Origin of the sequence: Pseudomonas sp. SWI7 (assembly GCF_006351945.1) — a bacterium.
Lineage (GTDB): Bacteria > Pseudomonadota > Gammaproteobacteria > Pseudomonadales > Pseudomonadaceae > Aquipseudomonas > Aquipseudomonas fulva.
In genome coordinates this window covers 1,838,916-1,893,066 of sequence record NZ_CP040930.1, presented here as the reverse complement: position 1 = coordinate 1,893,066, position 54,151 = coordinate 1,838,916, and the positions used below count along the sequence as shown (strand labels likewise).

Here is a 54,151-nt window from a genome sequence, read left to right as displayed (position 1 = left end):
AAACGCCTTTTCGCAGGAAATCTGCCCTCCCGGGGACCTGTTCGAGGTCATCGTGAATGCCTACGATCAGGCCCAACTGACAACCATGGGGCTGCATGCGCCTTTCGCCGAAAGTTTGCGCCAGGAAGTCGCTGCGCTTGCCCAGGTTCACCGGGCAGCGCTGCCTGAGCTCCTGGGCATCGCGACTCGCGGCCGCTGGCAATTGCCCACCCGCTTGGCCGACGGCCGCGTGGGTTACGTGCTCAGTGGACGTGGCGGGCGCAGGCCCAACCCCTATCTGCGAAGGCTGAGGTTCCTGTACCCCACCTACACCGATAATCAACTCGACGAGTGGCTGACTGATGCGCGTTCGGCAGCAGGAGGCATCGAGGCGCGGCTGCAGTGCCTGGAGGATCAGTACCGGACGCTCAACATGCATTTGCGTACGTGGGCCAGGCAAGGCTCAAGTCATGCCGAGCGTCAACGTCGCCGGACGCTGGGAAGAGCCTTGCGCAATTGCTGGCAGCACGTGCTCGATGAGGGCATGCACGGCGACAGTCTGATTCTTGCCTATCGTTGGGACATGATCGGCATTCACACCGAAAGTCTACCGGAGCTGCCGCCCCAGATACGGTTTGATCATGTGTATTCGCTGTCGCTGCGCGACGCCAGCATCCGCTACCTGCCTGAAAGCTTTCTGGGTGCGTTTACCAGTGTCCGGTCGCTCGAGCTTCCCGATAACCAGATCTCTCGGATCCCCCAGGCGCTCTTGCAGATGGAACATCTGTGGACGCTGAACTTGGCGCACAACCAGGTGGTGCTGGACGCGGGGCAGGCAACCATTCTCGGTAGCTGCAGCCATTTGCGTTACCTGGATCTCTCACGCAACCCGTTGGGCAGGCCCTTTTCGGTGGGCGGGCTGACATGCCTGCACGAGTTGCGTATAGCAGGCGCCGGCCTGCGCAGCTTGCCTTACCAACTGCTCGAGAGCACTTCGCTGCGAGTGGTCGACTTGCGCGACAACCTGCTTACGGCATTGCCTGAAGACTTCTATGAATCGCGCCTGTGGGTGGAGGGGGAGGTCCACCTGGGCGGTAATCCGCTGTCGGCTGTTGAGCGCGAACGGCTGGAGCAAGCGTTACTCACAGCGGCTACCCGCGCCCGTGATCGAGCGATGGTACTGGTGCGGCTGAACTGGATGGATGCGATCGGCCTGGCCCAGCGCACGGAACTGGGCACCTGCTGGGAACACCTGCAGGCCATGGAGGGCAGCGGCGAGTTCTTCGGTCTGCTCGAACGCCTGATGGAAACAGCGGATTTTCAGCACCGCACAGGCGCGCGCTATCTTGCCGGCCGAGTCCTGACATTGTTGGGGGCCATGCGTGATTCGAGCGACTTGAGGATGGCGATGTTCAGCGACGCTGAGCAACTGACCTGTCAGGACAGCGTGGCATTGCGTTTCAGCGATCTGGAAGTGCGCCTGCGGGTCTGGCAGGCCGAAGTCCAAGCGCAGCAAGGTGAACGAGAGCAGGTGCTGTTGCACCTAGGGCGGCAGCTGTGGCGTTTGGATGAAGTCGAGCGTGTGGCCATGGACGACGTGCGCTGGCGACAGGCCGATGGTGCCGATCCTGACGAGATCGAGGTGGTGCTGGCTTACCGCCTGGCGCTACGCGAGCGCCTTGACTTGCCCATTTTCACCAGCGGCATGTCATTCAGGGCGGTGGCCGGGGTCACCGAGACGCATATCGAAGGAGCAGCCAGGCGCGTGTTGCAAGCAGAAACCAGCGAGCAACTGGCCAACTCCCTGTTGGACAGGGAATTCTGGTGCAGTCACGTGCGCCGCTTGCATGCACAACGTTTCGACGAGATGAACGCACCTTTTCATGCACGGCTGGAGGCTGTGCAAGAGGCTGCTGATCTGAGCGAACAGCAGGTGTTACAGCAGACGGAAGAAATTTCGCAGCAACGCCAGGCGGCCGAACGGGCGCTTCTGCTGGACATCACGCGTCAGGCGCTGGACAGCGCGGCCGAGCCCCTTCAACCCTAGGAACAGGAGCGCCGTCGTGCCGGAGCAGGGTGAGCGTGTTGAGCTATGCTCGTAGGCATGCACGAGCCATGTAAGGCGCCACATAGCAGGGTGACACCTCCAGTTACTTTTGAGTTGCGCCTTGCCGGGTGGGTTGGTTTAGGCTCCTGCGTCGGATCTTTCTCCAAGGTCCGTAGTCTTTGTTTGATCGAGAGAATAAGGAGATGCGCATGCTTGTCCGGTCATTGACCCTCGCCGCCCTGCTCGCCGCCGTGAGCCCGGCTTTTGCGGCCGACAGTAGTGGGCCATTGGCCCAGGAGCTGGGCAAGGCAAGGCCATTGGTCATCATCGCCCCCAGCAGTGCCGACCCTACCCTCAGGGCCGTGACCAAGGCCATGGAGGATCCGGCTACGCAGGCTGCCTTCAAGGAGCGCAGCGTCGTGCTGTACAGCGTCGCCCAGATGATGGGGAAACGGGACGACAAGAACCTGGAGCAGCAGACCACCATGGCACTGATCCGCGAGCTCAAGCTTGGTGCGAGCAAGGGGACCAAGGTCATCCTCGTTGGCAAGGACGGTGAGCGGCACATGCTCAAGGATGACGACACTGGGGAGGTCCTCGATCCCCAGGCCATCATCAAGGCGGTGGACGATCTACCTGCCAGTGAAAAAGCGGTCAAGGCTTCCGAGCCGGTTGCGACCGCAGTGCAGGAAAAGACCAAGGAAACCAAGCCGGGCAAGGCCGCCAAGCCCACCTCACCGCCCAAGCCCTTGGAAGACTGAGCCTCTAGTCGAGCCCTTTCATGGAAGACCGGGTGCCATGCAGGGCTGCCAGCGCAGCCCTCACGGTTCAGGTCGTGGATTGTCCTGCGCTGCCAGTTTCGGCCAGGGATGGGTCATCGTGCAGCGATATCCGCGAGGTTTCCGGCAACGCCAGCCCGCCCACTAGCGCTATCAAGGCAATGACGACCAGATAGAAAGCTGGCGCCAGACTGCTGCCTGTCTGCCCGATCAGCCAGGTCGCGACCAGTGGGGCGGTGCCGCCGAACAGGGTGTAGGCAACGTTGTAGGTGATGGCCGACGCGGTATAGCGTGTACGTGTCGGGAAACTTTCCGATAGCAGGGCAGCGGTTACCACGCCGCTGGACAACGCGCCTACCGCCAGCAGCACGACACCGAGCAAGGCGCCGAACATCGCCCCCGAGCTGGCCAGCCAGTAGGCTGGGAACACGCACACCATCACCCACAAGCAGGTGAAGCCAATGGTCTTGCGCCGCCCGATCCGATCCGACACAGCGCCGGCAACCGGGCAGCCAGCGGCGGCGAACAGCAGCGCGACAGTGGTCACCAGCAGCGACTGGGCGCGAGTCAGGTTGCCCACCAATTGCAGGTAGGTGGCGAAGTAGGTGGTGAACATGTAGAACGACAGTGCAGTAAGGGAGATGAACGCGCCCAGGTTGCGTATCGCTCGTCCATGGTGGCGCAAGGTCTGCTTGAGGGGCGAATGCTCATGTTCCTTGCCCTGAGCCAGTGCGTCACGGAAGGCTGGCGTTTCTTCCATGCGCCAGCGCAGGTACAAACCGACCAAGCCCAGTGGTGCGGCGATCAGAAAGGGTACGCGCCAGCCCCAGGTGGCCATGGCTTCTGTGGTCAGGCTTGCTTCCAGGCCGTAGGCGATCACGGCAGCGCAGGCAAAGGCCGAGAACGTCGAGACCGGCACGAAGCTGCCATAGAACGCGCGCTTGTCGTTTGGTGCATGCTCCATCAGGTAAGCACAGGCCCCAGCATATTCACCGCCTGCCGAGAAACCTTGCAGGCAGCGGGCGAGCGTCAAGAGCACGGGGGCTGCCAATCCGATGCTGGCATACGTGGGCAGTAGGCCGATGAGGGTGGTCGAGCCTGCCATCAGCAAGATAGTCAGCGACAGGATACGTTTGCGTCCCAGGCGGTCTCCCAGGGCGCCGAACACGATACCCCCCAGTGGGCGCAGGGCGAACGCCACCGCGAACACGGCGAAGGTCTTGAGCAGGGCGACGCTCGGGTCACCACTGGCGAAGAATTGGCTGGCGATGAGTGTTGCAAGAAAGCCGTAAACGGCGAAATCGAACCATTCGACGAAATTGCCGATGGCCGAAGCGGCGATCACCCTGCGCAGGGTGGCAGGGGATACCTCGTGAAGTGCGGACATGCGGGTGCTCTCCGATTTTCCATTGGCAGCCATGACGAGCGTGGTGCGGTCGAGCCGCGCCATCAGTAGTTATGGTTGTCAGTAGATCGGCCCCGCTTACGAGTCGCTTTGTCGAGGACGACCTTCGGATGCCAGAAACGACCGCGGCGATCGGGGCTTTAGGCCACGACAACGCGATTGCGCCCACCTTGCTTGGCCAGATACAGCGCTCTGTCAGCCGCGGCCAACGTGCCGGCCGCATCGCCTGTGCCCTCCCAGTGCGCCACCCCAAGCGATACAGTCAGGGCGCCCACCGGCGCTACCGGGGTGTCCCCGATGGTCGCGCGCAGGCGCTCGGCCACACTGGCTGCCGCAGCTAGATCCGCACCGGGCAAGAGCATCAGAAATTCCTCCCCGCCAGTACGGCACAGCAAGTCGCCTTCCCGGCAGCAACGGCGCATCGAATGGGCCAGTTGTCGCAACACGGCATCGCCGGTGTCGTGCCCGTGGCCGTCGTTGATCCGTTTGAAATGATCCACGTCCATGACGATGGCTGAAAAGCGCCGCCCTTCGGCCTCCAGCAACGACAGGCTGAATTCCAGCCCGCGGCGATTGATCAGCCCTGTCAGGGGGTCGGTCTGGGCTTCGCGGTTCAGGCGGCCAATGCGTTCGTGCAGCAGGTTCAGGCCGAACAACAACGCTCGCTTGAGCTCAGCCGCCTCGAAATACCACGCACGCACCCGATGCAAGTCTTCGGCCGTGTTGGCGCTGTCCATCATCCGTGCACTTGCGGCGAGCTGCCAGAGCGGCCGAGCGATGACCAATGCCAGCCACCAGAGCAGCAGGCTGCCGACCAGCGCCAGTGGCGCTGATGTACCTATCACATTGAGGACCAGGGTATTGAGCGGCGCCACGGTGCGTGACAGTGGTTGCTGGGCGACCACGCCCCAGCGGGCGCTGGGCACGGTGGCGAAGCCTGCGAGCATCTCGACGTTCTGGCTGTTGGTGAGCGCCACGGTGCCGCTGGGCAGTGTTGGCAACTGATCGATCAAGGCATTGCCCTGCACGACAGTACCGACGCGCTGGTTATCAGGGTGATAGAGCAGGCGTCGTTGGTGGTCGACTACATAGAGGTATGAGCCGTCCTTGTAGAAATGCTCGCCCAGCAGGCTGTTGAGGATATTGCGTTCGCGCAGGTAGAGGGTGCCCCCTACGTAGCCCAGGTAACGGCCTTGCTTGTCGATGATCGGCTGCGAAAGCGTGACCACCAGGTTGTTGGCGGCAGAGACGTACGGGGTCGAGACCAGCGCACGCCGCAGGTGCAGCGCTTCGTCGACGCCTGGGGAGCGCATGCGCCCGCCCACCAGGTGCCGTAGCGGCGCAGGGGAAACTGACAACAATGTGCCGTCGGCATCGATCACGAACGTGGAATTGAACGCCATGCTCTGCGCCAGCACGCGGTCTGTTTCAACCTGCAAGGCCACGGCGTCACTCAATTGTCGGCCTTGTACACCTGCGCTGAACTGCAGTTGCTGCAAGGCGTTACCGATGAATGTTTCGGTGATGGTGGCCAACTTGGTGGCGTACACCCGGTTCGCTTCCAGTGCGTGATTGATCAGCAACTGTCGCTGGACGCGGTAGCTGGCAAAATAGCTGGCGCACAGCATCACCAGTGCGGTGAGTGCGCAGAGCACCAGAATGAGCCTGCGCAGGTCCAGTCGCAATCCATGCTTGGTGTTAGGCAATCCTGACCTCGGAATCATCAAATGCGGCGAATGGCAAGGAATGCTCATTGGCAGTCGCGTAGCGCGAGTGTCACTCAGGGGGCGTTTTTTTCAAGCGCCTTGAGTTCAGCCTCCACGTCCTGCATGCGCTGTTCAGCCACCGCCTGTACCTTGGCATCTGCGGCGGTTTGCTGCATCAGTGCCGTGAGTTTTTCACTCAACCGCTTGCCTTGCGGTGTCTTTTCCAAGGCGCGGGCCTTGGCGGGGTCCTGCAAGGCGCCGACGATACTGGCGAATTCGGCATCGGTGAAGTTCTGTTCGCTGTACAAGCGGAACAGGTCCTGACGCTGGTCGTCAACCGTCAGGTGCCGACGCAGGACCTGTTCGATACGGGTCTGGCTCACGTCAGGGTGCTTGCCCGCAAGGAGCACGGCCATGCGCTGAATGTTGTGGTCATAAGCCTCCTGCAGCGGCAACTGGGCAACGATCTGTTCTTCTCGCGAGGGTTTCTGGTCGCACGCCGTGACCGCGGCGGTGAGCGCAAACATGAGCAGCAACTTCGGGAAGCGAGGCATGGCTTGGCCTGAATGGGCTGTGGGGTAGGGCGATTATACGGGTGCGCGCACGTCCGGGACGAGCGTTGCATTTGCCTTGCCGGGCTGGCTGCGGTAGAACCAGGCCTTTGACTGCAACGGTTGCCCCATGCCTGAACTTACCCTGCGCCCCGTGACCCCCGAAAGCCGTGACGAGGTCGTGGCCTTTGTCGAGGCCGCGCGACGGGACTTGTTCCCGATGCTTGCCAAAGCGCCTTTACCTCCCGACCTTGCACAGTTTGATGATGTCTATCTGCAAGGCGCCGGCGCCTTCCTCGAAGCACGGGCGGGCGCAGACCTGGTGGGCGTGATCGGCTACCTGCCCTATGACAACCGCTTTGCGCAGTTCGACTACGGTGACCAGCGTGTGGCCGAGGTCGTGCGCCTGTTCGTGTTGCCTGCCTATCGCCGGCTTGGCGTGGCGGCACGCTTGTTCGGGGCCTTGAAAGCACAGGCGGCAATCGATGAAATCGACCGTTTTTACCTGCACACCCACCCATTTCTGCCGGGCGCCGTCAGCTTCTGGGAGCGGCAGGGCTTCACCCTGCTAGACGTTGAGGACGACCCGATCTGGCAGACGACCCACATGGACCTGCGGCTGCGTTAGGCGCTCGGACATGTCCTACATTGACGCGGGTGTGATGGACCACGCGTTCATTTTCTTACAAGGCAGGTGATGGTTTGCTTCCTCGTGCACGGACTTTTCACAGCCGCAGAGGGAGAGTGACAATGCCGCACATGGCCCTGTACAAACTGAAACTGCTGGATGAATTCGAGGTTCGCACAGACGGTTGGTCGTTCGACGATTTCCAGAACCGCCTGATGGACATCTGGCGTGGCGCCACCCGCCAGGATGCCGCCTGCATCATCAATGCCGCGCACCGAGAGGGCAGGTGGCCCAGGACGGTCAGGCAATACCTGTTGAGTCGCATCAAGGTGGCCGGCCACGTCGAACCGGAGTTGGAAGCCACGTTCATCGAACTGTCTGGCTCGCTCACTGGCCAGGAGCGGGCGCAATGGTGCCGCACGGCGACCGATACCGTTCACTGACCGCTGACAGGGGCGCGCGGCGGCCTCGCTGTCGCCGCCCGTATTCAACACGCACTACCGTCGGCCTACTCGATGTTCACGATGTGGCGCGTGATACGCAGGCGCTCACGCGCTGCGAAAGCGCAATACCTGAGCGCCGTCCAGCGGGTCAGTGAGCACGTGCGCGTGAACGCCGAAGGTACTCAGCAAGCAAGCGGGCGTGAGCACATCCAGCGGTTTGCCGAGTGCGACCAGTCGCCCGTTGTTCAATACCGCCACACGGTCGCAGGTCAATGCCTGATTGAGGTCATGCAAGGCCACCAAGGTCGTGACCGGCAATGCCTGCACCTGCTGCAACAGGCCCAGTTGATGCTGGATGTCGAGGTGGTTGGTCGGCTCGTCCAGCAATAGCACTGCGGGGCGTTGCGCCAAGGCCCGAGCGATGTGAACGCGCTGGCGCTCGCCACCGGACAACGACCCCCACAGGCGGCTGCGCAAATGCAGTGCATCCACATCAGTCAGCGCATGCTCGACGATGGCCTTGTCGTCCTCACCGAACGGCGCCAAGGCCGATAACCAGGGGATACGGCCCAACGCCACAGCGTCGAAGACTCGAATGGCATCGAGCGTGTCAGCATGCTGCTCGACCAGTGCCAATGACCTTGCCACCGCTCGGCGAGGCAGGCGCGAGAGCGACTTGCCCAGCAGTTGCACGGTGCCAGTGGCCGGCTTACGCAGGCCTGCCAGCACCTTGAGCAGCGACGACTTTCCCGAGCCATTTGGCCCGACGATGGCCAGGGTCTCGCCGACGTGCACCGTCAGGTCGATCCCGTCGAGCACCGGGCGGCCCCCCAGGTGCAGGCTGATGCCCTGGCAGCCCACTGGGGCGAGCTGCATGGGCGCCATGGCGGTCACGCGCGCCCCCTACGGGCCACCAGGATAACTGCGAACACTGGCGCACCGATCAGGGCCGTGACCACCCCCACGGGGATGACCTGCCCGGCGATCAGCGTCCTCGACAGGATGTCCGCGGTGATCAAGAACAGCGCCCCGCCCAGGGCACTGGCCGGCAGCAGGCGGTCATGACCGGGCCCGAGCAGCAGGCGTAGCGCATGGGGAATGACCAGGCCCACGAAACCGATCGCGCCGACGATCGAGACCATGACGGCGGTCACCAGGGCTGCACAGCTGATCAGCAGCAGTTGAGTGCGCCGTACCGCAACCCCCAAGGAGGCTGCCGAGTCGGCGCCGAAGGTGAAAGCGTCCAGCGCTCGGCGTTGCCACAGGCAAACCAGAAGGCCCAATAGGGCAACTGGTACGGCCAGCCAGACCGAAGGCCAGCGCACGCCGCTGAGATTGCCCAGCAGCCAGAACAGAATGCCGCGGGCCTGTTCGGCTGTGGCCGACTTGGTAATAAGAAGCGCCGTCACGGCATTGAACAACTGTGAACCGGCAACCCCAGCCAGGATGATGTGAGCGCCAATGCCGCCCGGGCTCGCGGCGCGCGCCAGTAGCAGCACCAGTGCGAAGGCGGCCAGGGCACCGATGAAAGCCCCGGCTGACATGCTCAGCGTCATGCTGCCCAGGCCCAGCAGCCCGACCAGCACTGCACCTGTTGAGGCGCCTGCCGACAGGCCCAGCAGATAGGGCTCGGCCAGCGGATTGCGCAGCAACGCCTGGAGGATCACGCCGCAGGTGGCCAGCCCTGCGCCGCAGGCCGCCGCGACAAGGCTGCGGGTCAGCCGGTAGTTCCACACGACACCGGCGTCGATGGGGTCGACCGGGTAGCCCGCCTGCCAAGCATGGTTGGCCAGTACCTGGCCGACCAGGCCCAATGACAGCGGGTTTTCACCGATTGAAGTGCCCGCCAACAGCGCGCCCAGCAGGGCCGCCAGTGCGGCGCAGGTCAGCCCCAGACGCTTGATCACTGCGCTGCGACGCCGGTGGAGAAGGCCGTGGCCAGCGTCTGCACGCCGCGGAACAAACGAATGCCCGCCTGCATCGCCTCGGCATCGAGCACGATGATACGCCCATGCTTGACGGCGTCCATGTGCTGCGTCACAGGGTCATTGCGCAGAAAATCGAGTTTTTTCTGGTAGTCGTCGGCCGGAAAACGGCGGCGGTCCATGCGTGCAATGATCAGCCAGGTCGGGTTGGCCTTGGCCAATGTCTCCCAGCTCACGGTTGGCCACTCCTCGGTGGAGCTCACCACGTTGCGCACGCCAAGGGCACGCAACATGAAGTCCGCAACGCCCTGGCGGCCTGCCACGTACGGGTCGGTGGCCAGATCGGCGCTGGAGAACCAGAACAGCGCCGAGATAGTGGACAGGTCAACGCCTGCCAGCTGCGCCTGGGCATGGGCCAGGCGGCCCTTGAGCTCGTCGTTGAGGGCGGCGCCACGAGCCTGCACATCGAAGACGCTGGCCAATTCACTGACACTCTTGTAGATGCTTTCGACCTGGAAGGCTTGCAGCCGCGTGCCGTCGGCGCCCACCCGGTTGTCCTTGCCTTCGCAATCCGACGGCAGCACATAGGTGGCGATGCCCAGCTCATTGAATTGCTCGCGCGTACCCACCGCACCCTGGTCCCCCACCATCCACTCGAACTGGGCCGTCACCAGCTGCGGGCGCTTGCCCACTACCGCCTCGAAGCTGGGCTCGTTGTCGGCAAGCCGAGGGACCTTGGCGTCCTGCGCCTGGTAATCGGGCAATACGTCATTGAACCAAAGCGATGACGCGGCCAGCCGGGGGGCCAAGCCCAGCGCATACAGCATTTCGGTGCCTGCCTGGCCAATCGTCACCACGCGTTGGGGGGCTTGGGCGAACACCTGGGGTTTGCCGCAGTTGTCGACCGTCAGCGGATACGCGGTAGGTGCACCCTGAGCCAAGCCGGCAATGCCAAGGCCAGCGAGCAGGGTGGCGAAACGGGGCAGCATGCAGGACGATCTCCTGTTGGGCAGTTCCCGGTGGCTCGCGCAAGACGAACGCGGGATTCACTATTGATTTGAGCGGTGGAAACCGGGGGGCACGCATGGTAGACCATCGCGCCGCCGGGTGAAACGCTTTAAGGGGCTGATTTAGCGCCTAGAAATACTTCAGCCACGCCAAGTCACGCCTGCGCGCCTTCAACCGGGCGAACCAGCGCACAGGTGGGTAGAGCATCAGCGGTAGCAGGGCCGACGTCAGCCAGACTGCGGCAATGGTCTCGAAACCGAAGTAGGCGCCCTGGTTGGCGCCCCACACGCCCACTGCGCTCAGGTACAGCAGTTTGAGCACGTACAGGTGCAGGAGATAGAAAAACATCGGGGCTGCGCCAAACATCGCCAGCACTGCGATCCAGCGCGGGTGCCCGGCGCGCTCGAATGCGCGCAGCAACAGCAGCCCAACGCCCAAGGTCAACATCAGGAACAGCAGTGATGGAGGGTACTTGGTGATGTTGAAGAAACTCATCAGCGTCTGCGTCAGCGCAGGGTGAATGCTCCAGTGCGCTTCGCCATAGCCGTTGATCACGCGTAGCGCGACAAAGCCCAGGAGTGCGCCGCACCCAGCCTGTAGCAGGCGTCGTTGACGCAGTGCCGGCGTGCAGGCGCTGTGCAACCAAGGGCCCAGCCAGTAGCCAACGGCGATGACGCCGAGCCAGGGCAGTACCGGGTAGGATGTGCGCAGACGCAGTGTGGCGCTGATGTCGAGCCAGGTACGGTCATGCGCGATGGCCCACGGCACATGCCAAGGGGATGTGGCGTCGAAGTGTACGCCGTCAAGCAGGTTGTGCCCGGCGATGATGGCCAGCCCAACAGCGAGCAGGCCAGCCCGGGGCAGCCATATCAAAGCTGACAGCGCCATCATGCTGATACCGATGGCCCAGATCACTTGCAGGTAGATCACAGTCGGCGGCACCTGGAATGTCCAGGCAACGTTCACTAGGGTGAGCTCCAGCACTACCAGAAACAGCCCGCGCTTGAACAGGAATGACGAGACTTCCCTGCGACTCTGCCGCTTTTCGCCATAAAGCCAGGCAGACAAGCCGGTAAGCAGCACGAAGACGGGCGCGCACAGGTGGGCGAGGGTGCGACTGACGAACAACGCCGGGTCGGTGGTTTCCACTGCCATCGGGTCACTGACCTGATGCTGCATGAAAAACGTTTCGCGGACGTGGTCCAGCAGCATGATCAGCATGACGAAACCGCGAAGGGCGTCGATGCTCTGCAGGCGTTGATGGGAGAGGGGCGTTGGCAGGATTGCAGGGGGCATGGACATCACGTATCAAAACGAAGATCGCAACGTTATCTTATAACTCATGCGCTGAGCAAGGCTGTCCTTGGCATGCGCACCTCGCTCGTATCGCCCAGGGCCGTTGCACGCATCCGGCCCTAACGCCCCTGCGCCTGTACTGCCTACCGACCCTTGCGACGCGCTACGCGCGCTTCGATGTTCTTGCGCCCAATGAGCAGCGCAGGCTTTTCCGTGACTGGCTCATCAGCCAGCCATTTGTACATGACAAGGCAATCCACCAACCCCAGATGCGCATGCCGATAGGCCTTGGGCAAGCGGCCGACGGTTTCGAAGCCCAGCTTGTGCCACAAGGCGATCGCCACCTCGTTGCTGGCAACCACCGAATTGAATTGCAGCGCCAGAAAGCCTTCCTGGCGAGCCAGCTTCTGTGAGTGCTCGCACATCAGGCGCGCCACGCCTCGGCCACGTGCCTGCTCGGTCACCATGTAGCCGCAATTACCCACGTGGCTGCCTGGTCCGCCGGCATTGGCCTTGAGGTAGTAGGAGCCCAGGAGCTCGCCCTGGGCTTCGGCCACCAGTGTGTGCCGGGGCAGCTCGAGCCACAGATGCCGGGCCTGCTCAAAAGTCATGTCGGGGTCAAGGGCGTAGGTTTCCCGCGCCTGAACCACCGCCTGTAGCGTAGGCCAGAAGCGCTCGAAGTCGTCTGGCGTCATGGGGCGGATATTGATCATGTGCAGCCTCAGATGTAGATGAACACCAGCACCAACGCGGCGACCACTGCCCATTTCTCGAGGTAGTAACGCATGCGATTACGCTTCTTCAGCGCCTTGCCCCGTTCGCGGATGCGATAGATACGGGTGAACAGGCGATTGATGGCGCCGGTCTTGTCCCCCGCATCGTTGGGTGCAGCGGCAGCGGCCATGACGTTGCGGCTGAACCAGCGATTGAACGCCGTGGCCCAGCGGTACTTGAGGGGGCGCTCCACATCGCAGAACAGAATGATGCGATTGTGCTCGGTGGTGTTAGCCGCATAGTGGATGTAGGTTTCGTCGAACACCACGCCCTGGCCATCGCGCCACGAATATTTCTCGCCATCGACGTCGATGTAGCAGCCGTCGTCGTTGGGAGTGTCCAGGCCCAGGTGATAGCGGTAGGAGCCAGCATAGGGATCGCGGTGCCGAACCAGCTTGGCCCCAGGGGGCAGGGTGGCGAACATGGCGGCCTTGACGGTGCCGATGCCTTGCAGCAGTTGTGTGGTGCGTGGGCACAGGGTCATGGCCGACGGATGACTCTCGCCGTACCACTTGAGGTAAAACCGCTTCCAGCCGGTTTTGAAGAACGAGTTGAAGCCAACATCGTCGTAATTATCGGACTTCTTGATTTCACCCACCTGGAGTAAACGCTGGGCTTCCTCACGGATCTCCTGCCAGTGTTCCTGCAGCGGTTGTAGCTCGGGGAAGGCTTCAACCGGCAGGTAGGGCTTGGCTGGATGTTTCGAGAACAAGTAAAGGAAACTGTTGACCGGGGCCAGGAAACTGGAATGGTCACCCAGCTGGCGAGTCAGCTTGTGACGTACCCGACCGCGCAGGTGAACGTAGGCGATCGAGAAGACGAAGAGCAGAACGAGTGCAATTTTCATGGACGTTTACTTGTCGAAAAATGGCCATGCGCATGGCATAAGCCCGCCAGCATAAACAATCGTCGCAGCAGTTTGTACTGATTGTTACGAAACTGTCCGGCCGATTCGGTGTCGCGTTGCACAGTCCGCGACCCTGGTTTCACCTTCAGGAGATCTTATGGTTCAGGACACACGCTCCAGCGCCAGCCCCTTCAAGCGGCTGTTTTTCGCCCTGCCGGTCAGTGATGCCCAGCGCCGCGATGTCTCCCAGTGGCGGCGCAGCCTGGCGCTGCGCAGCGGCAAGCCGGTGCCAGCCGCCAACTTCCATGTCACCCTGGCCTTCTTGGGCAATGTCGACGCGGCTCAGGTGCCGTCTGTGTGCGCTGCCGTCGACCAATTGGTGCTGCCCGACAAGGCGCCGAGGCTGGTGCTCGATCGCTTGCAGGTGTGGCAGAAGGCCGGTGCCTTGGTGCTTGAGGCGCAGCATACGCCTGCGGCGCTTCTTCAACTGGTCTATGGGCTGCAACAGGCGCTGCTGCCCCTGGGGATCGCCGTGGCAGACCGCAGCTTTCGCCCGCACTTGACGCTGTCTCGCGAGTTTCACGGGCAGCCCCCTGAAGCCAGCTCGCCACCGGAGTTCTTTGTCAGCGCCCGGGAATGTGTACTTTACGAGTCCCGAAAGGGCGCTTACCAGGCACTGGCGCGCTGGGCACTAGGGGATGGGGGCGCATTCTTGAGCCCGCCGGGCTCACACCGGTAGGCTCTGATAGGGCAATTCTTCGCCGGGGCTGCGTTCGAACTGGCGTTTGTACTCGCGGCTGAACTGCGACGTGCTCTGGTAGCCCACCCGATGGGCGACCTGTGCCACGCCCATTCCTTCGCCGATCAGCATCTGCTGTGCCTTCAGCAGCCTCAGGCGCTTGAGGTACTGCATAGGCGCCATGTCCGTGCAGCGTTTGAAATGCTCGTGGAAGGTGGAGACGCTCATGTTCGCTCGCCCAGCCAGAGCCTCGACGCTCAGGGGCTCGCTGTAGTGCTCGCGCAGGTGGGCTAATGCAGCACCAATGCGGGCGAAATGGCCCTGCTGCTCGACCAACGCTCTCAGTACCCCGGCCTGTGGGCCACGCAAAGCGGCGTACAGCACTTCGCGTACCCGGGCCGGCCCCAGCACCTTGGCGTCCACAGGGTCTTGCAGGCACTCCAGCAATCGCTCGACCCGCTCGCGCATGGGCGCGTCGAGGGCGGCCGAGGTCATCGACTGGGGCGTCTGAGCCTGTACCGGGCCATCCGTGGCAAGGCCGGTGCTCTGCACCAGTTCGCTCAGCGTGGCGCGGTCGATCGCGACTGCCACGCCCAGCAAGGGCACATCGGGCGTGGCGAAGGTCTCGCACATGAAAGGGACCGACAGCGCCTGCACTAGGTAATGCCCGGCGCCGTACTCGAGCGTGCGGGGCCCCAGGCGGGCCAGCTTGCTGCCCTGGGCCAGGATCATCAGGCTCGGCTCGTAGATCTGCGGGCTGCTGGCCACGTAGTGGTCCCAGCTCAGCACTTGTACCTGGGGCAGATGGGTGGACACGAACCCTGGGCGTAGTGCCAGGCGACGTATGAGCGTGCAAAGCGGGGCATTGGCGTCTACGTGACGGGTCAGTTGCATGGAGCACCGGGGCAGAGAATCGGACAGCATGGGGAGTCGAATTATGCCCGCCGCGCGTGGTCTTCACCAGCAGCTTCGGAGAATCAGGCAAGGCTTCCGGAGAATCTGCGGTGGGCAATGTCCCTCTCTAGGAACAAAATGCTTCACATGAACCGTTTCACTTAACCGCGAGGTCTCCATGTATACCGCTATCGGTTACGCCGCCCAAACCCCCACCAGCCCGCTGGCACCCATGACCTTCGAGCGCCGCAGCCCGCGCCCGGATGACGTGGCCATCGACATCCTGTATTGCGGGGTGTGCCACTCGGACATCCACCAGGCCCGCAACGAATGGGGCATTGCGGTCTATCCCTTGATGCCCGGCCACGAGATCGTCGGCCGCGTGACGGCAGTAGGCGCCCAGGTCACCGGCCACAAGGTCGGTGACCTGGTCGGTGTCGGCTGCATGGTGGATTCCTGCCGTCAGTGCGCGGCCTGCGCCAAGGACCTCGAGCAATACTGCCTCGAAGGCCCGACCATGACCTACGCCACGCCCGATCGCGTCGATGGCAGCAACACCATGGGTGGCTACTCCAGCAGCATCGTGGTCAGCGAGCATTTCGTGGTACGCATCCCCGAAGGCATGGACCTGCCTAGCGCCGCTCCTATCCTGTGCGCCGGTATCACCACCTATTCACCGCTCAAGCACCACGGTGTAGGCCCAGGCCACAAGGTGGGCATTCTTGGCATGGGTGGCCTGGGGCACATGGGCATCAAGCTAGCCAAGGCGCTGGGTGCCGAAGTCACGCTGTTCACCCGGTCCGAGGCCAAGGCCGCTGAGGCGCGTCGCCAGGGAGCAGACCATGTGATCGTGTCCACCGACGCCGAGCAGATGAAAGCCGCTGCCGGTCGCTTCGACTTCCTGCTCGACACCATCCCTGTCCAGCACGACCTCAATCCCTACCTGGAAACCCTGACCTTCGACGGCGTGCACATCCTCGTCGGGCTGATCGAACCGATCGAGCCTGCGCTGCATGCTGCCAACCTGGTCATGAAGCGCCGCGTGCTGGCCGGCTCGTTGATCGGCGGTATCGCAGAAACCCAGGAGGTGCTGGACTTCTGTGCCAAGCACGACATTCGCTGCGACATCGAGATGCTGGACATCCGCCACATCAACGAGGCGTATGAGCGCATGATCGCAGGCGACGTGAAGTACCGCTTCGTGATCGACATGGCGACCCTCAAGGCCTGATCAGCCATTGACCTGCTCCGGGGCAGCCGGTGCAGGTCCTGTTGCTGGCCTTACCAGGCCAGCGGCTTCTCTCCACCTCTCCAGAACAGCCAGCGCCGGACCTCACCATGCGGGCCTGTGCCGATCTGCCAATCGGGTCGGCCACGGTCGAGCGCGATCACCGAGATGAACCCCGCATGGCTTGCAGCGACGAGGGTTCTCCCATCCTCGCTGATGTCCATCGCGCTGATGGTCGAACCCAGATAGTGCTGCCAGCGTTCGCTACCGTCTTCCCCGAACGCCCTTAGATAACCATAGGCATCACCGACGATGTACTCGTCCTGGCGCGCCACGCCTGCATAGACCCGTGCGCCTTCCTGCACCACCGGCGTGCGGGGGTCCTGGCTGTAGTAATCCGTGTCCAGGCCTTCCAGGTCGCTCACCCTGACGGCCAGCGATGCGCCGCTGTAGAAGTGACAGGCATTGAGCAGCAACTGGTCCCCGGCGCGGTTGAACAGGGCGTAGTGCGGGTATTCGCTGGCCGGCCCGATACTGGCAACAGGCCGTAACCGATGGTCCAGCACCTGGTGTCGGTTGGCTTGCTCGCCCACCACGACCCGCTTGCCGTCAGGCGAAACAGCGCCGTGGGCCATGCTCAGGCCAAGGATGATGTCATCGGGGTCCGTGCCCTCTGCCAGCGCTTGCTCGACCTGCTCCTGGCGTGGCAGCAGCCGGCTCGCGCCCTGCTCGGATAGCACGAAAATGCCCTCGTCGCTGACCAGCAGCACCTGTTGCCCGTCGGGGAACGGTATCAAGGCAGTCGCAACGGGGGGCAGGTCGAAAGGCTCGAACGGATAGCCCTTGGGCAACCCCTCCAAACCGGTAGGCCAGGCCAGCCGCCGCACCTGTGGGCCGCCCCATCCATCGGTCACGCGCACACCCTCGGCATTGGCCAGGGCGAAGAAGCGCCGAGCCGGGCACCGGCCGAAATGTTCGACGCCGATGATGGGTGTCACGCTGTAACCATCGATACGCACCACCTGGCCTTTCTCGTGAGGCATGCCGATCCGTGCGAGCAGGCTGCCGTCGTCGAGCAGCAGTAACGTGGCGATACCCTGGCCGTGCGTATCGAGCAGGGGCAACAAGGGCGCATGGGCTGGCGGCCAGGCCTGGCGAAACGTCTGGCGCTGGTGCTCCTCGACAGCCGGCTGATTGACCGTGCGCAAGGCGGCGCGCCAGGCGTCCAGCAAGTGCTCGGTGGCAGGGTGCCGGGGTTCTTCGAGCTGGTCCCAGCCGTGCGCACGGCCTTGTGCGACATAGTCGTTGACGGCCTGGGCGTAGGTGATAACGGCCTGCTGCCATTGCTGCTGGGGATGCTGCTTGTCCATGAGTGGGTGGAACTCCTTGATGTGCGCCAGTATCCGAGATTGCGCATGGTACTCCTTCGGTACGGCGGTTGTGAGGCCCAAGCATGACGCGTACCATGCCTGCGTCCCCAATTTTAATAAGACACACGCTCATACCACTCCTTGCCGGGGCTGGACGTGCGTGGTCTTGCCTTGCCTGTGGAGAACCGGTTTCACGCCATGAACGGACCCCTACCTGACCATTTGCCACCCACTGTAGGCGGCGGCAGCTGGCTGAGCGTCATCGCCCTGGCGTTGGCCGCCTTCATCTTCAACACCACCGAGTTCGTCCCGGTGGCGCTGCTCAGCGACATTGGCCGCAGCTTCGACATGACCACTGCGCAAGTGGGGCTGATGCTGACCATCTACGCCTGGGTCGTGGCACTGGCATCACTGCCGATGATGCTGATGACCCGCAACATCGAGCGGCGGCGCCTGCTGCTGTTCGTGTTTCTGGTGTTCATCGTCAGCCACCTGCTGTCGTGGCTGTCGCAGAGTTTTGCGATGCTGCTGCTCAGCCGCATCGGCATAGCCCTGGCGCACGCCGTGTTCTGGGCGATCACTGCCTCGCTGGCGGTGCGCGTCGCCCCGCCTGGGCAACAGGCCAAGGCGCTGGGCCTGTTGGCCACCGGCACGACGCTGGCGATGGTGCTCGGCATCCCCCTGGGGCGCGTGGTGGGCGAGGCGCTGGGATGGCGCGTCACCTTCCTGAGCATCGCCGGCGTGGCGCTGGCGACCATGCTGTGCCTGATGAAATCGCTGCCGTTGTTGCCGAGCCAAAACTCGGGGTCGTTGCGCAGCTTGCCGATACTGTTCAAGCGGCCTGCGCTGGTCATCACCTACCTGCTGGTGACGCTGGTGATCACCGCGCAGTTCACCGCCTACAGCTATATCGAGCCGTTCGCCTTGCATGTCGCGCAGATCAGCGGTGAACGCACCACGTTGGTCCTGCTGTTGTTTGGCGGCGCTGGCGTGGTCGGCTCGTTCCTGTTCAGCCGCTACAGCGACCGTTTCCCCCAGGGTTTTCTGGTGGGTTCGATCGGCATGCTGGCAGTTTGCTTGCTGCTGCTCTTGCCCTTGTCCGGCAGCTTCAATGCATTTGCTGTGCTGAGCATGTGCTGGGGTGTGGCGATCTTGAGCTTCAGCCTGTCGTTGCAGTCACGCACCTTGAAGCTGGCTTCCGACGCCACGGATGTGGCCATGGCGTTGTTCTCCGGCATCTACAACATTGGCATCGGCGGGGGGGCGTTGCTGGGCAGTATCGTCGGCAGCTACCTGGGCGTGGCCAATATCGGCCTGGTCGGCGGCAGCGTGGCAGTGGTCGGCTTGTTGCTGGCAGTCGGCAGTACCCGCCGCTTTCGCGACGCGCTGACGCATTGAGTGTGGCTTACAGGCCAGCAAGGCTGCTCAGCTCAGTACCGCAGCCCACGCTGAGAGCAAGAGCAGCCCGCCCAGGGCTCGGTTGAATAAGCGCATGCGGCGTGGCGTTTGCAGCCAGGCCGCACTGCCTGCGCCCAGCACCGCCCACAGCGTCATGCACGGCAGGGCGATCACCAGAAACAGCAGCGCCAGTTGCCACACCGCCAGGCCGGGCGCGGCAAACACGCCGATCACGGCCACGGCCATCAGCCACACTTTGGGGTTGATTACCTGCAACGTTGCCGCGTCCACTGCCGTAAACGCCCGCACCTGGGCTGCCGCGCCGGTGTCGCCGGCGCTACGCAGCAGTTGCCAAGCCAGCCAGCTCAACCACAACACCCCGCCCCACATCATCATATGCTGGACTTGCGGGTGACGCGTCAACCATTGGCCCAGCCCCATGCCTACCAGCAATACGGTGGCCGCAGCGGCCAGGCAAGCCGCCAGGATGGGTACCAGTGTGCTGCGCAGGCCGTGACGCGCACCTTGGGCGAGGATAAGCAGATTGGTCGGGCCCGGGCTGATGCTGGCAACCAGGGCAAATGCAATAAATGGCAGGAAAGAATGCGTCATGTGCAGGGGCTCCTTGAGATCAGCCACCATGCTCGCCATCTGCATCGGATCAGTCTGGAAGGATTGAGCAGCGTTTGCGGTAGTGTGCCGGCGTGAGTTGATAAGCCCGCCGAAACCAGCGGCCCAGGTGGCTCTGATCGGCAAAGCCCAAGGTGACGGCTACGTCTGCAGGGCTGGCTCCGCTGGCGAGCAAACGCCGGGCCCTGGCCAGACGCAGCTGGATCAGGTACGCATGGGGGGCAAGCCCGAATGCCGCCTTGAAGGCTCTGGTCAAGCGATAGCGGTCGATACCACAGGCTGTTGCCAGCTCCTGGAGGCCCACATCCCGTGCGAGGTTGTCATGCAGATAATCGCGGGCCCGTTGCGCCGTGAGCGGCAGGCGCGGGTCCGGGTCGACCCGCTTGCGCCAGTGCAGGTGGCGTGTGAGGCAGGCGAGCAGGGCGTCGGTGGCCGACTGCCTGACGATGAGTAGCTCGTTTGCATGCAGTGCATTGAAGGCAAAAGCGGTGGTTTGGGCGAGCTGCAGGTCCTGGGTCAGCGTGTCGGCGAAACTGGGCAAGGCATCACGGGGCGCGTGTTCGAACAGCAGGCGCAACTGCTGCTCCAGCCAGTCCGGCTCCAGGTAGAGCGTAGAGTAGGTAAAACCGTCTTCAGTAGGCGCAAGCCCATCGTGCAGGTCCCCAGGCTCAAGCATGAAGACCTGACCCGGCACGCTGCGGTGCCTGACCCGACGGCAATTGAATTGCTGGACCCCTTGCTCGGTCACACCGACCAGGTAGCTGTCGTGCCAATGGGGATCGTAGGCATGACCGACGAAATGCGCGCGGATCGACTCGATGCCGGTCTCGGCGTCCTGCTTGAGGTCGATCCAGTTACTCATGGGAGCTCGCTGTGTGCACGCTGATGCGGGGGCTGTATCACGAGCCTAATGCCCCCGGTTCCAGGTGTCTGGAAGATTTGTGCAACTGCCGAGCCTGGCTGCCGGCTGCAGTGCGTCGAACCGCTGGCGCAGCCACTGGTGCAGTTGCGTGACGGCGGGCGTGAGCTGCTTGCGGTGCGGACATACCAGCGTGACCGGCGTCGGCTCGCCCGGCCATTGAGGCAGGACGATTTCCAGTCTGCCACAGGCCAGGTCGTCGCTGACATCCAGCCACGACTTGTAGACGATTCCCTCGCCAAGTACCGCCAGGCGGCGAATCACATCGGCATCATCACTGACCAGTGGCCCTTGCACGTGCACCGTGCGTTGGCCGAGTTGCCACTTGTCGTACACCCGTCCGTGCTGCATGTACAACAAGCAGGCATGAGTGTGCAGTGCTTCGGGTGTCTGGGGTCGGCCGTGGCGGGCCAGGTAATCGGGCGAGGCGACCAGCACGCGCTGGTTCCAGTCGGCCAGGGGGAGGGCAATGTAGTTGGCGTCCTGATTCAGGCCGTAACGCACGGCGACGTCCACCGGATCACGGCTCAGGTCGGCAATCTGGTCGGACAGCATGAAGCGCAGGTGCAGGGCCGGGTGTTCCCGGCGAAATGCGCTGAGCCACGGCAGCAGCATGTTGCGGCCCAGGTCCGAGGGCGCGGAAACCTGCAAGGTGCCACGCAGGGCGGTGGCATTGCCGTGCAAATCGTCATGAGCGCGGCGCAGGCTTTCCAGCACGTTCACGGCGGTCGGCAGGTAGCGCTCGCCCTCGGCAGTCAGGCGCAGGCTGCGGGTGGTGCGAACGAACAGGCGCACGTCCAGGTCACGCTCCAGCCGCTTGATGGCCGCTGCCACCTGGCCGGGTAACAGGTTCGCTTCTAGGGCAGCTGCGGTGAAGCTGCCCAGTGCGCTACTGCGTACGAATAGTTCGAGGTCGGCAAGGCGCAGCATTGTCACTCCGTGGGTGAAAGTGTTGCTCGATTGTGCCGGTTTTTATTTGTGGCAGGAAAGATACCATGGGCACTTCTTTCCTCTCGACGATCGGAATTGCCCATGGATACCGTCTCGCTGGCCAAGCGCCGCTACACCACCAAAGCCTATGATGCATCGCGTCAAATTCCCCAAGCCACGGTCGATGCCTTACTTGAGCAATTGCGCTACAGCCCATCGTCGGTGAATTCCCAGCCCTGGCATTTCGTCGTCGCCCAGAGCGACACTGCCAAAGCCCGCCTGACCACAAGTACCGACACCGACTACGCCTACAACTCGCCCAAATTGCGCGATGCCTCCCATGTCATCGTTTTCTGCGCGCGTACCGACATGACCCAGGTGCACCTGGAGGCCGTGCTCGCCCAGGAAGCACTCGACGGGCGTTTTCGGGATGAGCAGGCCAAGGCGGCTCAGGACAAGAGCCGGCGCCACTACGCCGACCTGCACCGTTACGAGCGCAAGGACCTGCAGCATTGGATGGAAAAGCAAACCTATCTTGCCCTGGGTACCGCCTTGCTGGGCGCGGCTGCCTTGGGCCTGGACGCTACCCCCATCGAAGGTTTCGATAGCCAGCGCCTGGATGCCGAGCTGGGGTTGCGCGAACAAGGCTTCACCAGCGTAGTGCTGCTGAGCCTGGGCTATCGCAGTGAAACCGACTTCAATGCCGGGTTGAGCAAATCGCGGCTCCCGGCCTCCCAGGTATTCACCTTCCTGTAAAGGCATGCCCGGCTGGCGTGATTCACCACAGTGCAGCGCTGGCCGTCTTCAATGCCGAGGCCATTACCGCAATGGCCTTGTCTACCTCTGCCTCTGTGGTGAACCTGCCGATGCTCAGGCGAATGCTGTTACGGGCACGGCGCTCGTCCAGCCCCAGGGCCAGCAGGACGTGGGATGCCGCATTGTTCGCCGAATTGCAGGCCGAGGTGGTCGACAGCGCCAGTTGCGTGGCAAGCGCCGCGTTGTTGAACCCCGCCTGCTCGATACACAGGTTCAAGGTGTGCGGCACGCGCTGGGTTGCGCAGCCGTTGAGCGTAATGCCGGGCAGTGCCAATAGACCCTCGCGCAGGCGCGTGGCCAACTGTGCCAAGCGCTGGTACTCGCCGTCGCCCGGTTGACCCGCCAGGGCAAACGCGCTGCCCATGCCCGCGATCTGATGCGTCGCCAGGGTGCCGGAGCGCAAGCCTTGCTCGTGACCACCGCCATGCAGCTGCGCACGCATGCCGGCGCGGGCCCGGGGGCCGACGAACAGCGCACCGATGCCCTTGGGGCCATACACCTTGTGGGCTGAGAAGGACATCAGGTCAACGGGCAGGCCGGCCAGGTCGATGTCGAGCTTGCCAACCGCCTGGGCGGCATCCACGTGCAACAGGGCGCCGTGCGCCCGCACCCGCTCGCCGATGGCAGCGATGTCGGTCACCGTTCCCAGTTCATTGTTCACCGCCATCAGCGACACCAGGCGCGTGTCGGCGCGCAGCGCGTCCTGAACCATGGCGGGATGGATCAGGCCTGATCGGTCCGGTTGCAGTCGCGTCACTGTCCAGCCCTGGCGCTCCAGTTCGGCCGCTGTGTCCAGAACGGCCTTGTGCTCTAGCTGACTGGTAAGCAGATGCCCAGGCTGGCCCAGTCCCTGTGCGATCCCTTTGAGCGCCAGGTTGTTGGACTCGGTCGCCCCGGATGTCCATACCAGCGACGCCGGCGACGCCCCCACGCGTTCGGCCACCTGCTCACGGGCCAGTTCGACTGCATCACGCGCTGCCTTGCCGTAGACATGCCCGCTCGAGGCCGGGTTACCGAAATGGGCATGCCGACCCAGGCACGCAAGCATGGTCTCGATCACTCGATCGTCGACCGGGGTGGTGGCAGCGTAATCGAAGTAGAGCGGGGCGTCAGTCATGAGCAGGTCCATTGGCAAGAGAGCGAGGGTGCCTGAACAAGATTAACTGCGCCGCGAAGAGACTTTTGCTCTAAATCAGAGCTTTTTAAGACCATTTTGCAAAAGCATTCTCCCGCTCAGGCATAACGGAAAAAATGTTCCCATCCTTCACGACCTTCAGACGGTTTACCTCACGCACCGCTCAGAGACCGTTCCTCTTCGCTGACTACTCGCTCGCACAACTCTGTGATCTGCTCGCGCATCCAGCGGTTGGCGGGGTCCTGATCAGTGCTTTCATGCCAGTACAGGTGCGTTTCCAACGCAGGCACCTCCACAGGCAGCGGCTTGTAGCACAGCTGATGACGGCGGGCGAAACGCTCTGGCACGGTCATCACCATGTCGGTTTGCTGCAAGACTTGCGAGGCCATCAGGTAATGCTGTGAGCGCAGGGCAACCTTGCGCTGTACGCCCATCTTGCCCAGCGCAAGGTCCACGTAACCCAGCCCGTTGCGGCGGCTGGAAATGTGGATGTGGGTCATGCCAAGGTACGCGTCCAGGCTCAATGCCTTGTCGGCCTGCGGGTGGCCTTGGCGCAGGGCGCAGACGTAGCGGTCCTGCATCAACTTGATGTGCCGCACTTGAGGGTCGGTGTTGAGAGGGGCATCGATGGCGAAGTCCAGTCGTCCCGCGGCGAGCTCCTTGGTCGTTTCTCGACGCTTGCACAGGAAACTCTCGATCAGCACCCCAGGTGCCAGGCGACGCAGACGCTGGAACAGCGGCGGCAGGATCACGGCCTCGGTCAGGTCGGTCATGCTGATGCGAAAGGTCTTGCTCGCTTGCAGGGGATTGAACGTTCGGCTTTCCTGCACTGAGGTGCGCAGCAACGCCAGGGCGCTGCGGACCGAGCCGATGATGTTTTGCGCCATGGGTGTCGGCACCATGCCCTGGGCGGTGCGCACGAACAGCGGATCGTTGAAGGTCTCCCGCAGCCTGGACAATGCATTGGACACGGCAGGCTGGGTGATGCCGACGATCTGCCCGGCACGGGTGAGATTAGCTTCGGTGTAGATCGCATCGAAGACGATGAACAGGTTGAGATCGACCTTGCTGAGGTTCATGAGCGCCGCTCGTTCTTGGAATTATCGGCTGATCATATATCGGTTATGAATGTTAATACACGCCGAAAATAGACTAGGTGGATGACCCATGCCTGCCCTAGGCTTGCTTCATGTCATTAGACCCGAAGGAACCTGCCAATGGATTTCGCCTATTCGCCCAAGGTGCAAGCGCTGCGCGAGCGCGTGACTGCATTCATGGATACCTACGTCTATCCTGCCGAGTCCGTATTCGACCGCCAGGTGGCCGAAGGCGATCGTTGGCAGCCTACCGCCATCATGGAGTCGTTGAAGACCAAAGCGCGCGAGGAGGGCTTGTGGAACCTTTTTCTGCCTGAATCCGAATACGGTGCAGGGCTGACCAACCTGGAGTACGCCCCACTGGCAGAGATCATGGGCCGTTCATTGCTGGGCCCGGAGCCGTTCAACTGCTCGGCACCGGACACGGGAAACATGGAAGTGCTGGTGCGCTACGGCACGGCCGCGCAGAAGCAGCAGTGGCTGGAGCCTTTGCTGCGGGGCGAGATCCGCTCGGCATTCGCCATGACCGAGCCCGATGTGGCGTCCTCAGATGCCACCAATATGGCGGCCACAGCAGTGCGCGAAGGGGACCAATGGGTCATCAATGGCCGCAAGTGGTGGACCTCCGGCGCCTGTGACCCACGGTGCAAGGTGCTGATCTTCATGGGCCTGTCCAACCCGAACGGCCCGCGGCATCAACAACATTCGATGGTTCTGGTGCCGATGGATACCCCCGGTGTGAGGGTGCTCAGGCCTTTGCCGGTGTTTGGCTACGACGACGCCCCCCATGGCCATGCCGAGGTGGTGTTCGAAAATGTGCGGGTGCCATTGGAGAACGTGCTGCTTGGAGAAGGCAGGGGGTTCGAGATCGCCCAGGGCCGACTGGGGCCTGGGCGCATTCACCATTGCATGCGATCCATTGGCATGGCCGAACGGGCCCTTGAACTGATGTGCAAGCGCGCGGTTGGCCGGACTGCGTTCGGTCAGCCACTGGCGCGCCTGGGCGGCAATGTCGACAAGATTGCCGATTCGCGCATGGACATCGACATGGCACGACTGCTCACGCTCAAAGCGGCCTACATGATGGACACGGTGGGCAACAAGGTGGCCCGCAGCGAAATCGCCCAGATCAAGGTGGTAGCACCGAACGTGGCGCTGCGCGTGATCGATCGGGCGATCCAGTTGCACGGTGGCGCGGGGGTCAGCGCTGACTTTCCGTTGGCCTACATGTACGCCATGCAGCGCACGCTGCGCCTGGCCGACGGGCCCGATGAAGTACACCGGGCTGCGATCGGCAAGTACGAGATCGGCAAGCACCTGCCTGCGTCGGGTTCAGCGGCCCAACGCTGATTGCTGTGGTCACCCCGCCAGGCTCAGCGGGCCGAACGGCTGTTGGTATCGGCAGGCGTAGTGGTGGCAGGTTTGTGCAGATGCGCGCCCGTAGGGTCATCCAACTGAATGACGACGCCTTTCTGCCAACTGTCGGCGCCGGTGTCAGGCGTCGGAATGTCGATGTCAGCGCGCTGCTTGCGCGTCTGGGTGGTATCGATGCCCAGGCGACGATTGCGCTGCTCGACCATTGCAGGGTCTGCCTGACCGTCTGCCGTAAAGCCCATCATCAGTTGGGGCACGCCCATCGGCAGGGACTTGTCCTGGTCGGTATGCCAGGTATGCCACGTCTTGCCGTAGGTGGTGGCCAGGCGTTTCATCAAGGCATGCTCGGCAGGCGCAGGTATACCGGGCGCCACCAACTGGCCGGAGGACACTTCGTAACCGTGGCTGTGCCACAGGGCTTTTTCCTTGTCGGGTAAACGGGCGAACAACTTCTGATCGATGATGTACTCCACGCCCATGATCTTGGCCGTGGCCGTGCTGCCATCGTAGATCACGCACTGAATGACGTCTTCGTTGAGGATCGCACAGTAATGATGCGCTTCCATTTGAATATCCGGATGGCCGTTATAGAAGTGAAAGCCGTCCAGGTAGGCATTGAGTGCCTCAATGGGTGGTTTGGACTGTAACAGCGCCGCGCCTTTTTCAAGCCATTGCGTCCCGGGTTTTATTGGGGCGCCGGGTGTGTGTACGGGTGATGCGGTTTTGGCACCTGAGCAACCGGCGAGCAGGGCGCTGGCGATACACAAGCCAAGAAGGCTGGGGAACGGGTTGGGCATGATTCAGTCTCCGCTGGGTGTGCGCAACAGACCGCTTGCAGGGCACTAACATTTTCTTTGACGGACAGACGGTAATGCGGTCTAGTTAGTCAAGCGGGTTGAACCAAGCGTATGTTCGACTGCACTAACAAGTTACTGAAGTTTTATTGCCCGTCGTACTGAAAAGGAAACGTCCCCATGTCTCGTCTTGCAGAGTTTCGACAACTGGAACAGAAATTGGCTGCCCAACTTGCAGAGCTGGAAGCCATGAAAGGTAGCCCTGAGCTGCAGAAAGAAATCGAGTTTGAAACCAAACTGCGAAATCTGCTGGCCAAGTACGAATACAGTTTGCGCGACATCGTCAACCTGCTCGATCCGAAAAACGGTCAACGTCCCGCTGCGCCTGCTGCGTCCCAGAAAGCGCCGCGTCGTGCTCGGCAAGTCAAGCAGTACAAGAACCCTCACACCGGTGAAGTCATCGAGACCAAAGGTGGCAATCACACCAAGCTCAAGGCATGGAAGGCAGAACACGGCGCAGATGAAGTGGAAAACTGGCTGGCCAAGTAATGCCTGCCCAGCGTTACCCCACGACCCCGGACGGCCGCTATTTCGTTGTCCGGGGGCGGTTGTGGCGCTGTACCGACCCCTCCCTGTCCGAGGCTGAGCGTCAGCACTGGGTGCATGCCCTGATGGACGCCCGCAGAGCTGTAAAGGACGCAAAAGCCGACAACGATCCCGATCAGTTAACCCGCGCCCGTGCCCAGGTTCAGACGGCAAAGGTGGCGCTGGGTGAGCGGGGCCCTGTCTGGTGGGCCGACGGGAGCCCGGACTTCAACCGGCGCATGGCGGTCAATACTCCTTATGCCCAGTGGTTCCAGTCGCTTGATCCGACTCAGTAATCGCAGCCTTGCCCTGACCACGGGTTTTTATCAGCGACACCAGCACACCGCCCAGCAGCAGTCCGAACGTGACACCCAACGACAAGAGGGCGGGCACCTTGCCAATCAAGCCGTGGTAGAAGATCTTGCAACCGATGAAGATCAGCACGAGCGCCAACGCATATTTCAGGTACACGAAACGGTGCATCAGTGCCGACAAGGCAAAGTACAGCGAACGCAGGCCCAAGATGGCAAAGATATTGGATGTGTAGACGATGAAAGGGTCCTGAGTAATGGCGAATATTGCCGGAACACTGTCTACCGCAAAGACGAGGTCGGCCAGTTCAATCAAAACCAGCGCAAGGAACAGCGGCGTAGCGTGGCGCACAGCATGGCTGCCCCCGCTGGGCGTGATGTGCACGAAAAACTTCGAGCCGTGGATCTGATCGGTCACGCGCATGTGCCGCCGCACAAACTTCAGAATCGGATTGTTGGCCAGGTCCGGTTGGCTGCCTTCCTTGGACAGCGCCATCTTCACGCCGGTAAAAAGCAGGAAAGCGCCGAAGATATAAAGTACCCAGGCAAAGTTCTGCACCAGGGCCGCACCTACGCCAATCATGATGGCGCGCAACACCACCACACCGAGAATGCCCCAGAACAACACGCGGTGTTGGTACCGCCTGGGAACGGCGAAGTAGCTGAAGATCATCGCCATGACGAAGACATTGTCCATCGACAACGACTGCTCGACGAGAAACCCCGTGTAGAACTCCAGCGCCGGCTGCGCGCCCAGGTAGTACCAAACCCCAACGCCGAACAGCACGCCAACGCCAAAATAGCCCGAATACAGCAGCAGGCTTTCGCGCATTTCGATTTCACGGTCATGGCGATGCAGCACGCCCAGGTCGAGCACCAGCAAGCCGACGACGATGGCGACGAAGATCAGCCATAGCCAAGCGCTGGTGCCAAGAAAAGGTGTGGTGAGAAAGGTGTGCAGAGCTGTCATGAGCCCCTCCTGGTCGGTCGACGTTGCGTGGCAACAGTGATCCGACATGGCGGCTGGCAACCGTCAGAGGGGCCCGGTATCACTTAAGCTTGAGCGTAGATCCATTTGTGGGGCACGCCGAATGGGCAGCTGTTACATTTTTTTGCGAAGGGCTTTCGATGCGCTGACGGCTCAGGTCTTGGTGCAGTACTGCAAGCCTCAATAGACCCAGACCTCGACGCGACGGTTGCGCAATCGGCCTTGCTCCAGCTCGTTACCGGCCACCGGCATCTGGTCACCTAACCCCGCCACCTCCAGCACCTCGATACCCCCGCGCGCCAGCGCCTGGCGTACCGCCTCGCCGCGCAGGCGCGAGAGCAGGGCCGCGCGTCCCGGTGTGTCCTTGGGGTCGCCGAAGCCGACCAGCACAGCCTTGCGCTGCTGCTTGCTGGCCTGGTTCAGGTAATCGATGATCCGCTGCACATCCTGGATGGCCTTGCTGTCCAGGGCGGCACTGCCCGGTTGAAAGCGCAAATTCACGCTCAGCCGCTGGGCGTGCTCTACGAGGTCGCGATACCGGGCGGGCATGTCCGGAACAGGCACCACCCGCTGGGCCACGACCTGTTGTGACACAAAGCCTTGTTCGGCCACGATGGCCTGCCCAGCAGGGCTCTGGATGAAGTCGATCAATGCGGTGGCTTGAGGGCTTGAGGGAGTGGGCAGATACAGGAACAGGCGACGTGACAGGGGGTAGTTCTCGCTGGCCACCAAGGCGCGTTCGGGCAGCTGCGCCGCAGCGGTGCCTTCGGCCACTGCCAGCACCTTCGTCCCGTGTGTGGTCGAAAGGCCGGAGAATCCGATTGCCTGGCGATCACCCGCTACCTGGGCGGCCAGACGATCGCCGGCTTCGAAACGCGTGGCTGTCCGCGCCAGGTTGACCTGCCCAGGCGCCAGTACCCGTGCTTTGAACGTTTCGAACGTCCCGGAGCGTTCGTCCCTGGCGTACAGGTGGATGTCGCCACCGGCCACTCCCAGTTGCTCCCAGCGCTGTATCTGCCCGCTGAAAACCTGCGCTATTTGATCCAGGGACAACTCATGCAACGGGTTGGCAGGATTGACGAGGATGGCGACACCGTCCAATCCGATCACATGTTCGGCGGCAGGGGCCCGCAGGTCACCAAATGCCTGCAATTGCCGCGCTTCGCTGTCATTGATCGGACGTGAGGCGGCGACCAGGTCGGCCTCGTTACGAGCCAAGGCAGAAAAGCCCGTGTTCGTACCATGTGCCGCGATGTCGACCCGAACGGCTACGCCGTCGGCGCGGGTCGCCGTGATCACTGACTCATTGTCAGACTGACCGCGGTGAACCTGCACCTGGGTGGCGAGCTCAGCACGCAGTTGCGCCAGTACCAATGCCGGTAACAGGGCGCTGCCAAGCGTGTTGGAGCCCTGGATGCGCAGAGGCACGGACTCGGCCCAGGCCATCACCGGTAGCATGGTCAACAGGAGGGCGAACAGGCGGGCCATGCCGATTGGACCTTTACGGTGGGAATGGCCTGAGCGTAAGACAGTGGCGTGATAGTGTGATGACAAGGCGGCCGTGCGCAGGCATTAGCGCACGGCCTGATACGTGGCGTCAGCTCCTCGGCTCAGTGAGCGCCGGCCGATTTGCTCAGGTCACTTTCTGCCCATTGGGTATAGATACACGCATCGGCCACGGCCCAGCGTACCTTGACGGTGTCGCCTGGCTGCATCGGCATGCCTGCCGCCGAAAGCGCCTTGACCGTCAACGATGTACCGCCTGCTGTGATCACATGACAGGTTTGGCTTTCACCCAGGAACAACACCTCGCCGACCGTGGCGCTGACTTCATTCCAGCCCGCAGGCAGAGGTTGCTCGGCAGCTTGCTGAGCAGTCAGGGCCAGGGCCTTCTCGGGTCGCACCATGATCAGGGCATCCTGGTCCTGGCTCAGGCCTGGGGTCAGGCGGATGGCCACGCTCTGGCCTTCGAAGCTACCGGCGCCGTTGCCATTGGCCTTGATCCGCAGGAAGTTGGAGTTGCCCAGGAACGAGGCGACAAACGCGTTGGGCGGGTTCTGATACAAGTCGTAGCCACTGCCAAGGCCCACGATTTTGCCATGGCTGAAGATCGCGATGCGCTGGGACAGGCGCATAGCCTCTTCCTGGTCATGGGTGACGTAGACAATGGTAATGCCAAGACGCCGGTGCAGTTGGCGTAATTCGTCCTGCAGGTCTTCACGCAGCTTCTTGTCCAGGGCACCCAGCGGCTCGTCCATTAGCAGGATGCGCGGCTCGTAGACCAGCGCCCTGGCGATGGCCACGCGTTGCTGTTGCCCGCCAGACATCTGCGAGGGCTTGCGGTGCGCGAAGGGCTCCAGTTGCACCAGCTTGAGCATGGCATCGACACGCTTGCGTGTTTCAGCCGCACCCAGCTTGCGAATGGCCAGGGGGAAGCCGATGTTGTCGCGCACGTTCAGGTGCGGAAACAGAGAATAGCGCTGGAACACCATGCCGATGTCGCGCTTGTGCGGCGGCACGTTGACCAGCGATTGGCCCTCCACGAGTATCTGGCCGCTGCTGGGCGTCTCGAAGCCAGCCAGCATCGAAAGGGTGGTGGACTTGCCGGAGCCGCTGGAACCCAGGAAGGTCAGAAATTCGCCTTCCTGAATGTCCAGGTCCAGGTTGTCCACGGCGGTGAAGTCGCCGTAATGCTTGTTCAGGCCGCGCAGGCTGACCAGGGCCTTGCCACGCGCGTTGTCTTGGATCACTGCACTCATGGGTTAATCTCCGCGCGCTCAGGCGTTGGTTTCGGCACGCCGGCGCAGGGCGGCGGCAAGGAACATCACAAGCAGCGACAGACCGATCAGCAAGGTCGATGCCACGGCGATTACCGGGCTGAGGTCCTGGCGCAGGGTGGTCCACATCTTTACCGGCAGTGTCTGCAGATCGGGGCTGGCCATCATCACGCTCAGCACCACTTCGTCCCAGGACACCAGAAACGCGAACAACCCGCCGGCGATCATCCCAGGCCGGATGGCCGGGAAAGTCACCTTGAAGATGGCCTGCAGGCGCGAGGCGCCGCAGATGACGGCGGCGTCTTCGATTGACTGGTCGAACAGCTTCAGGGAATTGATGATGGAGATGATGGTGAAGGGCAGGGCGACGATCACGTGGCTCACCACGAAGGCGAACAAAGTCCCGGTGTAGCCCAGCTTGAGGAACAAGGCGTATACCGCCACGGCGATGATCACCAGGGGCACGATCATGGGCATGGTGAACAAACCGTACAGCAGTTCGCGCCCCGGGAAGCGCCCCCGTACCAGGGCAAAGGCCGTGGGCAGGCCCAGCAGCACTGCCGCAACGGTGGTGAGCACGGCGACCTTTAGGCTGGCCAGGGCCGCGTCCATCCACTCAGGGTTGGAGAAAAACTGCCCGTACCATTTGAACGTCCAGCCCGGCGGCGGAAACACCAGCCATTGGGATGAGCCGAACGACAGCAGCACGATGAAGACCACCGGCAGCAGCAGGAAGGCAGCAATCACGCCGGTGGTCAAGTACAGGCCGGTGCGAAGCGGCCGGCCCATGGCGTTGGGAGACAAGAGCATGTGGTTTACCTCGCAGTGCCAACCGGGGATTCCGGCTGCAGCTTCAGGTACAGGTAGAACAGCACCAGGGTGATGACCACCAGCAAGGCGGCTGCCGCGCTGGCCAGGCCCCAATTGAGGAACGACTGCACCTGCTGGATGATGAATTCAGGCAGCATCATGTTCTGCGCCCCGCCCAGTAGCGCCGGGGTGACGTAGTACCCCAGCGACATGACGAACACCATCAATGCCCCGGAGAACAGCCCCGACCGGCACAGCGGCAGAAACACTTTCCAGAAATTGGTCCACGGGCTGGCACCGCACACCGAGCCTGCCTGCAGCACCATCGGGTCGATGGCATGCATGGTTGCCTGCAGCGGCAGCACGATGAACGGGATCATGATGTAGCTCATTCCGATCACCACGCCAGTGAGGTTGTGCACCATCTCAAGTGGGCTATCGATGATGCCCATGGCCATCAGCATTTTGTTGATGACCCCCGAGCTTTGAAGCAGCACCAGCCAGGAGTAAGTGCGTGCGAGCAAGCTGGTCCACATCGACAGCAGTACGATGTTCAGCAGCCACCGGCCCCAGCCCTTGGGCACCAGCGTGATCGCCCAGGCCAGCGGAAAGCCCAGCAGTACGCTGATCAGCGTTACCAGCCCGGCCACCGAAAAGGTGTTGAACAACACCCGGGCATAGGCCGAGTTGGCGAACAGCTGTTCATAGTTGCCAAGGCCAGGCGTGGGCTCGAGCACGCCGCGCAGTAACAGGCCAACCAACGGTGCGAAGAAAAACAGGCCCAGGAACAGCAGGGCTGGCAGCAGGTTGCGGCTGCCCTTCCAGCGCTGGCTCAGGGAGGCGCGCCGTGGCCCGGCCCCTGGAGCACCGGTGCCCGAAGGGGCACCTTGGGCGTTATGCAGGGCATTGATCGCGACTTTCATTTGACCAGCCACTCATTCCAGCGGGCGGCAATGGCCTGGCCGTTCTTGGCCCAGTAGGCAAAGTCCAGGGTAACCTGATCCTGCGCATAGGCAGTCGGCAGGTTCGGGGCCAGGTCCTTGTCCAGCTTGGCGAGGCTGTCGGTATTGACCGGGGCGTAGGCCGTCTTGTTTGCAAACTTGGCCTGGCCTTCGGCGCTGCTGGCATTGGCCAGGAACTTCATGGCCGCATCCTTGTTCTTCGCGCCTTTGGGCACGACCAGGAAATCGGCCATGACCAGGTTCTGTTTCCAGCTCACCCCTACAGGCGCGCCGTCTTGTTGCAGGGCGTAGACGCGGCCATTCCAGAACTGGCCGAGGGAGGCTTCACCGGAGGCCAGCAGCTGTTGCGACTGCGCACCGCCGCCCCACCAGACGATGTCCTGCTTGATGGTGTCGAGCTTCTTGAAGGCGCGATCCAGGTCCAGCGGGTAGAGCTTGTCCGGTGCTACGCCATCGGCCAGCAGCGCCAGTTCCAGCACACCTGGGCTTGGCCATTTGTAGAGGGCGCGCTTGCCGGGGTAGGTCTTGGTGTCGAACAGCGCGGTCCAGTCGGTTGGCTTGCTGGCACCGAGCTTGCCTTCGTTGTAGCCGAGCACGAAGGAGAAGAAGAACGAACCCACGCCATGATCGGAAACGAAGCGCGGGTCAATCTTGTCGCGCTGGATCTGGGAAAAGTCCAGAGGTTCGAGCAGGCCTTCGCTGGCAGCACGCAGGGCAAAGTCAGCCTCGACGTCGACCACGTCCCACTGCACGTTGCCGCTTTCGACCATGGCCTTGAGCTTGCCGTAGTCGGTCGGGCCGTCTTGCACCACCTTGATGCCGGTAGCCTTGCTGAACGGGGCTGCCCACGCTTGTTTCTGAGCATCCTGGGTCGTTCCGCCCCAGCTTACGAAATTCAGGCTCTCAGCCGCCTGAGTGGCCTGGCAGGCCAATGTCAGGAGGCTGGCCGACAGCACTGCGGTTACACGTTTGCTCAACAGCATGATTACGCCCTCGTTGCTTTTTGTTATTCGAGGCAGGGCTTGTGGTGCGCCCGCCAACAGTATTCGGGGAGCAGCGGTAGACAAATTCAAGGTCTACGGAATGTCATATTATGGTATTCCAAACTTTTCGCAAGTAGCAGCAGGCTACCGGCCATCATTTGGTCGATGGCCATGCAGGCTGCGCGATCAGCCAGCCATTGGCTCGAACGGTATGCTCTGCACCACTTCCAGCTCGTAGCCCGCCAAGCCTGCATACTTCAAGGGCGGACCCAAATGACGAAGCTTGCCCACGCCCAAGTCTTGAAGTATCTGCGCACCAGTGCCGACCTCCGAATACACCTTCGAGTGCCCGCGCCGGTAGGGGCGCTGGGGTTGGGTCAATTGCGGCACACGTTCGAGCAGCGCCTGGGAGGACTCATGGTTGGCCAGGATCACGACCACGCCTGCGCCTTCCTCAGCCACTTTCTGCAGTGCCGCCCACAACGTCCAGTTGGCCGGGCCCGCCCACTCGGCGCCGACCAGGTCGCGCAGCGGATCGATCACGTGCACCCTCACCAGCGTAGGCGTCTCACGGCGCAGTTGGCCCATGACCATGGCCATGTGCACGCCGCCGTCGATACGGTCCTCATAGGTGACCAGGCGGAAGGTGCCATGCACCGTGGGCAGCTCACGCTCCCCGATGCGCTTGATGGTCTGCTCGGTGCTCAGCCGGTAGTGGATGAGGTCGGCAATGGTGCCGATCTTGATGCCGTGGCGGGCCGCGAAGGCTTCAAGCTCGGGCCGACGGGCCATGGTGCCGTCGTCGTTGAGCACCTCGACGATGACCGACGCCGGGCTCAAGCCTGCCAGGCGGGCCAGGTCACAGCCGGCCTCGGTGTGCCCTGCGCGGGTGAGAACACCGCCTTCGCGGGCGCGCAACGGGAAAATATGCCCAGGCTGCACCAGGTCTTCCGGGCGCGCATCGGCGGCCATGGCAGCTGCCACGGTGCGTGCGCGATCGGCGGCGGAGATGCCCGTGGTGACGCCGGTCGCGGCCTCGATCGAGACGGTGAAGGCGGTGCTGAACATGCTGCCATTGGCCGGAACCATCTGTTCCAGGCCCAGGCGCTGGCAGTGCTCATCCGTCAGCGTCAGGCAGATCAGGCCACGGGCTTGCTTGGCCATGAAGTTGATGGCCTGTGCGTCGCAGTATTCGGCGGCGATCAGCAGGTCGCCTTCGTTCTCACGATCTTCATCGTCCACCAACAAGACCATCTTGCCTTGCCGATAATCCTGGAGAATTTCATCGATGCTGTTGAAAGGCATGTCGAGTGCTCGTGCTGAGAGTTATTGTTTATGGTATACCATCATACACAAAAGCCCCCACGCAGGAGACAAGCGGATGAAGGCCTATTGGATTGCCCATGTGGATGTGACCGACCCGGTTCAATACCAGCAGTACACTCAGCGTGCCCCGGCAGCCTTCCAGGCCTACGGTGGGCGCTTTCTGGCCAGGGGAGGGCGCAGTGAGGCCTTGGAAGGGCGGCCTACGCCCCAACGCAGCGTGGTGATCGAGTTCGACTCCTATGACCAGGCCGTGGCCTGCTATCGATCCGACCTTTACCAGCAAGCCTGCGGCCTGCGCCAAGGTGCGGCGTGCGCCGAGGTGATCATCGTCGAGGGCGTCGCGCCATGACACCACCGGGCGTAGCACGGGTGCCGCAATCCTGGCTATGCTTGGGCAATGACCAACTCTGTACCATTGCGCCAACCTTGCCCGCCCGGTGCGTGCATCTGCGGTCGCGATCAGCTGGCCACCGAGTGCGAGCCTGCTCGGCGCATCCTGCTGCTGACCCGGCAGGAAGAAAAGCGCCTGCTCGAACGCCTGGAGAACCTTCAGGACATCGAGGATCTCTATCGCCTGCAACGTCGGCTATATGACAACCTGGGCATCCGGCTGCATATCGCACCGGGCCATCATGAAGTGCGCACCATGCGCGGGATCGTCATCGAGCTGGACGATCAGCCTGGGTTGTGCCGCAAGACGCGCCAGGCCATACCGGCGGCCATACGCAAGGGGCTCGAACGAAATCCGCAGGTTGCCTTCCGCCTGCTCGACACCCACGACCTGTTGCGCGATACCTGACCGAACCGGCCCCACATCCACAGGCCGGCCCGGCATCGCCCGGTCGCCTAATTTTTTCCACTCCCTGCACGTCTACTTGAGAGTTCCCCTGCGCCGCGCGCGCAGTGGCAATCCCACTCAAGGAGGCAGGCAACATGACTTCAGTTTTCGACCGTGAAGACATCCAGTTCCAGGTCGTGGTCAACCACGAAGAACAGTATTCGATCTGGCCGGAATACAAGGCGATCCCCGAGGGCTGGCGGGCGGTGGGCAAAGCAGGGCTGAAAAAGGACTGCCTGGCCTACATCGATGAGGTGTGGACCGACATGCGTCCGCTCAGCCTGCGTCAGAAAATGGCTGAAGCCGGCGCACAGTGACGGTGATCAATCTCCTGTGCCTGCCGTATTCGGGGGCCAGTGCGATGGTGTACAGCCGGTGGCGCCGCGCGCTACCGGCGTGGTTGCAGGTTAGGCCAGTGGAATTGCCAGGCCGCGGCGCACGCATGGCCGAGGCGTTGCACACCGACATGCAGGCGCTGGCCCGACAGCTGGCCCAGGAGCAGCGCCTGGCGACCAGTACGCCTTATGCCTTGCTCGGCCACAGCCTGGGCGCGCTGCTGGCCTTCGAACTGGCCCATGAACTGCAGGCGCTTGGTTGCCAGCCACCGCTGGCGCTGTTCGCCTGCGGCACTGCTGCGCCTACCCGCCGGGAAGACTATGACGGCAGGCACTGGCGCGAGCCGAAGTCCGACACCGAGCTGATCGATGAATTGCGTGAGCTGCAAGGCACGCCAGAGCAGGTGCTTGCCAATGATGAACTGATGAGCCTGACACTGCCGATCCTGCGCGCTGACTTTCTGCTGTGCGGGACCTACGCCTATCGCCAGCGGCCCGCGCTTCGCTGCCCGTTGCACGTACTGGGTGGCCAAGATGATCGGGCCAGCGACGAGCAGCTACGGGCCTGGCAGCACGAAACCCAGGGCTCGTTTTCGCTGCAGGTGTTCCCTGGCGGTCACTTCTTCATCCATGACCACGAGTCAGGCGTGCTGGCGGCATTGACCAGGGCGTTGGAACCGCTGCGTCTGACGGGTTGATTGACGTCTCGCCCACGGTCGGCGAGGCTAGGGGCTTTGAACCCCCAGGACAGACCATGCTGATCAATCCCTCTGCGCGCCCGTTGGCAGGAGCCCACCTCTGAACGGGCGCATGCTGGCCGCAGCCGTTCTGGCCCTGGCCGTGTTGCAAGGGTGTACGGGGCGCCGAGCGTCCGTACCCCAAGCCGACCCTGCGCAGGTGCACGCCGAGCTGATGCGCTTGTTGCCCGCCAAGGCTGGCGACCGGGCCGGCTGGGCCGCTGATATCCAGAAGGCGTTCCAGGCCCAAGGTATCGAGCCTTCAAAGCGAAACCTGTGCGCGGTACTGGCTGTGACCGAGCAGGAGTCCACCTTCAACGCCGACCCCCAGGTGCCCCAGCTGGGCCGTATCGCGCGCGAGGAAATCAATCGGCGGGCTGCCCGTGTGCATGTGCCCAGAATGCTGGTCGACGGCGCGCTGCAAACCCCGTCTGGCAATGGCAAGACCTACGCACAGCGCTTGCAGGCAGTGCGCACCGAGAAGCAATTGAGCGAACTGTATGATGAGGTGATCGCGCGGGTGCCATTGGGCCGTACCTTGCTGGGGGGGCTCAACCCGGTACATACCGGCGGCCCGATGCAGGTGAGCATCGACTTTGCCGAGAAACACGCGCAAGCCTATCCCTACGCACGCGAGGGTAGCGTGCGCCAGGAAGTGTTCACGCGCCGCGGTGGCCTGTATTTCGGGATTGCGCATCTATTGGGCTATCCCGCCAACTACGAGCGTCAGCTCTATCGGTTCGCTGACTTCAACGCTGGCTGGTACGCCAGCCGTAATGCGGCGTTTCAGGCGGCGCTCAGCCAGGTCACCGGGATAGATCTGGCGCTGGACGGTGACCTGATTGCGCCTGGGTCGATCATGCCCGGCACCACAGAAAGGGCAGCACGTCAGCTGGGTCGGCAGTTGGGCCTGCGCAACCCGCAGATTCGCAGTCAGCTGGAGCAGGGCACCGAACTGGATTTCGAAGAGACTCGGCTGTACCGGGAGGTGTTTGCCCTGGCCGATGCCAGGGCCGGCCGTGCATTGCCGCGGGCCGTGCTGCCGGGCATCGAGCTCAAGAGCCCGAAGATCACCCGCAAGCTGACCACTGCCTGGTTTGCCGAGCGGGTGGATGGGCGCTATGAGCAGTGTATGAGTCGTTGAGTAAGTGCGGGTCTGCTCTTCTTATTCGGCCCTTATGCTCCACACAGGTACTGCGCTACCCCTTCAGCCTTGGCCTAATGCCTCGACGATCAGATCAACGCTGCTCTTCAAGCCTGCCAGCGTGTCGTCGGTATCGCTCTGCACGACAACCAGCTTCGCGCCGCTGTCTTTGATGACCTGCGCCACGGCGGCCTCTGGTTGCCGATGATCCAGGACCAGGGCCACGTCCTGGTTTTTGAGGTTGTCGGCCAAGGCTTTGAGCGCAGCGGCATCCCACTCGGTGGGCAGCGGCTGGTCCACCAGGTCCAGGTTCAATCCGCTGGCCAAGTAACCCAGCCGCTCCGAAAGGCTGACGGTGGTCAGGTTTTCCACCTTGGCCAGACGCGTCTGGCTATTGGCGGCCAGCGCCAACACTTGCTGCTTGAAGCCGGCAAGGTTGGTTTTAATGCGTGCCTTGTCCGCAGGTGACAGCCGCTCCAGATCATTGGCCACGACATCGGCCATGCGGCCCAGGTTGGTGGGGCTGAGCCATGGGTAGCCGGCGTAGGCATCAGCCCCCGTCACGGCGATGCCTGGCAATGCACCATCGACGGGGCGAGCGGCGTCGATTTCCACGATGCGGATATTGCTGCGCCGCGCCACCGGATAAAGCGGATCGTCTCGCCAGATCGAACGCACGCCGATCACAGCGTCAGCCTGCTGGGCCGCCTTGTGCAGGCTGGCTTCGCCACGACCACTGAAATATGACGGCTGGCGGCTGGCGGGCAAATTCGCCGGCGCAGCGCGTTTGAGCTCAACCGAAGTGCCTTCGAGCAAGGTGTTGGCCAGGCTGTGGGTCACCGGCAGGGTGGTCAGCACCTGGGTGGCCGAGGCCAGGGACGGCAGGCTGGTAAGGGCGACGGCCAGACACAGGCGTTTGAGGTTCATGCCGGGTTTCCTTGCAGACGTGGGACGAGCGCGCGGGCCAGGGCGGCCAGGGCGAAGCAGAGGCCAGCGACCAGAATGATCGCGGCGCCGGACGGTACAGGCAGGTCGAAGACAATGGGCAGCAGAATGCCGAACAGGGTGCTCAGGGTAGCGATGAACACCGAGATGAAGAAAAAGCCTTTCAATGACTGGCTGACCAGGCGCGCGGCAGCCGCGGGGATGACCAGTAACGCGCCCACCAGAATCGCACCGATTACTTTGACCGCGGCCACCGTGACCAAGGTCACCAGCACCACGAACAGGTAGTCCAGGGTTTTGACCGCCACCCCGCGTACAGCAGCCAGTTGCGGATTGAAGCTGGCCAGCATGATGCGGTTGTACAGCGGCAGCGCCAAGGCCAGCACCAGCACGGCGACGATTCCCAACACGACCAGGTCCTGACCGCTGACGGTCAACACCGAACCGAACAGCACGTTTTCCAGAATGTGCACGTTGATCCTGCCGGCCAGCATCAGCAGCAGGCTGGCGCCCAGCGCCAATGACACCGACAGGAACACGCCAATCAGCGTGTCGGGCGACAAGCCGGTGCGATTGCGCAGGAAATTCAGCAGGATGCCGAACAGCAGGCAATAGCCGAACAGGCTGCCGTAGGGCCCAGTATAGGGTTCGCCCAACAGGATGCCGATGGCCACGCCAGTCAGCGCCGCGTGGCCGACCGCTTCGGAGAAGAAGGCAAAGCGCTTGACCACCACCAATGTGCCAAGGCCACCGAGCACCGGCCCGATCATCAACCCTGCCAGCAGCGCATTGACGACGAAGCCGTAGGCCAGCGCTTCGGGCAAGTAGCCTTGAACGGCCCACTGCTGCACCAGTTCACGGAAGGATTCGAAACTCATGAGGCAAGGCTCTCGCTGCGCGGATGGACGGAGAACAGCCCGAGCAGACGCTCAGGGGTGAGAGCCTGGGCAGGCGGTGCATCGAACAGCACGCGGCGGCTCAGGCCGGTTACCCGGTCAGCCAGCCGCAGCACGGCTTCAAGGTCATGCTCGATCCACAAGACAGTGGTGCCGGAGCGACGCCAGCTGGCCAGCAAGTGCTCGAACACACGAATACCCGCTTCGTCCAGTGCCGACATGGGTTCGTCCAGTACTAGTAGTTGCGGTTCGGGAATCAGCCCTTGCGCCAGTAGCACCCGCTGACGCTCACCGCCCGACAGTGCCCCCATGCGCCGCTTGCGCTTGTCGAGCATGCCGACGTGGGTCAGGGCCGCCTCGATGGCCGGCTGGACACGCTTGGACAACCCTAGGAAGGCGGGCTGGCGCTGACACATGGCAGCCATGAAGTCGTCCACGGTCATGGGCAAGCCGCGGTCGAACTCCAGCGCCTGAGGCACGTAGCCGATCACCTCCCGCTCGCTGGGCCAGTGCATGGCCAATCGGCCCTGATGAGGCATCTGCCCCAGCAGTGTCTTGATCAGCGAGCTCTTGCCGCCCCCATTGGGTCCGACGATGGCATGCACCGAGCCGGCCGCGACGCTGAAACTGACCTGTTCGAGAATGCGCGTACGGCCCAGTTCGAGGTTGACCGCCTCGAACTCGATGCGAGGTCCACAAACCGGCAGCACCTGAGTGGCGGCGGTCATGCGCGGTTCTCCTCGATGGCGCGCACCACTGTGTCGAGGTTGCGCTTCATTTCGACCTCATACTTGTCCTTGGTGTATTCGCCGTAGGAAATATGCGTCAACGGGTACAAGCGCACGCCGGATTCACGCTGGATCGTTTCCACATAGGCCGAGGGGAAGTCCATTTCCGAGAAGATGACGCGCACATCCAGCGCTTTGAGTTGGTCGATGGTTTTCTTCAGCTGAGCGGGACTGGGCTCGATGCCGTGGGCAGGCTCCACCACGGCGGTGACTTCCAGGCCAAAATCACGCACCAGATAATCGTAGGCAGCGTGGATCGTGGCCACCCGGAAGGTGGCACCAGGCGCTTGGCTCACCTTTGCCAAGGCCTCTGCACGCAGGGCACGCAGACGCTTGGCATAGGCCCGCGCATTTTGCGTGTAGAGTTTCGCGTTTTCCGGGTCCAGCTTGCCCAGCTCCCGGGCAATGTTATTGACCTGCGCAATGGTGGTGCTGATGGACAGGAATGTATGCGGATTGACGACCTTACCAGCGCCGCGTGCGGCAATGCCGGTTGCCGCGAGCAGAGGCACGTTCTGGTTCGATTCGATGGTGGCGATGTTCGGTTTTTCGCTGGCCGCGATCATGCGGTCGGCGAAGTCGTCATGACCGACGCCGTTGAGCACGACCACATCGAGCGTGCCGATGCGCTTGATGTCCTCGGCGCGAGGCTCGTAGGCATGCGGGTTGAAGCCAGCCGGAATCAACGGCACCACCTCGGCTTTGTCGCCAACGATGTTGCTCACATAGCTGTAGTAAGGGTGCAGGGTGATGCCGATACGCAGCGGTTTGCCGGCGTCGGCCAGGGCAAAGGCGGGTAGGGCGCAGGCCAGGAGCAGGGCGAGGGCGGAGCGAAGCATGGAACATTCCTTTGGAGTCAGTGACGGTGTTCGCGGGTGACACCGGCGTCGTAGTGGCTGACGACCTGGCGCCAGCCGGCGACGATCAGGCTTGCCGGGGCAAGGTCATCGACCGATGAGCTGGGGCTGTCTCTAAGGAGCCAGACCTCGGCCTCGGCGCCAGCTTCGGCGGGCAGGATCATCAGCAGGTCGCCGGCGATTTCCGGCGCCTGGCTGCGGCCCAGGTAGGCGCCGTCGGCCAGCAACGACCAGTGGTGATCGCCACGGCCCTGGCTACCGGCATCAACGACGAAAGGCGGCAGACCCTCGGCCGCCAGTGTTTGCACGTCGGGCACGGCGCCCTCTTCCTCGCGAAGGTACTGGATTTCGTCGAAGGCCACCCGCAGGTCGGTGTAGAGGCCTTGCTCAGCCGGCGTCAGGTCCCGCCGAGCGTCAATTTGATGGCTGGCGATCGGCTGATCGTCCACACGCTCCCCACGCACCAGCACGACGCTGGCTGCCAGGGCTACGATAAATGCACTGACCATCAGCACATACAACGTTTCATGCCCGGCGCCGGCCGGGCGAATCACCTGAACCCGGCTCATGGTTGCGAAATGTCGGCGTAGTCGACTTCGACCACATGGCCAGGGCCTGCGTCGAACAACACGTAGAATTCACCATCCGGGCGCTTGAAGGTGAGGGTGGAGTCATCCCCGAGCTTGCCGCCGACCAGCACCTGTTCGTCGTAGCCGATCACGTCCAGGGTTACACCAGGTGCACCGCTACCGTCAGAAAAGCCGCCAGTGCATTTGATCTGACTGCCTGGCACTTCCTCACATTCACACATGGGGTTGTGTGCCATGGCAGCCGTCGCGGTCAACAGCAGTGAAGGGAGCATGAGCCTACGCATGAGGTGTTTCATTTGTTGCCTCCTTGTTTCTTGAGCCAGGCCACGGTGGCTGGCGATGCCTGGGCCAAGGGCACCGAGGCTTGATGCATGCTGCCGTCCCAGCCTTCAAGGGTGATCCACACTTGGGCATCTGGCCGAGTACGCGGCGCAATCGGAAGGGAGGTACCCATGTGGTAGGGGGCCCCGAAGAAAATGGTGCCGGCGGCGCGCAGGCTGCGCGGCTTGCCGATGCGCAGGTAGGTGGCTTTCACCTCTTGGGCGCAGCCTTTGCAGAGCGAGGCATTGAACACCTTGAAGTAGCCGGCCGGACCATCGGCCTGGGGCACTTCGTCACGCATTTCAGCCAGGTCCAGGCTGTAGGGCCCTACTTTGATATCACGTATCACGTTCGCGCCCAGCCCGGCTTCGCCGCGAAACAGCTTGGCGTCGGCAAAGTACTGGGGCATGAAGCCCAGCGGGATCAGGAGCAGCAGAATGTTCAGGTGAAACCGCCACTTCAACCAGATCTGCTTCAATGGCCGTTGCTCAAGGGTGTGTGCCTGGCTCATGGTTGGGTCTCCAGGGTAGGCTCGCGCTGTGCGACGCGCGGGGCGCGCTCGCTGCGCTTGAGGGCGGCGGCGGTAGCTTGGGCGGTGCGCTTGGTCCAGATGAGCAGGCCGCTGAACACCATCAAGGTCAATACCAGGCCGAAGAAGAACCACACCAGTTTGATCGGCAGCCCGCCGAAGTCGCCGGTGTGCAGCGGACGCATGGATTCGGTGACGAACTCCAGGGGCGTGCGGTCGCTGATGCGGAACTGGCTGTCGACCTGGCGGGTGTAGGGGTTGACCGAGGCATTCTGGAACATCAACGGGTACCACCCCGGCCCCGAAAGGCTGATATGGCTGTACGCCGTGGCGGGCAATATCACGAAGCTGACCTCAAGGCCCGGTACCGCTTGCCCGGCAATGCGCACGGCTTCGTCCAGGTCGATGCGTGGTGCCGGGGTGCCGTCGGTGGTCTGCGGCACGTCCTCGCGTGCAATCACCGGCACGATGGGGCGTGTGGAAATCGTGACGTGGTTATCGCCCAGAATGGCCTGGATCAGGAACCAGGTACCGGTAATGGAAATGACGGCGATGAACCAGATGGACCAGACGCCGGCCAGGCGATGCACGTCCCCCCAGAAAATCCGCGAGCCGTGACCGGTGCGCACCGGCTTGAAGAACCCCCTCCAGAATTTCTTGTACACCACCAGCCCTGTGACCAGGGACGCCAGCATGGGCAGGCCCAGTAGTGAAACAAGGTACCAGCCCCAGCTGTAACCGTTGGTGAATGGCACCAGCCACCACCCATGCAAGGCGCGGGTGAAGGCTTCGAAGTCGAAGTCGGGCGTCTTGCCCTGGATGGCCCCGGTGTAGGGGTTTACATACAGCGTGGGGCTGGTGCCGTCGGGCAGGGTAACGTTGGCAATGACCGCGAAGTGCGAGCCGTCGGGCTGGCGAAGCATGTCCACGATCATCTCGGGCTCGGCCTTGTGCAGCGCATCGAGCACTTGCTGGAAACTCAGGCGGTCCACGTCGGCATCGGGCTTGTTGGCGCGGACCGCAGGGTCGGCCAGCCATACGATTTCCTGGCTGACCACCGCGAGCATGCCGGTGAAACACACGATCAGGACAAAGAACCAGATCGGCAGCGCGAGCCAGCTGTGGACCAGGAACCAGAGCCTGGACTTGGATTTTTTCGGAGTTTTGGCCATCAGACGATCTTCACAATAAGGGGTCGAGCTTAAGCCCAACCCTGGAGAGCTGTATTGATAAGGACGAATGAGAATCGAAATTCCGTCGATTTAAATGCAAGGAAATGTTTCAGGCTGAGGAACCGGCCCCCTGCACCTGAAACGGGGGGCCGGTGGCGAAGCGTCTGTCAGGCGCGGGAAAGGACCGCTTCTGGCAGTGGCAGGGTGCGCAACGATGGCAGGTCGTGATAGAGCGCACGGCCAATCTCGGCGGCCCGCGAGGGCAGAACCGACAGCAGCGTGTCGCTCAGACCATGGCTGTTCTCGCAGAAGCCTTGCAGGTACACCGACGCCTTGAGGTCGGGGCTGGTCAGTACGCGGTAGTTGCGATCGACGTTGAAGTCCTCCAGGTAGCCAGCCAGGGGGGCCAGCAAGTCGCGGTGCGAACGGCGCTCGTAGCCGGTGGCCAGGATGACGGCATCGTAGCGGTGGGTCTGTTGCTGGCCGGTGGCCAGGTCGCTGAGGGTCAACTCGATGCCTTCTGAGGTGCCCACCACCGCTTCGACCTGGCGCCGGCACAGCACGTTGTGGCGGAACTGATGGGCCACTTTTTGCCGATAGAGAATGGCGTAGATGCGCTCGATCAGGTTCAGGTCGACCACCGAGTAATTGGTGTTGTGGTATTCATCGAGCAACTTGCTGCGTTGATCGGCCGGTTCGTTGTAGACCAGGTCGGTGTAGTCGGGTGCGAAAATCTCGTTGACGAACGGGCTGTCGTCGGCCGGCTTGAGCGCCGAGGCGCGCAGGATCATGTCCACCTTCACCGACGGGTAGCTGTCGTTGAGATCGATGAACGCCTCGGCTGCGCTCTGGCCTGAGCCGATGACCGCGATGCGCATTGGTTTTCCGGCATTGCAGGGCAGCTGGCTGAGGCTGCTGAGGTAGCGGGAATGGTGGAACACGCGCGGGTCGTTCTTGAAGGCCGCGAACGTTTCCGGAATCTTCGGTGTTCCGCCGCTGCCCACCACGACCGAACGGGCCCTGCGGGTGTATTCCCGGCCTTCGGCATCACGGGACACCAGGCGCAGGTGCTCGACGCGGCCTTGGGTGATTTCAGGTTCGATACGCAGCACTTCTTCACCGTATACCGCCTGGGTCGCGAAATGTTCGGCAGCCCAGCGCAGGTAGTCGTTGTATTCCAGTCGGCAGGGATAGAAGGTGCCCAGGTTGATGAAGTCGGCCAGGCGCTGTTTCTGGTGCAGGTAGTTGACGAAGCTGTAGGGGCTGGTGGGGTTGCGCAGGGACACCAGGTCCTTGAGGAAGGAGATCTGCAACTCGCTCTGGGTGGCGAGGGTTTCACCGTGCCAGCAATAGTCCTGCTGCTTCTCGATAAATAGCGCGTCAAGGGCGCGCCCCTGGCTTTCGGCCAGCTCTTCGAGGGCGATTGCCAGCGCAAGGTTGGACGGGCCGAAGCCTACGCCGATCAGATCTTTGATGGTTTCCTGCTGTGTGGCTTGGGTCATGGCCGCGATTCCATAAGGTCGATGTGGACGCTCACCGGTGATCCGGCTACCGCGCTGGTACATCTTCTGGAACGAGCCAACCGACAGGGAATTTAGCAGGGCTCAAGACAAGCCCATTTGTGCCGATAAATGGGGCACGGACCGGTTTTGGAGCAAGGAATCATCATGGTCGCAATCAACTCGAGCAATCTGTTGATCAACGGCGTCTCAGCCCAGACGCTGAGCGTTGACGCTGCCGCCGAGCGTGAACGGCGTGTGCAGGCGGGCGAAGCGCCCGGCCCGTTGAGCATCACCAGTGACAGCCTCAACGCCACGGCTACGGGCCAGGCACAATCTGCCCAGAGCGACGACAGCGACGAGCCAGAGGCCGTCAAGCAGCTGCGCGAGTTGATCAAGACGTTGCAGAAACAGCTGGCAGAGGAGCAGAAACAACTTTCAGCGCTGATGAACAGCGACATGGAAGAGACCGCGAAGATGGCTGCCATCAGCACCAAGCAAAGCAGCATTGCCACGCTCAGCAGCCAGATCATCGCGGCCTCGGCACAGTTGCTTGAACTGTTGCAGCAAAGCGGTGGTGGCAGTGCCGGTGGCCTGGTCAGCACCCGTGCCTAGCCGGCGCTGACCAAGCCGAGAGGGTCAATCGGCGGCCAACCGCGCTTTGTTGTGACGATCGGCCTTGTACTGCATGGCCACCGCTGGGGCTGGCTTGGCCGCGCCCGTCTCAAGCCACTGGCGCATACGGCTGGCATCGGCGAAGTGGGTGTACTTGCCGAATGCATCGAGAATGACCATGGCGACCGGACGGTTGTCCATGCGTGTCAACAGTACCAAGCAGTGTCCAGCCTCGTTGGTGAAGCCGGTCTTGGTCAGCTTGATGTCCCAGTTGCTCTTGTTCACCAGGTGATCAGTGTTGCGAAACCCGAGTGTGTAATTGGGTTTGCTGAACGCTACGGTTTTCTCACGGGTGGTCGACAACGTACTCAACAGAGGGTACTTGCGCGACGCCATCAACAGCTTGGTCAGGTCGCGGGCAGTGGAGACGTTCTGAGTCGAAAGACCGGTGGGTTCGATGTAGCGGGTATGGCTCATGCCCAGGCTGCGTGCCTTGGCGTTCATCGCCTTGATGAAAGCCGGGTAACCGCCAGGGTAGTGGTTGGCCAGGGTGGTTGCGGCGCGGTTTTCCGAGGACATCAGGGTGATCAGCAACGTCTCGCGTCGGTTCAACTGGCTGCCGAGCCGAACCCTAGAGTAGACGCCTTTCATGTCCGGGTTGTTGGCAATGGTCATGGTCAGCATTTCGTCCATGGGCAGCTTGGCATCGAGCACGACCATGGCCGTCATCAGTTTGGTCACCGACGCAATGGGCAGCACGCGGTCAGGGTGACTGGCGTACAGCTCCTTGTTGGTGTTGAGGTCGATCAACAAGGCGCTGCCGGAGGCCAAGTGCAGCTTGGCGGGGTCACGTTGCAACTGGGCAGCGGGCTGTGCAGCGACAGCGCCGGTAATAGGGGTCAGGGTACCTGTGAGCAACAACACAAGGCTGAGGGTGGACAGGATCGTTTTCACGTTGAGGCTCACTAAAGAGGGCTATGTCGTTGGCATTGCGAGGGTTTTCCCCAAGCCGGCGCATTCTGGAGTATGGCTCAAGCCGTGTCGATTGCCTTATCACCAATGGGCGTAAGGTGAAGGAAATTTAATCCTGCGGGTACGGCTTCAGCGCGTTGAGTAGGCCAACTCCCCATCCTTTGGTCGTCCCCTCTCACTGAACCGCTTGGGCTGATTTACTGATTCGAGGTGAACTCCGTGTGACTCGGCCCTGTCACCTTTGAACATACGGAGGATCCAGGCATGGTTGTGAAATTGAGAACGTATCGCGGAGATGACATCCCGGAGTGGTACCAGCGTGACGATCTCGATGAACTCTACGAGGTCGAGGACCAGGAGGGGAGTGTGCAATTGCTCGAAGATGATGAAGATGCAGTGAAGCTCGTCGTAGACCTTACCTATGAAGATGAAACGGCCCCCAAGCCAGAGTGATGGGAAGCAAATGAAGCCTCGCAGCGGGCCCAGCCCCTACGGGCCTGCTGGCACTTTCGGGTCGTAAAATACCTATGCCCTGCGCCAGGCACGCGAGGCGATGCGCGTGAGTCGCAGCTCGGTGATGGCCAACCCGACCAATATCAAGCCTGCGCCGGCCAGACGCTCGGCAGGCAAACGATCACCGGCAAGGAAGTAGCCGAACAGGCCGCCGAAAATTGGCTCGCATATGAGTATCAATGCAACCTTTTCCGGGGGCAACACCGCTTGGGCACGGTTCTGGATGGCGTAAGCCAAGGCTGTTGCCAGCAGCGCCAATACCAGGAGGGTGGTGGTGACAGGTAGCGTGGTGGGTACGAAGAACTCGTTGTTCGACCAACTCCATATCAGCGACAGCACGCCGACGACGCTTAATTGAATCGAAGCCGATGCCAAAGCGAGCGCAGGCGTGGTGAACGTCGATACCATCACGATATGCAACGCGAAGCACACGGCACACCCCAGCACCAGCAAATCGCCGTAGTGCAGGGTAAATCCATCCAGGCTTAGCAGGCCGAGCCCGACTACCGCGATACCGGTTCCGACCCCTTGCTTCAGGCTGGGGCGACCCTTGCCCATGAGGTAGATCAGCACCGGCGTGAACACAGTACACAGGCCCGTGATGAAACCGGCATTGGAGGGCGTCGTCAGGGCAGTACCGGAGGTCTGCAGCGAAAAAGCCAAAAACAGCACGACCCCGGCCAAGCCAGCACTCAACCAAGTGCGTGGGCCCATCAGTCGAAACGAGCGAATCGAGAAGGGGAGCAGCGCCAATGCGGCCAGGCTGAACATCCACGCATTCAAGGTGGAGGCAGCCATGATGCTCAGCGTGTCGTGCTTGGCCACGAAGCTCCAACCCCATACCGCGGTGACAGCCAGAAGCGAAATCGACCAGAGGGTGTTTTTAGACATGACGAATCCTTGGGCAGGCATTTATACCGAATGCCTTGCCGAGAAATGTCTGTCAGCGGTACCTAAAAACGCAAAGATAAAGCGTTGCCTGCCCACTGGCAATTACCAGGTTGGTAAAGCCCTGCGGCCTAGTTGTCGGATGAGTGGTCCGTACCGGTGCACCCTACCAGCAGCATGATCATCGCCTCGATCGACCACGGCTTGGCAATGAATGCAGCGGTGGGTGGTAATGGCACGTCGAGCCTACTGTGCCCGCCACTGGTCACGATCACAGGCAAGCGCGGCCATTTTTCGTAAGCCGTCCAGGCCAGATCCCAGCCATCGGAAAGCCCCGGTGTGCGCACGTCGGTCACCACCGCCGCCCAGGGCTGCTTATCGAGTTGGCGAATACCCTCTTCGGCGGTATCCACAGAGACGACCGTCGCGCCTGTATCTTCTATGATCATGGCCAAGAATTCCCGCAGGGCAGGCTCGTCCTCGACCACTAAGATCCGTTTTCCCTTCATGAGCGCAGACCATCGTTTCCATCATGTGCTTCCGAGGGCTAGGTCAGCAGCGCGTTGCTTCGAATGGATAGGCGGTGCAGTTTGTACAGCTATTGGCTTGAAACTCGACTGTTGTACAACAGTGGCATGCATGCCATCACCGGTTTCAGCGGCTCGTTCAGGCCGTTCAGCAGATGTGTTTGCCTAGCTTCTGGGTAAACGGGGCGGTGATCTGGCAACTGAATCCAGCCGGCTGGTAGTTGAACGTCACCTTGCCGTTGAACGCGTTGCGTAAGCTGCCTTGCATCATCACAGTGCCATAGCCTCGCCTGGTGGGCGGCGCAACCACTGGGCCGCCGGATTCATGCCAGTTGAAGGTGAAATGAGGCGGTGAGTCCGTCTGCTCTTCAATCTGCCAACTGAAGGCCACAACGCCGCCGTATTGTGAAAAGGCTCCATATTTCACGGCGTTTGTCGCCAACTCGTGCAGGACCAACGCCAGTGCAGAAGCCGCCTCGGGCGCCAGGATTATGTACGGCCTGCTTTTGTCGTCGTGCATGTCCGTCACATAGGGGGCCAAGGTTTCAGTCACCAGGCTGTGCAAGCTGATTGGGGTCTTCGCAAGCGCCAGCGTGTGAGCCTTCTGCATCGTCACCAGGCGGTTTTGCAGAACACTGCGGAACTCGGTGATTTCTGGATGATGCTTCGCAGTCAGGATGGCGACAGCGCCAAGGGTACTGAACAGGTTGCGCATACGATGATCAAGCTCGGTCACGAGTATCGCGGTCGCTTCCTGGGTACGGCTGTAGGCGCAGAGCTGCGCGCACAAACGCAAGGCGCTGGGCATCTGTGCGCGAAAAGCCTCGGTAATCGGGCGTTGTGGGTCGTAGATCAGGGCGATGGTGCCTTGTACGGCGCCGTCCTTGTCCGGGGCCGGAAACGACGTCAATGCTTTGAGTCCATACTCATGAAACAAGCCCTTCCAGGCTGCTGCGAAACGTGGATCGTTAGCCACGTCAGGCACATCAATGGCCGCGCCGCTGAGAATGGCCAGGCCGCATGAGCCGCGGTTTGTCGAAATGGGATTGCCAGTGAGCTTGCTGCTGAACGCTTCAGGCAGGCTCGGAAAGACAGAGTGCCTGAAGGTTTTGCCTGGATGGTCCAGGATATTGATGCCGACGTGACTGCCCGGCAGTTGCGCAGCCAGTGCAGTGACGAAGGCGCTCAGCAAAGGGAGGATGGATTCACCGTTGGCCATGATCTCGATGGCCTCGTCCCGAAAGCTGTCGACCAGTGCCGTCATGAGCCAGGAAGCCTTGCAGGGAATGGCAACGACGTCTCCTTGGACGAAGTGTCTCGGTGTTTTGAAACGGCAAGGTTACAGCGTTTCGCGGATGCGCGCAGCCTGGCGAGTGACAGGGCACTTAAAAAAAAGCCCGCACGATGGCGGGCAACAGGGAGCAGCACTAAATGTTCGTGTCAGGCGAGTAGGCTGAGGGGTTGCAGCTGTTCGATCAGGGCGCGCGCACTGGCCAGGCTCGGCATCGGCCCGCTGACCGGCTCGCCATTACTGACCAGGTACCAGCAAGCCAGCAGGCCCTGATTGCGCAAGGAGGCCGGTACTGCCGAGCCGATCACGGACATGATCTCGATAGTGGCCATCTACAGCCCTCCGCTAAGACATGGCGTTACTGTACCGACGCCATGGGCGGGACTGAAATCAATGTGCTCAATAGTGCTTATCAGTTTTGCCTAATGTGCTTGCGTCATTGTGCATGGTCGATTCGTAGGGCGTTGCGAGCAGCCTCGAGTCGGTATGCGTGGGGCATCCGCTCTGCTAGGCTCACTCACCGTCTGTACACCGCAAAAGGATCGTGTATGTCCCTTATACCCAGCCGGGATACCGTGCTGTGCATTTCCCTGGCAGGCCGTCCAGGGACCTTCGGTGTCCGCTTCCACAACCACCTCTATGAGCAGCTTGGCCTGGATTTCTATTACAAGGCCATGCGCACCGATGACTTGCCGGCTGCTGTAGCGGGCATCCGGGCGCTTGGCATTCGTGGTTGTGGTGTCTCGATGCCGTACAAGGAAGCGTGCATGGCGTTGGTCGATGAAATTGACCCCTCGGCTGCGGCAATCGACTCCGTCAACACCTTGGTCAATACCGAGGGCCACCTCAAAGCCTATAACACTGACTACCTGGCAGTCCGGCAGTTGCTGACGCAGCACAAGGTGGACCCGGCCACGGCGTTCGCCTTGCGCGGCAGCGGTGGCATGGCCAAGGCGGTGGCCAGTGCGTTGCGTGACGCAGGTTTTGGCGAAGGCATGATTGTCGCCCGTAACGAGCAGGCCGGGCGGGGACTGGCCGATGTGTGCGGCTACCGCTGGCTGCCCGAACTTGGCGACCTTTGCCCACCAATGCTGATCAACGTCACCCCGGTGGGCATGGCAGGTGGGCCAGAGGCGCAGCAGCTGGCGTTCAGCGAGATGGCAATTGCTGCGTCCGAGTGCGTATTCGATGTCGTGGCCATGCCCGCGCAAACACCGCTGATCAAGCACGCAGAGCAGCTCGGCAAGCGGGTGATCACCGGGCTTGAAGTCATCGCACTGCAAGCGTTGGAGCAATTTGTCCTGTACACCGGGATCAGGCCAACGGCTGAACAGGTACAAGCTGCCGTGACCTACGCGCGTCAAGGCTGAGCCAGCTGCAGACCCTGCGGCATGCAGCGACCAGCAAGCAGGGTCGGGTCGCTGCGGCGATCAGCGCGCCTGTGTGGCTTGATCCAACTGCTTGTCAACCAGCGCCCGACCGTACGCCAGCGACACATGCTGGGCATTGTCCAAGTCGCTGAAGAACTTCATGGGCATCGATAGCCGGCGGCTGACATGGCCGTCGGGCGCTGTGATCAGGCAGCCTGCCGCAAAGGGGAGCGGCGAATCAGGATGAGGCATGACGCTGGCGGTGATGACGTGCTTGCGGTATTCACACTGGAGCGATTGCATGATCGGTACCTCGCTGTGGCAATGAAGCCTCTACTTCATATACCACAGCAAAGGGTATGCGGGCGGTCACCCGACAAGCGTGGCCTGTGAGCCTTAGGCTTTCACCTCGCCAGGCTGGATGACCTCGACCCAGTAACCATCCGGATCCTTGATGAAGGCCAGGTGGTTCATGCGTCCGTCTTGCAGGCGTTTCTGGAACGGCACGCCCAGGGCTTCGAAGCGGGCGCAGGCTTCACGTACGTCCGGCACCGAGACACAGATGTGGCCGAAGCCGCGTGGATCGGTATTGCCATCGTGGTAGGCGAAGTCGGCATCCTGTTCGGTGCCATGGTTGTGTGTGAGTTCGAGCACGCCCGGGATCGACTTCATCCACTGGTGGCGGGCATGGTCGTCCTCTGGGATCTGGGCAGGGTCGACCAGGGCCAGGAAGTACAGGCTGAAAGCAGCTTCCGGGAAATCACGCTTGTCCACCAGGCGGAAACCCAGTACGCGGGTATAGAAATCCAGCGACTTCTGGATGTCCTTGACCCGCAGCATGGTGTGGTTGAAGACGAATTGGGCAGTGGCAGCGTCAGGCTGTGCGGTGACGCCCGGAACGGTTTGCAGATCGTGCAAGCTCATGGAAACTCCTGAGACGGGGGCGGGTGCAAGGACCCGGCGAAACGGACAAGCTGCTCATGATACGGCAGTGAAACGATTGCGCAAATGAAAGCGCCCTGCTGAAGGCAGGGCGCTGGAATTAGAGGCCCGCGTGTGCGGGCGCGTGATGGGGTCGCTAGTCCGTTAGCTGTGTTTATGATGCCTAGGGCGCTGTGAAAAAAGTGTGAAGCAAGTGTTGAGGTTTCATCATTGCGCCAACGCGAGCACGTTCATGGCCAGTCGCCTTTTAGCGAGTGGGCGAAATGGCACGGGAGGGGAAATGATACAAGTACTGCTGATCGGCATTGGTGCTGGCGATCCTCGTCAGTTGACCTACGAAGCGGTCGAGGCGTTACGCTGCGTAGACGTGTTTTTCGTCATGGACAAAGGTCCCGAGGTCCAGGACCTTCTGGAGGTGCGCAAGGCGATCCTGCAGCGCTACCGACCCGACGACAGCTATCGCATCGTGCAGATTACCGACCCGCCACGCGCCAGGCAGGCTCCAGGGTATGCCGAGTCGGTCGATGTCTGGCACCGTCAGAGGGCCATGGCGTATGCCTCGCTGCTGCAGGCGCAACTGCACCCAGGGCAGACCGGCGCATTTTTACTGTGGGGTGAACCAGGCTTGTACGACAGCACGCTACGTGTGATGGAATTGGTCCGCGAGCAGGGCGTGTCGCTTGCTTTGAAGGTTGTACCAGGAATAAGCAGCATGCAGCTGTTGGCCGCCCGTCACCAGATCGCGCTCACACGTGCCGGTGAGCCGTTGATCGTGCTGCCAGGACGGCGGCTGGCGGATTTCGAACAAGTCGACAATGTTGTGGTGATGCTCGACAGTGCCTGCGTCTTTGCTGAGCTGTCCGATCCGGCGCTCACGATCTTCTGGGGGGCCTACCTGGGAACCGCAGACGAGATGGTGATCGCCGGG

The 54,151-nt window shown here is 62.1% G+C and carries 60 protein-coding genes (2 of these 60 only partly in view); 20 read left to right on the top strand and 40 right to left on the bottom strand.

All coding sequences use genetic code 11. The features are described from left to right. Both FH041_RS08545 and FH041_RS08540 read left to right on the top strand, forming a co-directional pair. A protein-coding gene (locus FH041_RS08545; protein WP_168199528.1) for an NEL-type E3 ubiquitin ligase domain-containing protein crosses the window boundary here: on the top strand, positions 1-2,026 show its 3' portion. 2,453 nt of this gene lie to the left of the window's left edge; the window shows 2,026 of its 4,479 coding nt (coding positions 2,454-4,479); its start codon lies beyond the left edge, outside the window; it ends in the stop codon at positions 2,024-2,026. A gap of 209 nt (positions 2,027-2,235) precedes the next feature. Next, entirely contained in the window at positions 2,236-2,787 is a 552-nt protein-coding gene (locus FH041_RS08540) for a DUF4174 domain-containing protein (RefSeq protein WP_088522988.1), read from the top strand. Between the two features lie 67 nt (positions 2,788-2,854). On the opposite strand, the gene FH041_RS08535 is transcribed toward FH041_RS08540, so the two are convergent. The 3 genes from FH041_RS08535 to FH041_RS08525 form a co-directional block, all read right to left on the bottom strand. Next, on the bottom strand, positions 2,855-4,192 hold the full coding sequence (locus tag FH041_RS08535; protein WP_088522987.1) for an MFS transporter: 1,338 nt from the start codon (positions 4,190-4,192) through the stop codon (positions 2,855-2,857). A gap of 158 nt (positions 4,193-4,350) precedes the next feature. After that, positions 4,351-5,916: a sensor domain-containing diguanylate cyclase gene (locus tag FH041_RS08530; protein ID WP_140174396.1), complete on the bottom strand. Its 1,566-nt coding sequence runs from the start codon at positions 5,914-5,916 to the stop codon at positions 4,351-4,353. 74 nt (positions 5,917-5,990) lie between these two features. After that, on the bottom strand, positions 5,991-6,470 hold the full coding sequence (locus tag FH041_RS08525) for a hypothetical protein (RefSeq protein ID WP_027914661.1): 480 nt from the start codon (positions 6,468-6,470) through the stop codon (positions 5,991-5,993). A gap of 127 nt (positions 6,471-6,597) precedes the next feature. Here FH041_RS08525 and FH041_RS08520 point away from each other — a divergent pair, with 127 nt between their 5' ends. Both FH041_RS08520 and FH041_RS08515 read left to right on the top strand, forming a co-directional pair. After that, the gene (locus FH041_RS08520; RefSeq protein WP_027914662.1) at positions 6,598-7,095 is read left to right on the top strand and encodes a GNAT family N-acetyltransferase; all 498 of its coding nucleotides are present in this window, start codon (positions 6,598-6,600) and stop codon (positions 7,093-7,095) included. A gap of 122 nt (positions 7,096-7,217) precedes the next feature. Further along, the gene (locus tag FH041_RS08515; protein WP_088522986.1) at positions 7,218-7,538 is read left to right on the top strand and encodes a hypothetical protein; all 321 of its coding nucleotides are present in this window, start codon (positions 7,218-7,220) and stop codon (positions 7,536-7,538) included. A 105-nt stretch (positions 7,539-7,643) separates the two neighbouring features. On the opposite strand, the gene FH041_RS08510 is transcribed toward FH041_RS08515, so the two are convergent. The 6 genes from FH041_RS08510 to lpxO form a co-directional block, all read right to left on the bottom strand. After that, positions 7,644-8,423, bottom strand: a complete 780-nt coding sequence (locus tag FH041_RS08510) for an ABC transporter ATP-binding protein (RefSeq protein ID WP_033736756.1) — start codon at positions 8,421-8,423, stop codon at positions 7,644-7,646. 5 nt (positions 8,424-8,428) lie between these two features. Further along, the gene (locus FH041_RS08505) at positions 8,429-9,445 is read right to left on the bottom strand and encodes an iron ABC transporter permease (RefSeq protein ID WP_028686965.1); all 1,017 of its coding nucleotides are present in this window, start codon (positions 9,443-9,445) and stop codon (positions 8,429-8,431) included. Further along, positions 9,442-10,452, bottom strand: coding sequence for an ABC transporter substrate-binding protein (locus tag FH041_RS08500; RefSeq protein ID WP_027914665.1), 1,011 nt, complete (start codon positions 10,450-10,452; stop codon positions 9,442-9,444). Before FH041_RS08500 ends, FH041_RS08505 begins: the two co-directional genes overlap by 4 nt. A gap of 148 nt (positions 10,453-10,600) precedes the next feature. Then, the gene (locus FH041_RS08495; protein ID WP_042139336.1) at positions 10,601-11,767 is read right to left on the bottom strand and encodes a DUF1624 domain-containing protein; all 1,167 of its coding nucleotides are present in this window, start codon (positions 11,765-11,767) and stop codon (positions 10,601-10,603) included. A 143-nt stretch (positions 11,768-11,910) separates the two neighbouring features. Next, positions 11,911-12,480, bottom strand: a complete 570-nt coding sequence (locus FH041_RS08490) for a GNAT family N-acetyltransferase (RefSeq protein ID WP_027914667.1) — start codon at positions 12,478-12,480, stop codon at positions 11,911-11,913. 8 nt (positions 12,481-12,488) lie between these two features. Then, on the bottom strand, positions 12,489-13,388 hold the full coding sequence (gene lpxO, locus FH041_RS08485) for a lipid A hydroxylase LpxO (protein WP_027914668.1): 900 nt from the start codon (positions 13,386-13,388) through the stop codon (positions 12,489-12,491). Between the two features lie 157 nt (positions 13,389-13,545). Here lpxO and thpR point away from each other — a divergent pair, with 157 nt between their 5' ends. Further along, positions 13,546-14,127, top strand: coding sequence for an RNA 2',3'-cyclic phosphodiesterase (thpR, locus tag FH041_RS08480; RefSeq protein WP_042139309.1), 582 nt, complete (start codon positions 13,546-13,548; stop codon positions 14,125-14,127). Here the strand turns inward: thpR and FH041_RS08475 are convergent. After that, positions 14,116-15,021 (bottom strand): AraC family transcriptional regulator, encoded by a 906-nt coding sequence (locus tag FH041_RS08475; RefSeq protein WP_027914669.1) that lies wholly within the window; start codon positions 15,019-15,021, stop codon positions 14,116-14,118. The two genes, thpR and FH041_RS08475, sit on opposite strands and share 12 nt — an antisense overlap. Positions 15,022-15,199: 178 nt before the next feature. Here FH041_RS08475 and calA point away from each other — a divergent pair, with 178 nt between their 5' ends. After that, positions 15,200-16,252 carry a vanillin reductase gene (gene calA, locus FH041_RS08470; RefSeq protein WP_027914670.1) on the top strand — a complete coding sequence of 351 codons (1,053 nt, stop codon included), beginning with the start codon at positions 15,200-15,202 and terminating at the stop codon, positions 16,250-16,252. Between the two features lie 50 nt (positions 16,253-16,302). On the opposite strand, the gene FH041_RS08465 is transcribed toward calA, so the two are convergent. Further along, positions 16,303-17,619: a hypothetical protein gene (locus FH041_RS08465; protein ID WP_049696173.1), complete on the bottom strand. Its 1,317-nt coding sequence runs from the start codon at positions 17,617-17,619 to the stop codon at positions 16,303-16,305. Positions 17,620-17,817: 198 nt separating this feature from the next. On the opposite strand from FH041_RS08465, the gene FH041_RS08460 reads away from it, so the two are divergent. Next, on the top strand, positions 17,818-19,017 hold the full coding sequence (locus FH041_RS08460; protein ID WP_140174395.1) for a sugar transporter: 1,200 nt from the start codon (positions 17,818-17,820) through the stop codon (positions 19,015-19,017). Positions 19,018-19,044: 27 nt separating this feature from the next. Here the strand turns inward: FH041_RS08460 and FH041_RS08455 are convergent, their stop codons facing one another. From FH041_RS08455 to FH041_RS08445, 3 genes are read right to left on the bottom strand one after another with little or no spacing between them, the layout of a single operon-like run. Further along, positions 19,045-19,629, bottom strand: a complete 585-nt coding sequence (locus FH041_RS08455; RefSeq protein ID WP_027914673.1) for a LysE family translocator — start codon at positions 19,627-19,629, stop codon at positions 19,045-19,047. A gap of 49 nt (positions 19,630-19,678) precedes the next feature. Continuing rightward, positions 19,679-20,509, bottom strand: coding sequence for an AraC family transcriptional regulator (locus tag FH041_RS08450; protein ID WP_027914674.1), 831 nt, complete (start codon positions 20,507-20,509; stop codon positions 19,679-19,681). Positions 20,510-20,554: 45 nt separating this feature from the next. After that, complete coding sequence (locus FH041_RS08445; protein ID WP_049696172.1) at positions 20,555-21,496, bottom strand: LysR family transcriptional regulator; 942 nt, start codon at positions 21,494-21,496, stop codon at positions 20,555-20,557. 102 nt (positions 21,497-21,598) lie between these two features. Between FH041_RS08445 and FH041_RS08440 the strand changes: the two genes are divergently transcribed. Further along, complete coding sequence (locus FH041_RS08440) at positions 21,599-22,252, top strand: oxygen-insensitive NAD(P)H-dependent nitroreductase NfsB (protein WP_027914676.1); 654 nt, start codon at positions 21,599-21,601, stop codon at positions 22,250-22,252. Positions 22,253-22,274: 22 nt separating this feature from the next. Here the strand turns inward: FH041_RS08440 and FH041_RS08435 are convergent, their stop codons facing one another. Then, a complete protein-coding gene (locus FH041_RS08435) occupies positions 22,275-23,429 on the bottom strand; it encodes a cysteine desulfurase family protein (RefSeq protein ID WP_027914677.1) in 1,155 nt (384 codons plus the stop codon). 170 nt (positions 23,430-23,599) lie between these two features. Then, positions 23,600-24,526 (bottom strand): LysR family transcriptional regulator, encoded by a 927-nt coding sequence (locus tag FH041_RS08430; RefSeq protein ID WP_027914678.1) that lies wholly within the window; start codon positions 24,524-24,526, stop codon positions 23,600-23,602. Positions 24,527-24,664: 138 nt separating this feature from the next. Here FH041_RS08430 and FH041_RS08425 point away from each other — a divergent pair, with 138 nt between their 5' ends. After that, on the top strand, positions 24,665-25,894 hold the full coding sequence (locus FH041_RS08425; RefSeq protein ID WP_027914679.1) for an acyl-CoA dehydrogenase: 1,230 nt from the start codon (positions 24,665-24,667) through the stop codon (positions 25,892-25,894). Positions 25,895-25,917: 23 nt separating this feature from the next. On the opposite strand, the gene FH041_RS08420 is transcribed toward FH041_RS08425, so the two are convergent. Next, positions 25,918-26,715, bottom strand: coding sequence for an OBAP family protein (locus tag FH041_RS08420; RefSeq protein WP_033695034.1), 798 nt, complete (start codon positions 26,713-26,715; stop codon positions 25,918-25,920). Between the two features lie 177 nt (positions 26,716-26,892). Between FH041_RS08420 and FH041_RS08415 the strand changes: the two genes are divergently transcribed. Then, complete coding sequence (locus tag FH041_RS08415; RefSeq protein WP_023536121.1) at positions 26,893-27,261, top strand: histone-like nucleoid-structuring protein, MvaT/MvaU family; 369 nt, start codon at positions 26,893-26,895, stop codon at positions 27,259-27,261. Next, positions 27,261-27,593: a hypothetical protein gene (locus FH041_RS08410; RefSeq protein ID WP_080992879.1), complete on the top strand. Its 333-nt coding sequence runs from the start codon at positions 27,261-27,263 to the stop codon at positions 27,591-27,593. The genes FH041_RS08415 and FH041_RS08410 overlap by 1 nt, the downstream gene beginning before the upstream one ends. On the opposite strand, the gene FH041_RS08405 is transcribed toward FH041_RS08410, so the two are convergent. From FH041_RS08405 to ribBA, 7 genes are all read right to left on the bottom strand, one after another. Then, positions 27,544-28,578 (bottom strand): TerC family protein, encoded by a 1,035-nt coding sequence (locus tag FH041_RS08405; protein WP_027914682.1) that lies wholly within the window; start codon positions 28,576-28,578, stop codon positions 27,544-27,546. The genes FH041_RS08410 and FH041_RS08405 overlap by 50 nt on opposite strands. A gap of 198 nt (positions 28,579-28,776) precedes the next feature. Continuing rightward, positions 28,777-30,084 carry a substrate-binding domain-containing protein gene (locus tag FH041_RS08400; RefSeq protein WP_088522983.1) on the bottom strand — a complete coding sequence of 436 codons (1,308 nt, stop codon included), beginning with the start codon at positions 30,082-30,084 and terminating at the stop codon, positions 28,777-28,779. A gap of 122 nt (positions 30,085-30,206) precedes the next feature. Continuing rightward, complete coding sequence (locus FH041_RS08395; RefSeq protein WP_088522982.1) at positions 30,207-31,355, bottom strand: ABC transporter ATP-binding protein; 1,149 nt, start codon at positions 31,353-31,355, stop codon at positions 30,207-30,209. An 18-nt stretch (positions 31,356-31,373) separates the two neighbouring features. Continuing rightward, positions 31,374-32,183, bottom strand: coding sequence for an ABC transporter permease (locus tag FH041_RS08390; RefSeq protein WP_023536057.1), 810 nt, complete (start codon positions 32,181-32,183; stop codon positions 31,374-31,376). Positions 32,184-32,188: 5 nt separating this feature from the next. Beyond that, positions 32,189-33,106, bottom strand: a complete 918-nt coding sequence (locus FH041_RS08385) for an ABC transporter permease (protein WP_027914685.1) — start codon at positions 33,104-33,106, stop codon at positions 32,189-32,191. Beyond that, positions 33,103-34,128, bottom strand: coding sequence for an ABC transporter substrate-binding protein (locus FH041_RS08380; RefSeq protein WP_088522980.1), 1,026 nt, complete (start codon positions 34,126-34,128; stop codon positions 33,103-33,105). Before FH041_RS08380 ends, FH041_RS08385 begins: the two co-directional genes overlap by 4 nt. Before the next feature lie 186 nt (positions 34,129-34,314). Further along, the gene (ribBA, locus tag FH041_RS08375; protein ID WP_088522979.1) at positions 34,315-35,433 is read right to left on the bottom strand and encodes a bifunctional 3,4-dihydroxy-2-butanone-4-phosphate synthase/GTP cyclohydrolase II; all 1,119 of its coding nucleotides are present in this window, start codon (positions 35,431-35,433) and stop codon (positions 34,315-34,317) included. A gap of 76 nt (positions 35,434-35,509) precedes the next feature. Between ribBA and FH041_RS08370 the strand changes: the two genes are divergently transcribed. From FH041_RS08370 to FH041_RS08350, 5 genes are all read left to right on the top strand, one after another. Beyond that, positions 35,510-35,803 (top strand): DUF1330 domain-containing protein, encoded by a 294-nt coding sequence (locus FH041_RS08370; protein ID WP_027914688.1) that lies wholly within the window; start codon positions 35,510-35,512, stop codon positions 35,801-35,803. Between the two features lie 48 nt (positions 35,804-35,851). After that, entirely contained in the window at positions 35,852-36,253 is a 402-nt protein-coding gene (locus tag FH041_RS08365; protein ID WP_027914689.1) for a hypothetical protein, read from the top strand. Positions 36,254-36,387: 134 nt separating this feature from the next. Beyond that, positions 36,388-36,609 carry an MbtH family protein gene (locus FH041_RS08360; protein ID WP_028686977.1) on the top strand — a complete coding sequence of 74 codons (222 nt, stop codon included), beginning with the start codon at positions 36,388-36,390 and terminating at the stop codon, positions 36,607-36,609. After that, positions 36,606-37,325 carry a thioesterase II family protein gene (locus FH041_RS08355; protein ID WP_140174394.1) on the top strand — a complete coding sequence of 240 codons (720 nt, stop codon included), beginning with the start codon at positions 36,606-36,608 and terminating at the stop codon, positions 37,323-37,325. The genes FH041_RS08360 and FH041_RS08355 overlap by 4 nt, the downstream gene beginning before the upstream one ends. Positions 37,326-37,437: 112 nt before the next feature. Next, positions 37,438-38,508, top strand: coding sequence for a DUF1615 domain-containing protein (locus tag FH041_RS08350; RefSeq protein ID WP_165919251.1), 1,071 nt, complete (start codon positions 37,438-37,440; stop codon positions 38,506-38,508). Positions 38,509-38,571: 63 nt separating this feature from the next. Here the strand turns inward: FH041_RS08350 and FH041_RS08345 are convergent, their stop codons facing one another. The 9 genes from FH041_RS08345 to FH041_RS08305 all read right to left on the bottom strand — a co-directional run bounded on the left by FH041_RS08345 (position 38,572) and on the right by FH041_RS08305 (position 46,108). After that, positions 38,572-39,435, bottom strand: a complete 864-nt coding sequence (locus FH041_RS08345; protein WP_088522977.1) for a metal ABC transporter solute-binding protein, Zn/Mn family — start codon at positions 39,433-39,435, stop codon at positions 38,572-38,574. After that, on the bottom strand, positions 39,432-40,331 hold the full coding sequence (locus tag FH041_RS08340; RefSeq protein ID WP_027914694.1) for a metal ABC transporter permease: 900 nt from the start codon (positions 40,329-40,331) through the stop codon (positions 39,432-39,434). Before FH041_RS08340 ends, FH041_RS08345 begins: the two co-directional genes overlap by 4 nt. Beyond that, positions 40,328-41,077: a metal ABC transporter ATP-binding protein gene (locus tag FH041_RS08335; RefSeq protein ID WP_088522976.1), complete on the bottom strand. Its 750-nt coding sequence runs from the start codon at positions 41,075-41,077 to the stop codon at positions 40,328-40,330. Before FH041_RS08335 ends, FH041_RS08340 begins: the two co-directional genes overlap by 4 nt. After that, a complete protein-coding gene (locus FH041_RS08330) occupies positions 41,074-41,976 on the bottom strand; it encodes a metal ABC transporter substrate-binding protein (protein ID WP_027914696.1) in 903 nt (300 codons plus the stop codon). The genes FH041_RS08335 and FH041_RS08330 overlap by 4 nt, the downstream gene beginning before the upstream one ends. A 17-nt stretch (positions 41,977-41,993) precedes the next feature. After that, complete coding sequence (locus FH041_RS08325; protein WP_027914697.1) at positions 41,994-42,563, bottom strand: DUF6162 family protein; 570 nt, start codon at positions 42,561-42,563, stop codon at positions 41,994-41,996. Beyond that, positions 42,560-42,880: a hypothetical protein gene (locus FH041_RS08320; RefSeq protein WP_027914698.1), complete on the bottom strand. Its 321-nt coding sequence runs from the start codon at positions 42,878-42,880 to the stop codon at positions 42,560-42,562. Before FH041_RS08320 ends, FH041_RS08325 begins: the two co-directional genes overlap by 4 nt. Then, entirely contained in the window at positions 42,877-43,416 is a 540-nt protein-coding gene (locus FH041_RS08315) for a thiamine pyrophosphate-binding protein (protein WP_088522974.1), read from the bottom strand. The genes FH041_RS08320 and FH041_RS08315 overlap by 4 nt, the downstream gene beginning before the upstream one ends. After that, on the bottom strand, positions 43,413-44,606 hold the full coding sequence (locus FH041_RS08310) for a PepSY domain-containing protein (protein ID WP_027914700.1): 1,194 nt from the start codon (positions 44,604-44,606) through the stop codon (positions 43,413-43,415). Before FH041_RS08310 ends, FH041_RS08315 begins: the two co-directional genes overlap by 4 nt. Before the next feature lie 167 nt (positions 44,607-44,773). Beyond that, on the bottom strand, positions 44,774-46,108 hold the full coding sequence (locus FH041_RS08305) for a lysine N(6)-hydroxylase/L-ornithine N(5)-oxygenase family protein (protein ID WP_140174393.1): 1,335 nt from the start codon (positions 46,106-46,108) through the stop codon (positions 44,774-44,776). A gap of 165 nt (positions 46,109-46,273) precedes the next feature. Here FH041_RS08305 and FH041_RS08300 point away from each other — a divergent pair, with 165 nt between their 5' ends. Continuing rightward, positions 46,274-46,720: a hypothetical protein gene (locus FH041_RS08300; protein ID WP_027914702.1), complete on the top strand. Its 447-nt coding sequence runs from the start codon at positions 46,274-46,276 to the stop codon at positions 46,718-46,720. A 24-nt stretch (positions 46,721-46,744) separates the two neighbouring features. Here FH041_RS08300 and pbpG read toward each other — a convergent pair whose 3' ends face one another. Next, the gene (pbpG, locus tag FH041_RS08295; RefSeq protein ID WP_027914703.1) at positions 46,745-47,674 is read right to left on the bottom strand and encodes a D-alanyl-D-alanine endopeptidase; all 930 of its coding nucleotides are present in this window, start codon (positions 47,672-47,674) and stop codon (positions 46,745-46,747) included. Between the two features lie 288 nt (positions 47,675-47,962). Here pbpG and FH041_RS08290 point away from each other — a divergent pair, with 288 nt between their 5' ends. Continuing rightward, positions 47,963-48,145 carry a hypothetical protein gene (locus tag FH041_RS08290; protein WP_134325423.1) on the top strand — a complete coding sequence of 61 codons (183 nt, stop codon included), beginning with the start codon at positions 47,963-47,965 and terminating at the stop codon, positions 48,143-48,145. Positions 48,146-48,217: 72 nt separating this feature from the next. Here FH041_RS08290 and FH041_RS08285 read toward each other — a convergent pair whose 3' ends face one another. The 4 genes from FH041_RS08285 to FH041_RS08270 all read right to left on the bottom strand — a co-directional run bounded on the left by FH041_RS08285 (position 48,218) and on the right by FH041_RS08270 (position 51,243). Beyond that, positions 48,218-49,096 carry a DMT family transporter gene (locus tag FH041_RS08285; protein WP_028686983.1) on the bottom strand — a complete coding sequence of 293 codons (879 nt, stop codon included), beginning with the start codon at positions 49,094-49,096 and terminating at the stop codon, positions 48,218-48,220. Between the two features lie 128 nt (positions 49,097-49,224). Continuing rightward, complete coding sequence (locus FH041_RS08280) at positions 49,225-49,542, bottom strand: response regulator (RefSeq protein ID WP_231977316.1); 318 nt, start codon at positions 49,540-49,542, stop codon at positions 49,225-49,227. 226 nt (positions 49,543-49,768) lie between these two features. Further along, the gene (locus FH041_RS08275) at positions 49,769-50,884 is read right to left on the bottom strand and encodes an HWE histidine kinase domain-containing protein (RefSeq protein ID WP_088522972.1); all 1,116 of its coding nucleotides are present in this window, start codon (positions 50,882-50,884) and stop codon (positions 49,769-49,771) included. Between the two features lie 176 nt (positions 50,885-51,060). Beyond that, a complete protein-coding gene (locus FH041_RS08270) occupies positions 51,061-51,243 on the bottom strand; it encodes a hypothetical protein (protein ID WP_027914707.1) in 183 nt (60 codons plus the stop codon). 216 nt (positions 51,244-51,459) lie between these two features. Here FH041_RS08270 and FH041_RS08265 point away from each other — a divergent pair, with 216 nt between their 5' ends. After that, complete coding sequence (locus tag FH041_RS08265; RefSeq protein WP_028686985.1) at positions 51,460-52,281, top strand: shikimate 5-dehydrogenase; 822 nt, start codon at positions 51,460-51,462, stop codon at positions 52,279-52,281. A 60-nt stretch (positions 52,282-52,341) separates the two neighbouring features. Here the strand turns inward: FH041_RS08265 and FH041_RS08260 are convergent, their stop codons facing one another. After that, positions 52,342-52,584, bottom strand: coding sequence for a hypothetical protein (locus tag FH041_RS08260; RefSeq protein WP_088522970.1), 243 nt, complete (start codon positions 52,582-52,584; stop codon positions 52,342-52,344). 93 nt (positions 52,585-52,677) lie between these two features. After that, positions 52,678-53,205 (bottom strand): lactoylglutathione lyase, encoded by a 528-nt coding sequence (gloA, locus tag FH041_RS08255; RefSeq protein ID WP_028686986.1) that lies wholly within the window; start codon positions 53,203-53,205, stop codon positions 52,678-52,680. Between the two features lie 298 nt (positions 53,206-53,503). Between gloA and cobF the strand changes: the two genes are divergently transcribed. Continuing rightward, on the top strand, positions 53,504-54,151 hold the 5' portion of the coding sequence (cobF, locus tag FH041_RS08250) for a precorrin-6A synthase (deacetylating) (protein ID WP_140174392.1). 159 nt of this gene lie beyond the right edge of the window; the window shows 648 of its 807 coding nt (coding positions 1-648); it begins with the start codon at positions 53,504-53,506; its stop codon lies off the right edge, out of view.

What these genes read in the sequence shown, in the direction of transcription:
- FH041_RS08540 (WP_088522988.1), top strand. Translation starts at nt 2,236, where the DNA reads ATGCTTGTCCGGTCATTGACCCTCGCCGCCCTGCTCGCCGCCGTGAGC.
- FH041_RS08535 (WP_088522987.1), bottom strand. Translation starts at nt 4,192, where the DNA reads ATGTCCGCACTTCACGAGGTATCCCCTGCCACCCTGCGCAGGGTGATC.
- FH041_RS08525 (WP_027914661.1), bottom strand. Translation starts at nt 6,470, where the DNA reads ATGCCTCGCTTCCCGAAGTTGCTGCTCATGTTTGCGCTCACCGCCGCG.
- FH041_RS08520 (WP_027914662.1), top strand. Translation starts at nt 6,598, where the DNA reads ATGCCTGAACTTACCCTGCGCCCCGTGACCCCCGAAAGCCGTGACGAG.
- FH041_RS08515 (WP_088522986.1), top strand. Translation starts at nt 7,218, where the DNA reads ATGCCGCACATGGCCCTGTACAAACTGAAACTGCTGGATGAATTCGAG.
- FH041_RS08510 (WP_033736756.1), bottom strand. Translation starts at nt 8,423, where the DNA reads ATGGCGCCCATGCAGCTCGCCCCAGTGGGCTGCCAGGGCATCAGCCTG.
- FH041_RS08500 (WP_027914665.1), bottom strand. Translation starts at nt 10,452, where the DNA reads ATGCTGCCCCGTTTCGCCACCCTGCTCGCTGGCCTTGGCATTGCCGGC.
- FH041_RS08495 (WP_042139336.1), bottom strand. Translation starts at nt 11,767, where the DNA reads ATGCCCCCTGCAATCCTGCCAACGCCCCTCTCCCATCAACGCCTGCAG.
- FH041_RS08490 (WP_027914667.1), bottom strand. Translation starts at nt 12,480, where the DNA reads ATGATCAATATCCGCCCCATGACGCCAGACGACTTCGAGCGCTTCTGG.
- lpxO (WP_027914668.1), bottom strand. Translation starts at nt 13,388, where the DNA reads ATGAAAATTGCACTCGTTCTGCTCTTCGTCTTCTCGATCGCCTACGTT.
- thpR (WP_042139309.1), top strand. Translation starts at nt 13,546, where the DNA reads ATGGTTCAGGACACACGCTCCAGCGCCAGCCCCTTCAAGCGGCTGTTT.
- FH041_RS08475 (WP_027914669.1), bottom strand. Translation starts at nt 15,021, where the DNA reads ATGCAACTGACCCGTCACGTAGACGCCAATGCCCCGCTTTGCACGCTC.
- calA (WP_027914670.1), top strand. Translation starts at nt 15,200, where the DNA reads ATGTATACCGCTATCGGTTACGCCGCCCAAACCCCCACCAGCCCGCTG.
- FH041_RS08465 (WP_049696173.1), bottom strand. Translation starts at nt 17,619, where the DNA reads ATGGACAAGCAGCATCCCCAGCAGCAATGGCAGCAGGCCGTTATCACC.
- FH041_RS08460 (WP_140174395.1), top strand. Translation starts at nt 17,818, where the DNA reads ATGAACGGACCCCTACCTGACCATTTGCCACCCACTGTAGGCGGCGGC.
- FH041_RS08455 (WP_027914673.1), bottom strand. Translation starts at nt 19,629, where the DNA reads ATGACGCATTCTTTCCTGCCATTTATTGCATTTGCCCTGGTTGCCAGC.
- FH041_RS08450 (WP_027914674.1), bottom strand. Translation starts at nt 20,509, where the DNA reads ATGAGTAACTGGATCGACCTCAAGCAGGACGCCGAGACCGGCATCGAG.
- FH041_RS08445 (WP_049696172.1), bottom strand. Translation starts at nt 21,496, where the DNA reads ATGCTGCGCCTTGCCGACCTCGAACTATTCGTACGCAGTAGCGCACTG.
- FH041_RS08440 (WP_027914676.1), top strand. Translation starts at nt 21,599, where the DNA reads ATGGATACCGTCTCGCTGGCCAAGCGCCGCTACACCACCAAAGCCTAT.
- FH041_RS08435 (WP_027914677.1), bottom strand. Translation starts at nt 23,429, where the DNA reads ATGACTGACGCCCCGCTCTACTTCGATTACGCTGCCACCACCCCGGTC.
- FH041_RS08430 (WP_027914678.1), bottom strand. Translation starts at nt 24,526, where the DNA reads ATGAACCTCAGCAAGGTCGATCTCAACCTGTTCATCGTCTTCGATGCG.
- FH041_RS08425 (WP_027914679.1), top strand. Translation starts at nt 24,665, where the DNA reads ATGGATTTCGCCTATTCGCCCAAGGTGCAAGCGCTGCGCGAGCGCGTG.
- FH041_RS08420 (WP_033695034.1), bottom strand. Translation starts at nt 26,715, where the DNA reads ATGCCCAACCCGTTCCCCAGCCTTCTTGGCTTGTGTATCGCCAGCGCC.
- FH041_RS08415 (WP_023536121.1), top strand. Translation starts at nt 26,893, where the DNA reads ATGTCTCGTCTTGCAGAGTTTCGACAACTGGAACAGAAATTGGCTGCC.
- FH041_RS08410 (WP_080992879.1), top strand. Translation starts at nt 27,261, where the DNA reads ATGCCTGCCCAGCGTTACCCCACGACCCCGGACGGCCGCTATTTCGTT.
- FH041_RS08405 (WP_027914682.1), bottom strand. Translation starts at nt 28,578, where the DNA reads ATGACAGCTCTGCACACCTTTCTCACCACACCTTTTCTTGGCACCAGC.
- FH041_RS08400 (WP_088522983.1), bottom strand. Translation starts at nt 30,084, where the DNA reads ATGGCCCGCCTGTTCGCCCTCCTGTTGACCATGCTACCGGTGATGGCC.
- FH041_RS08395 (WP_088522982.1), bottom strand. Translation starts at nt 31,355, where the DNA reads ATGAGTGCAGTGATCCAAGACAACGCGCGTGGCAAGGCCCTGGTCAGC.
- FH041_RS08390 (WP_023536057.1), bottom strand. Translation starts at nt 32,183, where the DNA reads ATGCTCTTGTCTCCCAACGCCATGGGCCGGCCGCTTCGCACCGGCCTG.
- FH041_RS08385 (WP_027914685.1), bottom strand. Translation starts at nt 33,106, where the DNA reads ATGAAAGTCGCGATCAATGCCCTGCATAACGCCCAAGGTGCCCCTTCG.
- FH041_RS08380 (WP_088522980.1), bottom strand. Translation starts at nt 34,128, where the DNA reads ATGCTGTTGAGCAAACGTGTAACCGCAGTGCTGTCGGCCAGCCTCCTG.
- ribBA (WP_088522979.1), bottom strand. Translation starts at nt 35,433, where the DNA reads ATGCCTTTCAACAGCATCGATGAAATTCTCCAGGATTATCGGCAAGGC.
- FH041_RS08370 (WP_027914688.1), top strand. Translation starts at nt 35,510, where the DNA reads ATGAAGGCCTATTGGATTGCCCATGTGGATGTGACCGACCCGGTTCAA.
- FH041_RS08365 (WP_027914689.1), top strand. Translation starts at nt 35,852, where the DNA reads ATGACCAACTCTGTACCATTGCGCCAACCTTGCCCGCCCGGTGCGTGC.
- FH041_RS08360 (WP_028686977.1), top strand. Translation starts at nt 36,388, where the DNA reads ATGACTTCAGTTTTCGACCGTGAAGACATCCAGTTCCAGGTCGTGGTC.
- FH041_RS08350 (WP_165919251.1), top strand. Translation starts at nt 37,438, where the DNA reads ATGCTGGCCGCAGCCGTTCTGGCCCTGGCCGTGTTGCAAGGGTGTACG.
- FH041_RS08345 (WP_088522977.1), bottom strand. Translation starts at nt 39,435, where the DNA reads ATGAACCTCAAACGCCTGTGTCTGGCCGTCGCCCTTACCAGCCTGCCG.
- FH041_RS08340 (WP_027914694.1), bottom strand. Translation starts at nt 40,331, where the DNA reads ATGAGTTTCGAATCCTTCCGTGAACTGGTGCAGCAGTGGGCCGTTCAA.
- FH041_RS08335 (WP_088522976.1), bottom strand. Translation starts at nt 41,077, where the DNA reads ATGACCGCCGCCACTCAGGTGCTGCCGGTTTGTGGACCTCGCATCGAG.
- FH041_RS08330 (WP_027914696.1), bottom strand. Translation starts at nt 41,976, where the DNA reads ATGCTTCGCTCCGCCCTCGCCCTGCTCCTGGCCTGCGCCCTACCCGCC.
- FH041_RS08325 (WP_027914697.1), bottom strand. Translation starts at nt 42,563, where the DNA reads ATGAGCCGGGTTCAGGTGATTCGCCCGGCCGGCGCCGGGCATGAAACG.
- FH041_RS08320 (WP_027914698.1), bottom strand. Translation starts at nt 42,880, where the DNA reads ATGAAACACCTCATGCGTAGGCTCATGCTCCCTTCACTGCTGTTGACC.
- FH041_RS08315 (WP_088522974.1), bottom strand. Translation starts at nt 43,416, where the DNA reads ATGAGCCAGGCACACACCCTTGAGCAACGGCCATTGAAGCAGATCTGG.
- FH041_RS08310 (WP_027914700.1), bottom strand. Translation starts at nt 44,606, where the DNA reads ATGGCCAAAACTCCGAAAAAATCCAAGTCCAGGCTCTGGTTCCTGGTC.
- FH041_RS08305 (WP_140174393.1), bottom strand. Translation starts at nt 46,108, where the DNA reads ATGACCCAAGCCACACAGCAGGAAACCATCAAAGATCTGATCGGCGTA.
- FH041_RS08300 (WP_027914702.1), top strand. Translation starts at nt 46,274, where the DNA reads ATGGTCGCAATCAACTCGAGCAATCTGTTGATCAACGGCGTCTCAGCC.
- FH041_RS08285 (WP_028686983.1), bottom strand. Translation starts at nt 49,096, where the DNA reads ATGTCTAAAAACACCCTCTGGTCGATTTCGCTTCTGGCTGTCACCGCG.
- FH041_RS08280 (WP_231977316.1), bottom strand. Translation starts at nt 49,542, where the DNA reads ATGATCATAGAAGATACAGGCGCGACGGTCGTCTCTGTGGATACCGCC.
- FH041_RS08275 (WP_088522972.1), bottom strand. Translation starts at nt 50,884, where the DNA reads ATGACGGCACTGGTCGACAGCTTTCGGGACGAGGCCATCGAGATCATG.
- FH041_RS08270 (WP_027914707.1), bottom strand. Translation starts at nt 51,243, where the DNA reads ATGGCCACTATCGAGATCATGTCCGTGATCGGCTCGGCAGTACCGGCC.
- FH041_RS08265 (WP_028686985.1), top strand. Translation starts at nt 51,460, where the DNA reads ATGTCCCTTATACCCAGCCGGGATACCGTGCTGTGCATTTCCCTGGCA.
- FH041_RS08260 (WP_088522970.1), bottom strand. Translation starts at nt 52,584, where the DNA reads ATGCAATCGCTCCAGTGTGAATACCGCAAGCACGTCATCACCGCCAGC.
- gloA (WP_028686986.1), bottom strand. Translation starts at nt 53,205, where the DNA reads ATGAGCTTGCACGATCTGCAAACCGTTCCGGGCGTCACCGCACAGCCT.